This is a genomic window from Herbaspirillum frisingense (assembly GCF_047325095.1).
Taxonomy (GTDB): Bacteria; Pseudomonadota; Gammaproteobacteria; order Burkholderiales; family Burkholderiaceae_D; genus Herbaspirillum; species Herbaspirillum frisingense.
Window position 1 is genome coordinate 1648843 of sequence record NZ_CP168558.1, and the last position, 56011, is coordinate 1704853.

Consider the following 56011-nt stretch of genomic DNA (forward strand, 5'->3'; position numbering starts at 1 on the left):
CATCCCGATGGCCCTGGCGGGCTTGTTGTTGTGCGGGGAGGTCCCGGTAGCGTCACGGATGGTCCGAACCAGTTTGAGAGCAGTGGGCGCGGTCTTTGGCGCGTTGCTCGCCCTTTTAGTACTGGAGGCACTGCCAGTGCTAATTTAGCGGGCTTTCTGCGGCCCGCTTTGCCGCTCGTTGCGGCAATGGCCGGGGCATCGGTGCAGGCATTTCCAGGGAACCAGCCTATTCTTTGAGTTTGCCGATCGCCCCGCCTTGATTTCCCTAGGTCGATGTTTTCACAGTGGTCTCGTGGCGGCCCCGAAAACATCGGCCTTTTTTGCGTCTGCTTTTCTCGCCTGCCGGTGTCCTCGGGCAGATGCCCCTCCTCCGGTCACTCCATTGACCTACCCTTCCTGCACCATCGTCGCCGTTGGTCCCTGATCAGGGTGCAGCGTTCCTGCGCGCCAGGCTGGCATCCCACACCACCAGGCGATCGCGACCACTTTCCTTGGCGCAGTACATGGCGTGGTCAGCGCGCTGCAACCAGACGAAGTGGGCTTCCATGTCCGCCGAGAAGGGCACCAGTCCTGCGCTGACGGTGCAACCGTATAAATTGTTTTCATCATTTGTGCTGCGCGCCGCCTCGACCAGGCGTTGTGAGAGCTGCAGCGCTTCGGCGGGGGCGAGGTCACGCAGGATGACCACGAATTCTTCGCCCCCGTAGCGACCGATGAGGTCGTCTGCCCGCAGTGCAGCACGCAGCAGGCGCGAGAAATTGCGCAAGACTTCGTCGCCCGTGAGGTGGCCGTGGGTATCGTTGATGCTCTTGAAATGGTCCAGGTCCAGCAACAGCAGGAAGGCCTGGTGACTCCCCGCGCCGCCCTGGCTGCGCTGTTCGAATTCCGCGATCAGCAGGCTTTCCCAGTAACGTCGATTGAACAGCCGGGTCAGGCCGTCGGTCTGGCTGACGATCTCGAACTCCCGTGAGCGCTCGGCCAGCTTCTTGGACATTTCATAGGTGGACTTGCCCAGCGCCAGCGGGTACAACGCCATCATCGGCAGGCAGGCGAGGACGGTGGTCAGGTCCGACTGCGGCAGGAAGTGCGCATCCAGCAGCCACCAGCCCAGCGCGCAGGCGGCGATGCTGGCATACAGTCCGCGCATGAACAGGCGCAGGCCGCCAGCGGCGATATTGTCCATCGACAGCATGGAGATGATGACCGCGCTGGGGATCAGGTTGCCGTTGAGGGCGGCGATCCAGAAGCCGCCGATGGCGGCATCGATGACCAGATTGCGCCGCTCGGCGCGATAGGGGATGGCGCTGTTGAGCGCCCAGTGGCGCGCCACGTGCGGCCACAGGTAGCCGTGGCCGAACAGCGCCAGCCAGAGTGGCCAGATCACCGGATTCTGCATGAAACCGGCTGCCACGCAGAAGAAGCCGACCCCCAGGCCGATCACGCGCAGGCGATAGATGCGCTGTACGAAGCGCACTCCCTTGCCGATCAATGCCTCCGGCGGCATGTCGTCAGCCCGCCCCGGGCGCTGGCGGTAAAGTGCCACCGGGTCGACCAGCTCGCGCAGCCTACGCAGCAGCGTCGGCGGCGAGCGCGATCCGGCGCGCTGCTCGTTGTTGGAACGGGATGGCATGGTGTGCTGTTGTTCTTTCGATCCGGTCCATTCGGGGCTGGCCATCCCGGCGTAACGGCAGGGCCAGTGCGATGACGTACGTACCGATTCAAAAAAGGGGCCCGCAAGCGTAACCCCACTACCACATTGCAGGCAAGCCTGGATTGACCCGGTGTGCGCGAGCCTTGATCTCGAGCAGGGCGGGAACCTGCGACGATGACCGTTTGTCAGTGGGATGGCAGTGTCGCACGGCGGTATGACGCCCTGATGTCCCGATGCAGCAGGGGTGACCCCTGCCACCCCCGTCGGCGCAAGCGACATTGTCGATCCCCTATAATGCCTGCTTCCCGTCGACCCGCTGATCATGTTCCGTTTCTCCTCTCCTGCGCTGCGCCGCCTTTCTCTCTCGTCCTTCACGCTGGCCATCGCGCTGCTGGCGCCTGCAGCGCCGCTGTTTGCGCAAGGCCTGCCGCCACCGGTGGTGGGCGCGCTGCGCGTGGCGCATATCCCGCAGCAGAACACCGGCGTGGTGGTGGTCGATGCCGAGAGCGGCAAGCGCCTGCTGGCGTCCAGCAATGTCGGCCAGCCCTTCAACCCTGCCTCGGTCATGAAGCTGGTGACCACCGACGCTGCGCTGGAGATGCTGGGCCCCACCTACACGTGGAAGACCCAGGCCTACATCGATGGCAGCCTGGCTGGTGGTGTACTCAATGGCGACCTGATTCTCAAGGGCGGTGGCGACCCCAAGCTGGTGCTGGAAAATTTCTGGCTGTTCCTGCGCCAGCTGCGCGCACGCGGCATCAAGGACATCCGCGGCAATCTGGTGCTGGACCGCAGCTATTTCGCCGAGTCCAGTTATGACCCCTCGCAGTTCGACGGCGATCCGCAGAAGCCCTACAACGCCGGCCCCGATGCCTTGCTGCTGAACTACCGTACCCAGGCCTTCCGCTTCGAGCCGGATGCCGCCGCCGGTGTGGTCAATGTCAGCATGGACCCGCCCATGGCCGGTTTCACCATCACTCCCCCGCGCCTGTCGCAGGAGCCTTGCGGTGACTGGCAGGGCAAGCTGATGCTCAACAACGACATCAATGGTGCCAGCTTCGGTGGCACCTACGCTGCCGATTGCGGGCCGCGGGTGTGGTACGTGCACCCCTACCGCATGAACAATGCGCAGTATGTCGGTGCCAGTTTTGTCCAGATGTGGGCCGAGATGGGTGGCAGTTTTTCCGGGCGCGTGGTCAACGGGGTGGTCACGCCCTCGGCGCGGCTGATGGTGGAGGTGCAATCGCCGACGCTGCCGGAAGTCATCCGCGACATCAACAAGTACAGCAACAACGTCATGGCGCGCCAGGTGCTGCTTACGCTGGGCGCCGAGATGACCGGGCAGCCGGGCGACACGGTCAATGCCGCACGCATCGTGCGCGGCTGGCTCAACGACAAGGGCATCGATACCAATGGACTGGCCATCGAGAATGGCGCCGGCCTGTCGCGGGTGGAGCGGGTCACGCCCTCGCTGCTGGCCAGCGTGCTGGTGCAGGCCTACCGTTCGCCGCTGATGCCGGAGTTCATTTCCTCGCTGCCGCTGGTGGGCTATGACGGCACCATGCGTCGTCGTCTGAAGACGCAGAGCGTGGCCGGCCAGGCACACATCAAGACCGGTACCCTGAACGATGTGCGCTCGATCGCCGGCTACGTGCAGGCGGCCTCGGGCAAGACCTATGTGGTGGTGTTCCTGATCAACCACGCTGCCGCGCCCAATGGGCAGAAGGCGCAGGATGCCTTGCTGCAGTGGGTGTACGAGAACGGTTGAGGCGTCAGCTCCAAGGCGGCTTGTCTACAGCAGCAGGGGCTTGTCGGAGAGTTCGTTGTGGTCGCGGTCGTCATCCTGGCGCGGCATCGCCGTCTGTAGCAGCGCATGCAGGGCGGCCAGCGCTTGCAGGGTACTGGCTTCGTAATCACCCCTGGCATAACCCGCCGTCATCAGGCGGCACACCTCTTGCCACTGCTCGCGGGTGACATGTCGATTGATGCCACGATCAGCGACGATTTCCACCTTGCGGTCGGCCAGGTTGATGTAGACCAGCACGCCGCAGTTTTCTTCGGTATCCCAGATGCGGTAGTGCGAAAACAGTTCGTGGGCGCGTTGTCTGGCGCTTTCGCCGCGTCGCACGGCACCCAGTGACAATGCCGCTTCGACAATCACGCGGACCTGCGCCCGGTGCCGTTGCTCCCCTTCGCCGATGCTGGCCTGGATGGCCTTGAGCGTGGTCGAGGGGAAGGCACGCCGCGCCGTGGTGCGGGTGCTGCGCAGATGGCGCAGCAGGCGCACTGGCAGGGAAGGGGATGGGGTGTTGTGAGGCATGTCACCAGTCTCCTGAAGCGCCGCCACCATCGAAGCTGCCACCACCGCCGGAGAACCCGCCACCGCCGGAGGAGCCGCCAAAGCCTCCACCACCGCCACCGCCGCCACCGCCACCCCCGAGCGCGGCCAGCCGCGTCCGGAGGCGGCCTGGCGTGCCGCTTCGTCGAGGATGCTGCCGATGATGACGCCGGCCGTGGTGGCGCGTCCCCGGCCTCGGCCCCAGTCGTTGTTGTCCAGTGTGTTGCGGGCGCCGCGGCGCGACTTCAGCAGCATGGAAAAGAACACCACCAGGAACAGCACGATCACCATCAGCGTCAACCAGCCACCACCGTCATCGGTCTGCACAGGCCCGGTGTGGCGCTGGGCGGCAGGCAGTTTTTCCTGTTCCAGCAGGGTGGTGATGGCGGTCACGCCGGCGGCCAGGCCGCCGTAGAAATCGTTCTGGCGGAAATGCGGTGCGATCACGTCTTCCAGGATGCGCTTGGATTGGGCATCGGTGAGGCTGCCCTGCACGCCGCGTCCGGCTTCGATGCGCAGGCGCCGCAGCGACTTGGGATTGTCGCGGGCGACGATGAGCAGCACACCGTCATCCACACCCCTGCGGCCCAGTTGCCAGGCATCGGCCACGCGGATGCTGTATTGCTCGATGGCTTCCGGCGCGGTGGAGGACATCAGCAGTACCGCGATCTGGCTGCCGGTGCGCTGCTCGATCTCGGCCAGCACGCCTTCCAGGGCCTGTTGCTGTTGCGGCTGCAGCAGGTGGATCTGGTCGATGACGTGGGACGACAAGGGCGGCACGGCCACCAGGCCGTCATCGGCCCGGGCCAAGCCAGCCAGGGGCAGGAGGATCAACAGCCAGCAGGTGATGAGCAGCTTGCGCATGGCGGACCGGGGTGGGCAGATTACTTGCCGAAGTTGACCGCAGGGGCGGTCGAGATGGCTTTTTCGTTATCCACCGTGAAGGACGGCTTGACCTCGTAGCTGAACAGCTTGGCGGTGAGGTTGGTGGGGAAGCTGCGCGCCAGGATGTTGTAGTCCTTGACCGCTGCGATATAGCGCTGGCGGGCCACGGTGATGCGGTTCTCGGTGCCTTCCAGTTGCGATTGCAGGTCGCGGAAGCTGGCGTCGGCCTTCAGTTGCGGGTAGTTCTCGGACACCACCATCAGGCGCGACAGCGCCGAGGACAGCTCGCCCTGCACCTGCTGGAACTTGGCGAAGGCCTGCGGATCATTGAGCACCTCCGGCGTGATCTGGAAGCTGGTGGCAGCGGCGCGGGCGCGGGTGACGGCCTCCAGGGTGTCCTTCTCGTGCGAGGCATAGCCCTTGACGGTGTTGACCAGGTTGGGGATCAGGTCGGCGCGGCGCTGGTACTGGTTGACCACTTCGCCCCAGGCGGCCTTGGTGGCCTCGTCCTTGGCCTGGAACTCGTTGTAGCCGCAGCCGGAGAGGATCAGTGCCGTCATGGCGACGGCCAGCCAGGCGAAGAGTTTTTTCATGTTGTCTTTCCTCGTAGCAAAAGTGAAGCAATGAGAGCGCATGAGACCGGAAAATCCGCGCCAAGTGCCCGATGTTCCGGGAAAACCGCTGAACATCAGTCAAATATCGAGATCGGGCCATGCCGGCGCGCTACAATAGCGCATCTTTCAGTTAAAGGCACCACCGTGACATTCATCCAGAAACTTAATGCAGCATGGACTTCGCGCAATTCCCTGCTGTGCGTGGGCCTGGACCCCGACCTCAAGAAATTCCCGGCCGAGCTGCAAGGCCGCCCGGACGCGATCTTCGAATTCTGCCGCGCCATCATCGATGCCACCGCCGAGGCCGCCTGTGCCTTCAAGCCGCAGATCGCCTATTTCGCCGCGCTGGGCGCGGAAGAACAGCTGGAGCGCATCTGCGCCTATCTGCGCAGCAACTATCCCGAGATCCCCCTGGTGTTGGATGCCAAGCGCGGTGATATCGGCGCTACCGCCGAACAATACGCCCGCGAAGCCTTCGAGCGCTATGACGCCGATGTCGTCACCGTCAGCCCCTACATGGGCTGGGATTCGGTCTCGCCCTACCTGGAGTGGAAGGATCGCGGCGTGATCGTGCTGTGCCGCACCTCCAACGCCGGTGGTTCGGACCTGCAGTTCCTGGAAGTCGATGGCAAGCCGCTGTACCAGCACGTGGCGCGCCTGGTGGCCGAGAAGTGGAATACCAACGGTCAGTGCGGCCTGGTGGTGGGCGCGACCTTCCCGCACGAGCTGGCGCAGGTACGCGCCATCATCGGTGACATGCCCCTGCTGGTTCCGGGCGTGGGCGCCCAGGGCGGGGACGTCGAAGCCACCGTGAAATCCGGCAGGACCGCCGCCGGCACCGGCATGATGATCAATTCCTCGCGCGCCATCCTGTACGCCAAGCCGCAGGAAGGTGAAGACTTCGCCGCGGCCGCGCGCCGCGTGGCCATCGAAACGCGTGACGCGATCAACCGCTTCCGCTGATCCTGAAGCGACGGTGCCATGAAAAAGGCGGCGACTCCGATGGAGCGCCGCCTTTGTCTTGATGGGGCCGGATTCAGTCCGTCCGCATTCAGTCTGCCAGCAACTTGAGCAAGCCCTTCAGCGCATGATCCACCGTTTGCGCGCGTACCTGCTGGCGGTCGCCCTTGAAGACCAGGCGCTCGGTATAGGTCTTGTCGCCTACCCGCCAGCCGAAGCAGACGGTGCCCACCGGCTTGCCCGGCACCGCGCCACCGGGGCCGGCGATGCCGGTGGTGGAGACGGCCAGGTCCGAACTGCTGTTGGCCACCGCGCCCTCGGCCATGGCGCCGGCGATCTCCTCGCTGACGGCACCATGCTGGGCGATCAGGGCTTCGGAAATGTCCAGCAGTTCATTCTTGGAAGCGTTCGAATAGGTGACGAAACCGCAGTCGAACCATTCCGACGATCCGGCGATCTCCGTGATGGCGTGGGCAATGCCGCCGCCGGTACACGATTCTGCAGTGGCGAGCAGCAGGCCCTTGGCTTTGAGAGTCTGGCCCACGCGGGTGGCTAGGTCTATCGTGCTGTCCATGAGTGTCATCCTCGGCTGTGCCGCAGTCTCGGCCCGTCGTGCGGGGCGGACCACGGTCGGTTGATCAACTTGCGCGAACTAGCATACTCCGATGTCGGCTCTTGTTGTATCGGACAAGCGCTGATTGTTCACTTACCAGTAGGCGCGCCAGAAGGCAAAGACCAGCAGGGTATAGAAGGCGGCCAGGATGTCGTCCCACATCACGCCGAAGCCGCCCTTGAAGCGGCGGTCGAACCAGGCGATCGGCGGCGGCTTGACCATGTCGAAGAAGCGGAACACCACGAAGGCCGCGAACTGCGTCTTCAGGCTGGCCGGCGTCACCAGTACCAGCACCAGCCAGAAGGCGATGATCTCGTCCCACACCATGCTGCCGTCGTCGGGCGAGTTCAGTGCCTGGCCGGTGCGATGGCAGGCCCAGATACCGATGATGAAGCCGGCCACGATGATGGCCAGCCAGTTGCCGGCCGTGAAGACATGCGGCCAGCGCGTCGAGAGCACCGCGAAGGAGAGCCAGGCGAACAGCGTGCCGGCCGTGCCGGGCATGATGGGCGAGAGACCGCTGCCGAAACCCTGGGCGATCCAGTGGGCCGGATGGGCCAGCATGAAATGCGCGGTCGCTTTGCGTTTCTTCGGGGCGGGTGGGGGCGGCGGGGGGAAGGGCGTGGCAGCTTGGTTCATGAACGGAAATGGTCGAAGGAATCCGGCGTGTCCTGCAGGGGTTCGCCTGCCGCATCCAGCAGGCGCAGGCCGGCAGCCGCATCGATGCTGCCGATGCGGGTGACCGGCGTGCCGGCGGCCTGCGCGGCCTTGTAGACGGCATCGCGCTTGCGTACCGGAGCGGTGAAGCAGAGTTCGTAATCGTCACCACCGGAGAGCGTAAAGCGGCGGCGCAGGTGCAGGTCGCGCTGCTGCAGCGCCGGGCCGGGCGGCAGGGCGTCCACGTCCAGCGTCGCGCCGACGCGGGAGCGCGTCAGGATGTGGCCGAGGTCACCGGCCAGGCCATCCGAGATATCGATGGCGGCGTGGGCGATGCCGCGCAGGGCCAGGCCCAGCGCCACGCGCGGGGTCGGTGCGTGCATGCGCGGCGCGGCGACGGCCAGTTCTTCCGCATTGACGGCCTGGTCCTCGCTGAATTCGCGGCGATAGCCGGCCAGTGCCAGGCGCGCATCGCCCAGGCTGCCGGAGACCCAGATATCGTCACCGACGCGCGCGGCGTCGCGGCGCAGCGCCTGCTGCGGCGGCACTTCGCCGAACACGGTGATGCTGATGGTCAGCGGACCCTTGGTGGTGTCGCCGCCGATCAGTTCGCAGCCATGTTCATCGGCCAGCGCCAGCATGCCCCGGGAAAACGGCGCCAGCCATTCGGCGCGGGCTTCCGGCAGGGCCAGCGCCAGCGTGAAGGCGATCGGCTGCGCCCCCATGGCGGCCAGGTCGGACAGGTTCACGGCCAGGCACTTGTGGCCCAGCGTGGCGGGATCGGCATCGGGGAAGAAGTGGCGGCCGGCGACCAGCATGTCGCTGGAAATGGCCAGTTGCATGCCCGGTGCCGGTGTCATCAGCGCGCAGTCGTCCCCCACGCCGAGCGCCGTGCGGCTGTCGGGGGCGGGTGGGCGGCTGAAATAGCGCGCAATGAGTTCGAATTCGGAAAGCATGGGGCCGATTGTAACCAATCCGTCATGGCTTCAGGCGCACAATATCCGTCACTCCATGCGTGCGCATTGTGAATTGCTGCGGTGCAGCGAGAGCTGGCCGGGAGGGCGCTATCAAGGCTAGGGCCTGTTCACATTTAATCGCACTCGTAGATTAAATGTGAACAGGCCCTGGTCCCATGTGTTCCTCAAAGTCTAGGGGTTTTCCCCAATACCCGTCATTGGGAGGCGGTGGCAGCCTGTCGTGCCGGAAATCAAGCTGTGCGCAAATGCGCACATCACACGGTAACCGGACGTCATCTGCCCGCTGAAAGCCCATGTTCGCGAACATCATGTGCCATTGGTGAAACGCCGCAAAGCCAGTCCCGAAAAGGCTTTGCGCGGGGCAGCATAAGGCCGCCGGCCTATGATTGAGGGCCGACCTCTGCTAGAATCGACCCCCTTCGCAAGTCAACTAGAGAATACAGAGTTATGGATTCGATGATCAGTAAGAAAGAAGAAGTGCGTCAGCAACTTCGTCAGGCAGCGCTGGATTACCACGAGTTTCCGACCCCGGGCAAGATCGCGGTCACGCCCACCAAGCTGCTGACCAACCAGCGTGATCTCTCCCTCGCGTATTCTCCCGGCGTGGCCGCGGCCTGCGAAGAAATCGTGGCCGACCCGCTGAACGCCTTCCGCTACACCGCCCGTGGCAACCTGGTGGCCGTCATCACCAACGGCACCGCCGTGCTGGGCCTGGGCAACATCGGTGCGCTGGCCTCCAAGCCGGTGATGGAAGGCAAGGGCGTGCTGTTCAAGAAGTTCGCCGGCATCGACGTCTTCGACATCGAAATCAACGAAACCGACCCGGACAAGCTGATCGACGTCATCGCGGCGCTGGAGCCGACCTTCGGCGGCATCAACCTGGAAGACATCAAGGCCCCCGAGTGCTTCTACATCGAGCGCAAGCTGCGCGAGAAGATGAAGATCCCGGTCTTCCACGATGACCAGCACGGCACCGCCATCATCGTCGGCGCCGCCATCCTGAACGGCCTCAAGGTGGTCGGCAAGGACATCAAGAACGTCAAGCTGGTGGTCTCCGGCGCGGGCGCGGCAGCGCTGGCCTGCCTGGACCTGATCGTCGACCTCGGCTTCCCCATCGAGAACATCTACGTCACCGACCTGGCCGGCGTGGTCTACAAGGGCCGCAAGGAACTGATGGACCCGGACAAGGAGCGTTTCGCCCGCGAAACCGATGCCCGTACCCTGGCCGAAGTGATCCCCGATGCCGACATCTTCCTGGGCCTGTCGGCTGCAGGCGTGTTGAAGCCGGAGATGGTCAAGCAGATGGCGGCCCGTCCGCTGGTGCTGGCCCTGGCCAACCCGACCCCGGAAATCCTGCCCGAGGAAGTGATGGCCGTGCGCGACGACGCCATCATCGCCACCGGCCGTTCGGACTATCCGAACCAGGTCAACAACGTCCTGTGCTTCCCCTACATCTTCCGTGGTGCGCTCGATTCGGGCGCCACCACCATCACCCGCGAGATGGAGATCGCCACCGTCCACGCCATCGCCGAGCTGGCCCAGGCCGAGCAGTCCGATATCGTGGCCGCCACCTATGGCATCGCCAACCTGTCCTTCGGCCCGGAATACATCATTCCCAAGCCCTTCGACCCGCGCCTGATGATCAAGATCGCGCCGGCCGTGGCGCGTGCCGCCGAGAGCTCCGGCGTGGCCGCCCGTCCGATCCAGGACATGGATGCCTACATCGAGAAGCTGGAACAGTTCGTCTACCACAGCGGCACCTTCATGCGCCCGATCTTCCAGGTCGCCAAGAAGGCCGCCGAAGCCAACAAGCGCATCGTCTACGCCGAAGGTGAAGAAGAGCGCGTGCTGCGCGCGGTGCAGGTGATCGTCGATGAAAACCTGGCCAAGCCCATCCTGGTGGGCCGTCCGGAAGTGCTGGAACAGCGCATCAAGAAGTTCGGCCTGCGCCTGCGCCCCGGCACCGACTTCGAGGTCATCAACCCCAACTTCGACAACCGCTACCGCGACTACTGGCAGAGTTTCCTGGAGATGTCCCGTCGCAAGGGCGTCACCGAGCAGTACGCCAAGCTGGAAATGCGTCGCCGCCACACCCTGATCGGCTCCATGGCGATCCACAAGGGCGATGCCGACGGCATGATCTGCGGCACCTACGGCACCACCCAGTTGCACCTGCACTACATCGACCAGGTCCTGGGCAAGCGCGAAGGCGTCAATGTCTATGCCGCGATGAATGCGGTGATCCTGCCCAATCGCCAGCTGGTGATGGTGGACACCCACGTCAACGAAAACCCCAACGCCCGCGAGCTGGCCGAGATCACCATGCTGGCGGCCGAGGAAATGCGTCGCTTCGGCCTGCACCCGCGTGCGGCCCTGCTGTCGCACTCGAACTTCGGTTCCAGCAACAGCGAATCGGCCCGCAAGATGCGCGAAGCGCTGGGCATCCTGCGCGAGATCGCACCGGACCTGGAAGTGGATGGCGAAATGCACGGCGACACCGCGCTCGAATCCAAGCTGCTGCATGCAGTGATCCCGGATTCGCCGTTGAAGGGTGACGCCAACCTGCTGGTCATGCCCAACATCGATGCCGCCAACATCGCCTACAACCTGCTCAAGACCGCATCGGGCAACGGTGTGGCGATCGGCCCCATCCTGCTGGGTTGTGCCAAGCCGGTGCATATCCTGACGCCGTCGGCCACCGTGCGCCGCATCATCAACATGACCGCCCTGTGCGTCATGGATGCGCTGTCGGAGCGTTGATGGTCCGCTGATGGCGCATTGATTCAAGCGCAAGACCGCGAAAGCGGCGCATGTCGAACAGACATGCGCCGTTTTTTTTTCGTCCCATCCAGCGGGGTGGTCAGGATGGATTCCCGGACATGCGGCGCGGCAGCATTCCGGGAATCCGCCCGGACTTCTGCACGTTTTTCCCTGATCCAGAAATGAAAATGCAATTAAATCAATGACTTACGTATTTTCGAGGCCCTGCCTGGTTCTTGGCACGAAGTCTGCAATAAGAGCCACAAAACAAAAGCAAAAACGGAGACAGACCTCTGATGCGGGCCAGCATCGTCCACACCCTGACGGCTGCTTGCGTCGCTCTCCTGATTGCCTTGTTCCGGTTCCACCAAAAGCAAGATGACCCGCCGCACGACCGACGCGCCAGCGCCGGGAAGGAGCGGCCCACACAGGAGATATCCATGAGCGACAACGTCAAACTGAGCGCGGCAGAGTACCGCAAGCGCATCTTCGCCATCCTCGGCGCATCCTCGGGCAACCTGGTCGAATGGTTCGACTTCTATGTCTATTCCTTCTGCGCGATCTACTTCGCGCCGGCCTTCTTCCCCAAGGGCGACCCCACCAGCCAGTTGCTCAACACGGCAGGCGTGTTTGCCGCCGGCTTCCTGATGCGCCCCATCGGCGGCTGGCTGTTCGGCCGCATCGCCGACAAGCATGGCCGCAAGACCTCCATGCTGATCTCGGTGCTGATGATGTGCGGCGGCTCGCTGGCCGTGGCCGTGATGCCGACCTACGCCACCATCGGCGCCTGGGCCCCGGCCCTGCTGCTGCTGGCACGCCTGTTCCAGGGCCTGTCGGTGGGCGGTGAATACGGCACCTCGGCTACCTACATGAGTGAGGTGGCGCCCAATGGTCGTCGCGGCTTCTTCGCCTCCTTCCAGTACGTGACCCTGATCGGCGGCCAGTTGCTGGCGGTGCTGGTGCTGTTCGGCATGCAGCAATGGCTGACCAAGGCCGAGCTGATGGCCTGGGGCTGGCGCGTTCCCTTCGTGCTGGGCGCGGTCGGTGCGCTGGTGGCGATGTACCTGCGCAGCTCGCTGGCCGAGACCTCGTCGGCCGGTGCACGCAAGAAGAAGGACGCCGGCACCCTGAAGGGCTTGCTGCAGCACAAGCGCGCCTTCCTGAACGTGGTCGGCTTCACCGCCGGTGGGTCGCTGATGTTCTACACCTTCACCACCTACATGCAGAAGTACCTGGTCAACACCGCCGGCATGGACCCCAAGGTCGCCAATGGCGTCATGACCGGCGCGCTGTTCGTCTACATGATCCTGCAACCGATCTTCGGCGCCATCTCGGACAAGATCGGCCGTCGCAATTCCATGCTCTGCTTCGCCTTCTTCGGCATGATCGGCACCTTCCCCATCCTGCACTTCCTGAAGGACGTGAGCAGCCCGGGCGTGGCCATGGCGCTGGCCATCCTGGCCCTGACCATCGTCAGCTTCTACACCTCCATCAGCGGCCTGATCAAGGCCGAGATGTTCCCGCCCGAAGTGCGCGCCCTGGGCGTGGGCCTGTCCTATGCGGTGGGTAACGCCATCTTCGGCGGTTCGGCCGAGTTCGTGGCGCTGTCGCTGAAGTCGGCTGGCGTGGAATCTGCCTTCTACTGGTATGTCAGCGCCCTGTGCCTGGTGGCCCTGATCATCAGCCTGCGCATGCCCGACCCGCAACGCCATGGCCACCTCAAGGGTGATGTCGCCATGAACCCGGACGAGCAGGACACCGCCGAGCCGGGCAAGCTGCACAAGCCGGCCTGATCGGTGTAACGCCAGCATCAGCGCAGGTTCAGCGCGGCAGCTTCGGCTGTCGCGTTATCATGTGGCCTTCAACGCGGCGCCCAGCGGGGCGCCGCGCTGCTTTCATCTCTCCGAACCTGTGACGCCGAACGCATGCGAGCCAGACGCAACCTGCTGATCCTGATCCTGTTCTTCGCCACCACGCTGCTGGTGTGCGGGATCACCTATCGCGTGGCCCTGCGCAAGGCGGCGACGGACCAGCAGAACATGGGCGCGGCGCAATTGCAGATCGCCGCGCTGGACCTGGAATCGATCCTGCAGAAGTACGAGGCCTTGCCCTTTGCCCTGGGCTTCCAGACCGATGTGCGCCAGGTCCTGCAGCATCCCGAGGACGCCCTGGCGGTGGACCGCCTGAACCGCGCCTTCAAGACCATCCAGCAGCAATCCCGGGCAGTCAATATCTTCATGCTGGATCGCCGGGGACTGACGCTGGCGTCCAGCAACTGGGACGATGAGTTCAGCTTCGTCGGGCGCGACTTCGGTTTTCGCCCCTACTTCCGCGAGGCGGTACAGGGGCGGGCAGGGCGCTTCTACGGCATCGGCAATATCTCCAGCGAGCCGGGCTATTTCATCGCGCAACCGATCTACCGGCGCCAGGACCAGGCCGAGGGTGACCTGCCCATCGGCGTCATGGTGGTCAAGGTGGACCTGGCCGAATTCGAACATACCTGGCGCAGCAGCAGCGATCCGATCACCCTGACCGATGCTGGCGGCGTGGTCTTCCTCTCCAACCGGCCGGAATGGAAATACCACAGCCTGCAGGCCCTGAGCGCGCCGGTGCAGCAGGAGCTGGCCGGCACCCACCAATATGCAGACCTGCCCATCACTCCGGTGACGGCGCTGCCACCGGCCCTGCAGCGCGGCTTCGGCACCCACGTCTCGCGCACGGTGGGGCGGCTGGGCTGGCAGCTGATGCTGTTTCCCTCGCCGGCGCGCATGCAGCGCACGGCCATGCTCTCGACCATGGCCGCCGCCCTGTTCATGCTGGCGCTGGCCATTTCGCTGCTGGCCTGGTACCAGCACCGGCGCCGCCTGCAGGAGCGGCTGGAGTCCCGCGATGCCCTGCGCCGCGCCGCCGCGGAACTGGACCAGCGCATCGCCCAGCGCACCGAAGAACTGACCGCCGCCAACCAGGCCATCGCCACCAAGTACGCCAAGCTGCAGCAGACCGAAAGCCTCTTGCGCAGCACCCAGGACGAGCTGGTCCAGGCCGGCAAGCTGGCCATGCTGGGACAGATGGCGGCCGGCGTCACACACGAGCTGAACCAGCCGCTGGCGGCGATCCGCGCCTTTGCCGACAATTCGGTGAAGTTCCTGGCCCGTGGCCAGCAGGCCCAGGTGGCGGAAAACCTGCAACACATCAGCAGCGCCAGCGCTCACATGGGCCGCATCATCGGCCAGTTGAAGGGTTTTGCGCGCAAGAGCGGCGATGCGCCGGTGGCGGTCGATCTGCGCCAGGCCATCGAGGCCTCGGTGCTGCTGCTGTCGGGCGACTTCGAGAAGCAGGGCGTCGAGGTGCGCATCGAACTGCGCGAAGCCGTCCACGTCACCGGCGACGTGGTGCGCACCGAGCAGGTCCTGATCAATCTCTTGCGCAATGCCCTGGATGCCGTCGAAGAGGCGCCGCGCAAATGCGTCTGCGTGCTGCTGGAGGTCGATCACGTCCAGCGCCAGGCGGTGCTGCGCATCCGCGATTCCGGGACCGGCATCGCTGACGAGGTGGCCCCGCACCTGTTCGAACCCTTCTTCACTACCAAGTCTTCCAGCAAGGGCCTGGGGCTGGGACTGGCGATTTCCTCATCGATCGTGCAAGCCATGAATGGTCAGTTGAGCGCGCATAATCATGAACAGGGCGGCGCCGAATTCGTGGTGCGCCTGCCCCTGTTGAAGACGGAGAATTGATGGACAGACCAAGCGGCGCCCAGAGCGCCATCCTGATCGAGGACGAGCAGGCCGTGCGCCACGCCACCGCCCAGGCGCTGGAGCTGGAGGGTTTTACGGTGACCGCCTGCGCCAGCGCCGAGCAGGCCCTGCCTTTGCTGACCCGCGACTTCGCTGGCGTGCTGGTGACCGATGTGCGCCTGCCGGGCTGGTCCGGCCTGCAGGTGCTGGCGCATGTGGTGGCCATCGACCCCGACCTGCCGGTGATCGTGGTCACCGGCCACGGCGACGTTGGCATGGCGGTGGAGGCCATGCGTGCCGGCGCCTATGACTTCGTCGAAAAACCCTTCAGTTCGGACGGCCTCCTGGAGATCGCCCTGCGCGCCCAGGAAAAGCGCAGCCTGGTGCTGGAAAACCGCCGCCTGCGCGAAGCCTGGGCGCATGACCCGGAACTGCCACCGCTGGTCGGCCAGTCGCCCGCCATCGAACGCGTGCGCACGCTTATCCGCAGCCTGGGGCCGGCCGACGTGGATGTCCTGATCAACGGCCAGACCGGGACCGGCAAGGAAGTCGTGGCGCGCCAGCTGCATGCCGCCAGCGGCCGCAAGGGGCCGTTCGTGGCCCTCAATTGCGGCGCCTTGCCGGAAACCGTGTTCGAGAGCGAAATCTTCGGCCACGAAGCCGGCGCCTTCACCGGTGCGCAAAAGCGTCGCATCGGCAAGCTGGAATATGCCGACGGCGGCACGCTCTTCCTCGATGAGATCGAAAGCATGCCGCTGGCCTTGCAGGTCAAGCTGCTGCGCGTGCTGCAGGAGCGGCGCCTGGAGCGCCTGGGCGGCAACGAGTCGGTCGCCATCGATTGCCGCGTGATCGCCGCCAGCAAGGCCGACCTGCTGAAGCTGGCCGGCGAGGGCCAGTTCCGTGAAGACCTGTACTACCGCATCGGCGTGGTTTCCATCGACCTGCCGGCGCTGAACCAGCGCAGCAGCGACATCCCGCTGCTGCTGGCGCATTTCTGCCAGGCGGCGGCGGTGCGTTACCGGCGCGAGTCGCCCCCCTGGACGGCAGCGCAGATGCAGCAGTGGCAGCAGCGCGACTGGCCCGGCAACGTGCGCGAGCTGCGCAATTTTGCCGACCGCTGGGTGCTGGGCGTGGAGCAGATCGCCGGCCTCGGTACGCCGGCCGGCGACCTGCCGGCGTCCCCCTTGCCGGAGCAGGTGGAACAGTTCGAAGCCGGCCTCATCGCCGCCGCCCTGAAGGACAGCGAGGGCAGCGTGGCGGTGGCCGCCGAACGATTGGGGATTCCGCGCAAGACGCTCTACGACAAGATTCGCAAGTACCAGCTGGCGGCCGCTTGAGGCGGGCAGGGAAGAGAAGGGAAAACGAAGTAGCCGGCGGTCCGTGCAGGTTTCGTTCGGTCGACCATTGCCGACTTGCCAAGGCGACGATTGCGATTCCGGGCGATAATGCTGGCTGTTGATCATCCAGACCAAGGCATTCCCCCATGCGCGACATCATCAATGGCTTCCTGCGCTTCCAGCAGGACGTCTTCCCCTCCCGCAAGGAGCTGTTCAAGACCCTGGCCACCGGGCAGACGCCCAAGGCCCTGTTCATCTCCTGTTCGGACAGCCGCATGGTGCCGGAGCTGGTCACCCAGCGCGAACCGGGCGACCTGTTCGTCATCCGCAATGCTGGCAACATCGTGCCATCCTTCGGCCCCGAGCCGGGCGGCGTGAGTGCCACGGTGGAATACGCGGTGGCGCAGCTGAAGGTCTCCGACATCGTCATCTGCGGCCACTCCGACTGCGGCGCCATGACCGCCGTGGCGACCTGTGCCTGCCTGGATCACATGCCGGCCGTGCGCAACTGGCTGCACCATACGGATGCGGCCCGCATGATCAACGAATCCCGCCCGCACGCCACCGAAAAGGACCGCATCGATGGCATGGTGCGCGAGAACGTGATCGCCCAGCTGAACAACATCCGCACCCATCCCTCGGTGGCGGTGGCCCTGGCGCAGGGCCGCCTGGCGTTGCACGGCTGGGTCTATGACATCGAATCCGGCTCCATCCTGGCGCTGGATGCCGCCAGCAATACCTTCGTGCCGCTGGCCGAACATCCGGCCGCCAGCAGCGCCGACTGAGGCGCCGACTGAAGCGCTCCTCGCTGCGCCACCACCCGCCGTCGCTCGACGGCGGGCCGTCCTCCTGACTTACCGTCCCCGCGCCGGCAACAGCAAAACTACGAGATGCCAATCGGCGTCCGCAGTGATAGCATCTAGTAAGTTGCATTATGAAAGTAAGTTGCCTTCCGACCTCTTGTCGGGATGGCAACGGTGTGCCGCTGCCTGTCAGCGCCGCCCGTCGGGTGGTCGCAGGCGGGGCATGGGTGATGAACGACTTGTGAGGAAGGAGCAGGCCATGCAGCAGGAAATCGTGATCAGTTCGCCGCGTCGCACCGCGATCGGCAGCTTTGGCGGCAGTCTGAAGGACGTCCCCGCCGTGGAGCTGGGCGCCCAGGCGATCCGGGCGGTCTTGCAGAACACCCGTATCGCCCTGGAAGTGATCGATTCGGTGGTGATGGGCAATGTGATCCAGGCCGGCAACGCCATGAACCCGGCCCGCCAGGCCGCGATCAAGGGCGGTCTGCCGGTCGAGACCCCGGCCATGGCGATCAACCGCGTCTGCGGTTCCGGCGCCCAGGCAGTGGTGACGGCACTGGGCGAGATCAGCGCCGGGCTGTCGCGCTGTGTCATCGCCGGCGGCATGGAAAACATGGAGCGCGCCCCCTATCTGCTGCCCGGGGCGCGTGCCGGCATGCGCATGGGCGATGGCGCGGTGATCGACGCCATCCTCAGCGACGGCCTCAACGACGCCTTCTCCGGCAAGCATTCCGGCTGGCATACCGAAGACCTGGTGCAGCAGTTCAGCCTCAGCCGCGAGCAGCAGGACCGCTACGCCGCACAGAGCCAGCAGCGCTTCGCCGCCGCCCAGGCGGCCGGCTACTTCAGCCGCGAGATCCTGCCCATTACCCTCACCAGCAAGAAAGGTGAACAGATCTTCGACCAGGACGAGTCCGTGCGCCCGGACACCACGGTCGAATCGCTGGCTCGCCTGAAGCCGGCCTTCCGCAAGGACGGCAGCATCACCGCCGGCAATGCGCCCGGCGTGAATGCCGGTGCAGCGGCGATGATCGTGAGTACCCGCGAGACCGCCGATTCTTTGGGCCTGGCCCCGCTGGTGGTTGTGCGCGCAGCAGCCGTCAGTGGCGTGGAGCCGGGCATGTTCGGTCTGGGACCGGTGCCGGCGATCCGCCAGGCGCTGGCCCGCGCCCGCTGGAGCCTGGGCGAGGTGGACCGCTTCGAGATCAACGAAGCCTTTGCCGCCATCGCGCTGGCGGTGCAGCGTGAGCTGGACATTCCGTCCGACATCCTCAACATCGACGGTGGCGCCATCGCCCACGGTCACCCCATCGGCGCCACCGGGGCCATCCTCATCACCAAGGCCGCCCACGCACTGCAGCGCACCGGCCAGCGGCGCGCCGTGGTGTCGCTGTGCATCGGCGGTGGCCAGGGTATCGCCCTGTGCCTGGAAGCGCTGGCCTGAGAACGTCGCGGCCACCGGCTTCGGGGAACAAAAAAAGCCGAGCCCGACCACATGGGTCGGGCTCGGCTTTTCTACGACGGGCGCCCGCAGGCGCTCGCTCAGCGCTTCAGCGCGGGTTGCGAACCCTTGCCGAAGATCAGGTTGGCGATCACGGCCACGACCACGTTGAGGGTCAGGGCGATCAGGCCGGTGTAGAGGGTATAGGTCTCGCCACCGATGATGAAGCTATGGACCGGCTTGATGCCATCGGCAAAGGCCATCCAGCTACCACCGACGATGCCCACCGCCCAGCCGCACAGCAGGGCGCGCGCACCGAACCAGCCGACGAACAGGCCGAACACCAGGGCCGGGAAGGTCTGCAGGATCCACACGCCGCCCAGCAGCTGCAGGTCCAGCGCGAACTTGGTCGGCAGGAACAGGATGAACACCAGCGCGCCGAACTTGACCACCAGCGACACGATCTTGGCCACCTTGGCTTCGCCTTCATGGCTGATGCCAGGATTGACGTAAGGCTTCCAGAAGTTGCGGGTGAACAGGTTGGAGGCACCGATGGACATCACCGCAGCCGGCACCAGCGCACCGATGGCGATGGCAGCGAAGGCGAAGCCGGCGAACCAGCCCGGGAACAGGTTGTTGAACAGCGCCGGGACCACGTCGTTGTTGGCTTGCACCTTGATGCCAGCGGCATAGGCCATGTAACCCAGCAGCGCGATCAGACCCAGCAGCACGGTATAGGCCGGCAGGAACACCGCGTTCTTGCGGATGGTATTGGCGTCCTTGGCGGCGAAGATGCCGGTCAGCGTATGCGGATACATGAAGGCCGCCAGTGCCGAACCCAGGGCCAGCGAGGCGAAGGGCAGGAACTGCGTGGGCTTCAGGGTCAGGCCGGTAGCGCCACCCTTGAGGGCGAAGGCATCGCGCGCCGAGCTGAACACCGCACCGTAGCCACCCAGCTTGGCCGGCACCACCACCACCGCCACGATCACCACGATGTAGATCATGATGTCCTTGACGAAGGCGATCAGTGCCGGCGCCCGCAGGCCGGCCGAGTAGGTGTACAGCGCCAGGATCACGAAGGCCGCCAGCAGCGGCAGTTCACCGGTCAGGCCCAGGGCCTTGATGACCACTTCCATGCCGATCAGCTGCAGCGCGATGTAGGGCATGGTGGCGACCACGCCGGTCAGGGCGATGGCGAACTCCAGCGGACGCGACTGGTAGCGACCCCAGACCACGTCGGCGGCGGTCACGTGACCGGCCTTGTGGGCGGCACGCCACAGCTTGGGCATGATCACGAACACGATGGGATAGACCAGGATGGTGTAGGGCAGGGCGAAGAAGCCATAGGCCCCCACTGCATAGACCAGCGCCGGCACGGCGATGACGGTATAGGCGGTATAGAAGTCGCCGCCGACCAGGAACCAGGTGATCCAGGTGCCGAAGTTGCGGCCACCCAGGCCCCATTCATCGAGGTGGGCGCCCTTGTTGCTGGGGCCGGCCATCCATTTCGAGGCCATGAAGCCCAGCACGGTGACCAGCACGAAGAAGAACAGGAAGACCCAGAGGGCGGTCCAGTGGATGCTGGTGGTCTCCATCACTCGACTCCCTTTTTCAGGCCATCACGATAGACCAGCCAGATGATCAGGGAAGTCAGCGGCACCCACGCCAGCTGATACCAGTAGAAGAAGGGGAAGCCGAACAGGCTGGGCAGTTCCTGGTTGTAGAACGGTACCCAGAGCAGGGCGATGAAAGGCAGCAACAGCAATAGGCGCAAAGGACTCTTTGCGGATGGGGCAGCGACGGACATCTGTTCTCCTCTGTCGTTTTGAAGGTGGTAGGGCGTTTTTGACGCCCTGTTTTTTTATCCCCCGGACAGGTCATGTCCGGGTGTTGATGCTGAACCTGTGCGCAGCGGCAGCCTGCCGACGGATGCGCTCAGCCGGCTGGCTGCAGCCTGGTGGTGAATGTCCCTGATCGTGGATTGTCGGCACGCGGATGCGGCTTTTTTTGTTGGTCGTAGTATTGGCATTTACGACAAGCAGAACAAGCGGGGCACCACGTAGAGCGACTCAGTAGGACTACGTAGGAGAGCGGGCAGAAGGCGGGTGGTTCGGAGAGGGAACCGACCCGGCGCCGAGGTCGGCGCCGGGTGCGGGGTCTGCTGCAGGATCGGCCAGAGAATCAGCCGTTGAGCAGTTTCATGCTGGCTTCGGTGTAGCGCTCACCGGCGGCGGCACCGTGTGGGAAGACCGCGTCCAGGTTCTGCAGATCCTGGGCAGAAAGCTTCACATTGCAGGCGCCGGCATTTTCTTCCAGATAGTGCCGGCGCTTGGTGCCGGGGATGGGGACCAGATGCGGGTCCTGGGCCATCACCCAGGCCAGTGCCAGCTGACTCGGCGTGCAGCCGTGCTGGCTGGCGATTTCCTTCACTTTTGCCACCAATTGCAGGTTGCGCTGGAAATTCTCGCCCTGGAAGCGCGGATTGCTGCGCCGGAAATCATCCTCGGCCAGATCCTCGACGCGCTGGATGGCGCCGCTCAGGAATCCCCGGCCCAGCGGGCTGTAGGCCACGAAGCCGATGCCCAGTGCGCGGCAGGTGGCCAGCACGTCGCTTTCCGGGTCGCGCGTCCACAGCGAATATTCGCTCTGCAGCGCGGTGACCGGGTGCACCCGGTGCGCCCGCTCCAGCGTCGCCGACGAGGCCTCGGACAAGCCGATGTAGCGGATCTTGCCGGCCCGCACCAGATCGGACAGCACGCCCATGCTGGCTTCGATGGGGGTGTTGGGATCGATGCGGTGCTGGTAGTAGAGGTCGATGGCCTCGATGCCCAGGCGCTTCAGGCTGCCCTCGACCGCTTGCCGGATATAGGCCGGGCTGCCGTCCACACCGCGCACGGTGGGATCGGCCGGGTCGCGCTTGAAGCCGAACTTGGTGGCGATGAAGAACTTGTCGCGGCGCCCCTTGATGGCACGACCGACCAGCTCTTCATTGGTGTAGGGGCCGTACATGTCGGCCGTGTCCAGCAGGTTGATGCCCAGCTCCAGGGCGCGGTCGATGGTGGCTAGCGATTCCTGGTCGTCGCGCCGGGCGTAGAAATCGCTCATGCCCATGCAGCCCAGGCCGATGGCCGAGACCAGCGGGCCGTTGCTGCCCAGTCGGCGGGTACCGACGGCGGATTCCGGTTGCAGGTGGGAGGTGATGGGTTCGGTCATGGTGCAATCCTTTCTTTGGTTGAGGCCGGTCGGGGCAGCCCTGCCGGAATGGCCGGCGCCATGCGCGCCTGCTGTTCCAGGGTGTCGTACAGCGCCAGCTTGTGGTGCAGCACGGCCAGGTTTTCCTGCAGTTCGGCCAGGGTTTGCTGGACGCTTAGCGTATGGGCCTGCAGCATCGCCTTGCGTTCCACGACACTCTCCACGGTATTGCCGTCGCGCCGCAGCTCGGCGTAGCGCAGCATGGCGCGCACCGGCAGGCCAGTGGCCTTGAGCTTCTTCAGGAAGGCGATCCAGTTCAGGTCTTCCTGGGTATAGCGCCGATGCCGGTTGTCGCGCCGCTCGACCGGATCGAGCAGGCCTATCCTCTCGTAGTAGCGCAGGGTATGCACCGACAGGCCGGTGGCCGCAGCAGCTTGGGCAATGGTCAGGGAAGAGGTCATGGCAGCCAGTCTAGAAGTTGGAGTGCGCTCGAAGTCAAGCGGGCATCGCTGCATTATCGGCCTGTCAGGATGGGCGCGCTGATCGTGGCCGAGACCGGGCCGCGAAGCTGTGCCTTGGGCGATGGCCGCACCAGACAGTACAATGCGCGCTGCCCATTCCCCTCTCATTGCCGGAGCCCTCATGCACATCGACGCCGCCACCCAACTTCTGCTCGACGCCCGCCACAGCGGCCTGGCCCTGGACTGGCGCCGGCTGGCGGTGGGCGACGCCGAGACCGCCTACGCGGTGCAGGATGCGCAACTGCGCCGGCTGGGGCCGGTGGGCGGGTGGAAGGTGGGCAGCAAGGGCGATGGCAGCATGCCCGGCTGCGCGCCCCTGCCTCAGTCCGGCATCCTGCCCTCGGGCGCCCGACTGGCCGGGCCGCAGTGGCGCATGCGCGGGCTGGAAGTGGAACTGGCCTTGCGGGTGGGGCGCGACTTCGATCCCGGCACGCAACTGCCTGACGAGGCCGAACTGCGCACCGTCTTCGACGCCATCCTGCCGGCCATCGAAGTGGTGGAGACGCGCCTGGGACATCCGCCCTGCGGCAATCCCTGGGCCGGCATGGCCGATCTGCAGAGCCATGGCGCGCTGGTGACCGGTCAGCCCCAGCCGCTGCCGCCGCAATTGTCATTGCGCACTGTGGAGGCCAGCCTGGTCATCGATGGCCAGCCCATCACCCGCACCACCGGCGGCAACCCGGCCGACCTGTGGCCCATGCTGGGCTGGCTGGCGCAGCATTGCGCCCAGCGCGGCCAGCCCTGGCGCCGGGGGCAGATCATCACCACCGGCTCCTGTACCGGCCTGCAACTGGCGCGCGGTGGTCTGCTGGTGGAAGCCGCGCTGGAAGGCGTGGGTGCGGTGTCGCTGCAGTTTGCCAGCTGAGCCTCCACCCAGCCTCCACCGAGCCTCAACTGAACACGGACGCGCTCAGCCCATCACCTGCGCAATCAGGCGACCGACTTCGGCATGCACGGCGTCGCGCCGGACCGCTTCGGCCGTGTTCTCGGTGAGATAGACCGCAAACAGCAGCGGCGCGCCCTGCGGCGTCCACACCACACCCACGTCGTTGGCCGTACCGCGGTCACCGGTCCCGGTCTTGTCTCCCACCTTCCAGCCCGCCGGCAGGCCGGCGCGCACGCGCTTGTCGCCGGTCTGGTTGGCCAGCAGCCACTGCGTGATCTGCTCGCGCGAGGCTGGTGCCAGGGCATTGCCCAGCACCACCTGGCGCAGGTCGGCGGTCATGGCGGCCGGGGTGGTGGTGTCACGCGGGTCGCCGGGGATGGCTTCGTTGAGCGTGGGTTCGTTGCGGTCCAGGCGCGTGAGATCGTCGCCCAGCGTCCGCACGAAACCGGTCAGCCCGGCCGGACCGCCCATGCTGGCCAGCATCAGGTTGGCGGCGGTATTGTCGGACAGTGTGATGGCCGCTTCGCACAACTGCGCCATGGACAGGCCGGCGCCGCCAGTGTGCTTGCCGGTGGTGGGCGAGTAGGGGACCAGGTCCTGCTGGCGGTAGACGATGCGCCGTGCCAGGCGCTCCCGGCCTTCATCGACCCGGCGCAGCACCGCTGCCGCTGCCAGGAACTTGAAGGTGCTGCACATGGGGAAGCGCTCGTCGGCGCGATAACCCCACTGCCGGCCATGGACGGTATCCACCAGCGACACGCCCAGGCGGCCGCCGATATCGGCTTCCAGCCGCGCCAGTTTCTGAACGATACTGGACGAGTCCATAGTTTTACTTGCGCCTTGTACCTCGCCAGCCCAGCTACGGCTGATCAGGCCACCGGCCGCCAGGGCCGTGAGGGCCAGGAAGTTGCGTCTTCCGGACATGTTTTCTCCTAGTAATTTGTTGATTGCGGGTTTGCGACAGGCCAGATCATAGGCAGTGGCGGCGATGACCACAATTCATGATAATTGGCCGTAGACCCAAGAAAATCTGATGCCTGGAGACTCCATGTATTTGCCGTTGAATGCCTTGCGCGCCTTCGAGATGTCGGCCCGCCACCTGTCCTTCACCCGCGCCGCCGAGCAATTGAGCGTGACCCAGACGGCCGTCAGCATGCAGGTCAAGAACCTGGAACAGCGCCTCGGCGTGGCCCTGTTCCGGCGCTTGCCGCGTGGCCTGGCGCTGACCGACGAGGGCCTGGCGCTGTTGCCGGTGGTGGCCCAGTCCTTCGGACGCATTGCCGACGTGCTGGGCCAGTTCGAGCATGGCCGTCGCCGCGAAGTGCTCACCGTGGGCGTGGTCGGCACCTTTGCCGTGGGCTGGCTGATGCCGCGCCTGCGGGAATTCCAGCAGAACCATCCCTTCGTCGACTTGCGCCTGCTGACCAACAACAACCGGGTCGATCTGGCCGGCGAGGGTCTCGATTATGCGATCCGCTTTGGCGATGGTGCATGGCATGGCACCGAGGCTGAACGTCTGTTCGAGGCGCCGCTGGCGCCGATGTGCGCGCCGGCCCTGGCCGCGCAATTGCGCAGCCCTGCCGACCTGGCGAGCCAGACCCTGCTGCGTTCCTACCGCAGCGACGAGTGGAACCAGTGGTTCGCCGCCGCCGGAGCGCCTTGCCCGCCCTTGCGCGGCTTCGTGTTCGACTCCTCCCTGGCGCTGGCCGAAGCGGCTGCCCAGCAGGCCGGTGTAGCGCTGCTGCCGGTGCTGATGTTCGAGCGGGAGCTGCGCCAGGGGCGGCTGGTCTGCCCCTTCGAGACCGGCATCGTCACCGGCGCCTACTGGCTCACCCGCCTCAAATCCCGGCCGCAGGGGGCGGCCATGACGGCGTTTCGCGACTGGCTGCAGGGGCATGCGGCCGGGATGTAGGCGCGCCGGAAGTGAGGATTACCTGCAACAGGAAGTCAATGTCAGAAAATTCCTGATAGACGCGGCCGCTGCATGCAAATAGAATAAATCATATAAACAATTTATACGGTTCGTGCCGGGCCGTAAAACAGGTGATGTGGGTGGGGTGGTAAAGCCGGCATGGGTGGTTCGTCAAGCACTGACACCATCCGCCAACAGACAGCCAACAGAGGCACATTGAAAGGGGGTAAGTCATGCACTACTTCGCAAAGCTCTATCGCAAGCTGGTCGATTACCTGAACGATTCCAGCGAACTGGACACCGGTTCCCATCGTGGCGCGCCGCATAGCTGCAGCCTGTATTCGGGTTTGTCGACAATGTCGCGCGACAACTCTTCCCGCTGATCCTCCCGCCGGCGGCCCCTGGCCGCCGGATCCGGAGCGGGACTTTGCTGCCCGCACCGCCTGCCTCCTGCCTCCCGCTTCCCGCTTCCCGCTACGCCCCATTCCACCGCCTCTCGCAAAAAAAGGCCGCATCATCGATGCGGCCCAAGTACTGCTACTTACCGGAAGTGTTTCAGTGCCGCACCTGGCGGCCACTGCATAAAGGTCTGATCTAGTCGGGAATCACCGCCGTGGCATCCACCTCGACCAGGTATTCCGGACGGGCGAAGGCGGTCACCACGATCCCCGTCGAGACCGGATAGACGCCCTTGAGCCATTTGCCCACCACCGTATAGACATCCTCGCGGAAACGCGGGTCGGAGATATAGATGGTGAGCTTGCAGATATGGTCCAGCTGGCTGCCGGCTTCCTTGAGCAGCATGTCGATGTTCTTCATGGCCTGTTCGGTCTGTCCCTTGACGTCGCCGATGCAGACGCTCTCGGAGGTATCGAGGTCCTGGCCGATCTGTCCCCGCAGGAAGACCATGGTGCCGCGGGCCACTACGGCCTGGCAGAGGTCATTGTCCAGCTTCTGTTCGGGATAGGTTTCGCGGGTGTTGAACTTGCGGATGCGGGTATGGGCCATGGTGGTTCCGGAAATGGGTGGTTGGGAGAGTGAGCGGGGCTTCTTACTTCTTGTCGAAATAACCGGCGCGGATGGTGGCGCCGATGAGATTGACGATCAGGCGGCCGGCAGTGACGCCACTGATCTTGCTGGCATTGTCCTTGGCCGGCTGGATTTCCACGATGTCCATGCCCACCACACGGCCCTTGCGCACCAGGCCGTGGATCAGCTTGCGCGCCTGCAGGAAGGTGACGCCGCCCGGCGCGGGGCCATCGACGGCCGGCATGATGGCGCAGTCCAGGCCATCGGCATCGATGGTCAGATAGTAGTTGCCGCCATCGGGAATGCGCGCCAGCACCGCATCCATGCCGATGTCGTGCAATTCATAGGCGCTGATCAGGTCGGCACCCCATTCCTTGGCGGCGCGATAGTCGGCCGGCCGCCCGCTGCCCTGGGCGCGCAGGCCGATCTGTACGATGTGCTTGACGTAGGGCAGTTCCGAGGCACGGCGGATCACGCTGGACAGGCCGTCGCGCACGCCGTTGACCTCGTCGCGCCAGTCGAGGTGGGCATCGATGTGGACCAGCGTGATCGGCCCGACTTCATCAAAGCCGCGCAGCACTGGATTGGTGATGCCATGGTCGCCACCCAGCACGATGGGCAGGGCGCCGCCGCGCAGGATCTGGCGCACCGCGCTCTCGGCACGCTGCTTGTGCAGCTCCGGCTGGGCCAGGTCGGGCAGGACATCGCCGCAATCGACGAAGCGGATATCCTCGCGCTCCTGCAGCAGCGGGCCATCGATATCGAAGTCATAGTGGCTGGGATGACGCACCATGCGATCGCTCAGGTCGCGCAGGGCCTGCGGCGCATTGGTCTGGTCGTTGCTGTACTGGCGCGGGCCGTAGGCGGCGCCGAAGGGGACCCCCAGGACCGCAATGTCGGCCTTGAAGTCGGTGAGGTCGGTGACCAGCTCCGAATACAGCAGGGTCTTGTGGCCGGTGCGCGGTGCGGTGAGATTGTCCATGGATGGTTTCCTGATAGAAGAAATGCAGCGGGCCTGCGTGCATCGATGAGGCAGCGATGGGCCGCTGTGCATGCATTCACTGTAGTGAGTCGCGGTGATGATAGAAAATGATTCTTTTGGAGGTATAGTTTCATTTTTCGAGACTTTGCAATTTCTCCGCATTTCATCGCACTTCACCGCAACGGTGCATGCAGACAGGAGCGTCATGATCAGGCTGGATTTCGATGAGCGCGACCTGCGCTCGCTGCGGGTCTTCTGCAACGTCGCCGAGGCCGGTGGTTTCGCCGCCGCCGAGCGGGTGCTGCTGATGTCCAAGGCCTCCATCAGTCGCCATGTACGCGAGGTGGAGGAACGCCTGGGCGTACGCCTGTGCGAGCGTGGACCAGCCGGCTTCCGGCTCACGCCCGAGGGCGAGGTGGCGCTCAAGCTGGCCACCACCGCCCTGCGTTCGCTGGAGCGCATCCGTCCCGAGATCGATGCCGTGCATGGTGTGCTGTCCGGGCCGCTGGCGCTGGGGGTGGTGGAGCATGCCCTGAGTCATCCCGATTGCAAGTTGCCGCAGGCCATCGCCGCGCTCAAGAGGCGCGCGCCCCAGGTGCAGCCGCGCATCGAGGTGATGACCTTTCCCGAACTGAACCAGGCGCTGCGCGAGCAACGGGTCGATATCGCCATTCGCGGCCGTTATCCGGGCGATGATGAATTCGATTACCTGCCGCTGTTCGTCGAGAGCCATCGCCTCTATGGCGCCGTGCGCAAGGAGGGCGGCGAGCCGCGCAAGGCGGTCTGGCCCCTGGTCTACCGGCCCCATCCCTATGTCGATCAGGTGCTGGCCGGCGACGGATACGAGCGCGGGCCGGAGGCCGGTGGCCTGGAAGCCATCGCCCTGCTGGTGGCCAGCGGTGACTATGTCGGCCTGCTGCCCACCCACTACGCGCAACTGATCGGCAAGCGTTATGCCCTGCGCGCGCGCCGCGCCAGTCCCACCTTCGTCCATCCCATCTGCGCCGTGACCGACCCGCACCGTCCTTCCACGCACCGCGCTGAACTGTTCCTCTCCCTGCTGCGCGAATTGCACATCCGCTCCGCCGCCCATCTGTCGAGCTGAGGGAGCCGCATCGCCCACGGCTTTGCGTCGGCGTGGGGCGTGATGTCCCATGACGGGGCGCTGCGCCGCGGCTGACACGGTCCGGGCGCCGCGCCATCCCCACGGCGCGGGAGATGCGGTCGATACAGCAAGGGCCGATTTCTGTTTCGTTTGTATCGCCCCCGGTCGTCGCCGGGACGGGGCAAGCCCGGTGGCAGGCCCGTGCTGATGCAGGCCAAGCGCGGACGCAAATGGTTCATTTGTATCGTTTGCATCGGCAATTGGCACACATGTTGCTCATGCAGGGCTATCTTCCGCCCCTTGCCCTGCATCGTGAACCAAGCTGCGCTGACCGCCCTCATCAAGGAACGCTTCGACCGCCTGCCGCGCCAGGTGCGGGAGGTGGCTGCCTTCGTGCTGGATCACCCGCATGAGGTGGCGGTGCTGTCCATGCGCGAACAGGCGCGCCTGATCGAGCTGCCACCGTCCACCATGACGCGCTTTGCCAAGGCGCTCGGGCTGTCCGGCTACGACGCCGTGCGCGAAGTGTTCAAGGCCAGCCTGCGCAGCCATGGCAGCGAATTCGGTTCACGCGCCCAGGGCCTGGTGGAGTTGCACCAGCGCATCGGCGAGGAAGCCCTGGCCATGGACCTGGTGCAGACCGCCGAGGCGCAGATACGCTCCTTCGCCAGCGGCTCCACCATGCCGGCCATCATGCGCGCGGCCAAGCTGCTGTCGGCGGCACGTGACATCTTTTGCCTGGGCCTGCGCGGTTCCTTCCCGGTGGCCTTCCAGTTCGCCCATGTGTGTGAATTCTTTGCGCGCAATGTCACGCTGGTGGATGGCGCCGGCGAGAGCGGCATCATGAAGCTGATGCATCAGCCCTCCTCGCGCGACGTGGCGCTGATCTGCAGCATGGCGCCGCATTCGCGCCGGGCCATGTCGATCGCCACCCATCTGCAGAAGGCCGGCGTGCGGCTGGTGGTGATCACCGACAGCGCCAGCTCGCCCATGGCGCGCATGGCCAGCGAAGCCATCATCGTGCCCAACAAGGGCGCGTCGTTCTTCGATACCTTACTGCCGGCTTTTCTGGTGGCGGAAATCCTGGCGGCGCTCATGGCCGCCACCGCAAAGATCAACATCAAGTCACAGATCGCCGACACCGAGAGAAAACTCTGGGGCGTGGGCGAATGGTGGGGCAGCCAGGGCGAGGAAGCCCCCGCACTGGAGCCGCGCGCGGCTGTGCCCACCCGCAACAGACGACGCCGCACCTGAAGAGGCAGCAGCGCAAAAAGCATTACCGGAGCGGCGCATGCCCGAGACATGCGACGGACAACAAGCACGCCAGAAGGCGTTCTCGACCCCACTCATCCTGCGTATCGACGGAGCTTGGCTCCAGAAAGGTTTTCCATGAAACGCCGCTCCCTACTTGCCATGCTGACTCTTGCGGCTGGCCTGGCCGTGGCCAGCTCGCCCGTGCTGGCCGACGACCTCTACAGCACCATCATGGCGCGCAAGTCCATCCGCGTGGCCGTGCCGACCGACTACCCGCCCTACGGCTCGGTGGGCAGTGACATGACCCCGCGTGGCTACGACATCGACATGGCGCAACTGATCGGCAAGAAACTCGGCGTGAAGGTCGAACTGGTGCCGGTGACCGCGCCCAACCGCATCGCCTACCTGCAGACCAACAAGGCCGACATCACCATCTCGTCGCTGGGCAAGACCGCCGAACGCGCCAAGGTGGTGGACTTCAGCCTGGCCTATGCGCCGTTCTTCGATGCGGTGTTCGGCACCAAGAAGGTCAAGGCCACCAGCTTCGCCGAACTCAACGGCAAGACCATCTCGGTGACCCGTGGCTCGATGCAGGACCAGGAGCTGGAACAGCTGGCGCCGGGCGCGGTGGTGAAGCGCTTCGAGGACAACAATGCCACGCTGTCGGCCTTCCTGGCCGGGCATGTGCAGATGTTTGCCACCGGCACCACGGTTGCCGCCGCGCTGCAGAAGATGAACCCGTCGCTGGACATGGAACTGAAGGTGATCCTGGCCAATGCGCCTTGCTACGTGGCCATGCCCAAGGGTGAATCGACCCTGCTGGCGAAGATCAACATGATCATCCGCGAAGCCCGCGCCGATGGCACCATCGACAAGTTCTCGCAGACCTGGCTGGGCGCCCCGGCCGGGCAGCTGCCGGATTGAGCGGGCCGCTCTCCGCCATGACAGGCGATGCGCCGGGTGTGAGCCTCGCCATCCCTGCCATGGCACGCTGGCTGGTGCGGCAGGAGGCGGGAAGCATCCCGCCGCGCATCCGCCGCATCGCCCTGCATAGCCTCATCGATACCCTCGGCGTGATCAGCGCCGGTGGTCGCACCCGCGTGGCGGCACATGCCCGCCTGCTGGTGCAGGGCGATGGCGCGGCCGGTACCTGTGGCCTGGCCGGCAGCGACCAGCGCACACAGGCGCGCCACGCCGCGCTGGTCAATGCGGTGGCCGCGCATGCGCTGGACTTCGATGACAACTGCTATGCCGGTTTCGTCCACGGTTCGGCGGTGATCGTGCCGGCCGCACTGGCGGTGGCCCAGCAGATCGATGCCGATGGCCAGGCCCTGTTGACGGCCCTGGTGGTCGGTGCCGAATGCCAGTACACGCTGGGCCTGGCAAGCGACAACCGGCTCTACCGGCGCGGCTGGTGGAGCAGCGGGATACTCGGCCCCATCGGCGCCTGCGCGGCGGCAGCCTGGCTGCTGCGTTTGGACGCGCAGCAGGCCGCGCATGCACTCGGCCTGGCCGCTGCCAGTGCGGCCGGCATCAAGGCCGGCTTCGGCACCGACGCCAAGGCCCTGCTGGCCGGACGCGCCGCCGAGGCCGGGGTGATGGCGGCCTGGCTGGCACTGGCCGGCGCGACCGGCCCGATCGATGCCTTCGAGCATCGCCATGGCGATGCGCATCTCTTCAATGACGATCATTTCGACGGCAGCGTCTTCAGCGCGCTGGGGCAACGCTGGACGCTCGAAGATCCGGGGCTGGACGTCAAGCGCATCCCGGTCTGCCTGTCTTCGCATGCCGCCGTCGATGTGGTGGTGGAGTTGATCGCGGCGCATGGTGTGCGCAGCGAGGAGATTCTTGCCATCCGCTGCGACGTGCCACCCATCGTGATCGCCAACCTGATCCATGATCGCCCACAGACGCCGCAGCAGGCACAGTTCAGCATGCCCTTCGCCATTGCGGCGGCGGTGCTGCACGACGGGCCGCGCCTGCAGGACCTGGAGGCGGCGCGACTGGCGCAGGCCGACATGATCGCGCTCATGGCCCGGGTCAGCATGTGCAGTAGCACGCAATGGCAGGACCCGGCGCGGCAGCAGCAGGCCCCAGAGGGGGCCGAGGTCTGTATCGAATTGAGTGATGGCCGGCAGTTGCGTGGCCGTCGCGATGCGCCGCGTGGCGCAGCACGCGAGCCTTTGACGCCGGAGCAGCGGCGCGAGAAATTCCTGGAATGCCTGCGCTACGGTGGCATCGATGAGCACATCGCCAACGAGCGGCTGGCACAGCTGGAGGGGATGGAGGCACTCACTGGTGTACGCACCCTGTTCCCCTTCTCGGCCTGAACGGATCAGCGCGCCCGGAGGATGTGGGCAATCCGTTCGTCGTTGGCGGGGTGGCTGGACAGATAGGGTGACACGCTGCCGTCGGCACCGCCACCGGTCTGTTCCAGCTTTTCGAACACCTTCGCCAGCTTCTGGCGCGGCAGGCCGTTGGCCTGGAACATGGCGATGGCGTAGTCGTCGGCTTCGCGCTCGATGTCGCGTGAATACTTCAGGTCCAGCATTACCGTCGGGATATTGGCCAGCACCGCCGAGACGTCCCCGAACAGCACCGTCGCCGTGGCCGCCATGGCCGAACTCTGGATCAGCCGGCGCATCAGGTGGCGTCGGTGGACGTGGCCGAGCTCGTGCGCCAGCACGCCCATGAGCGCATCGTCATCGTCCAGCAGGCGCACGATCTCGTCAGTCACCACGATCTGTCCGGAGGGCAGGGCGAAGGCATTGGGACCGATGCGACTCTTGCGGAACACGATGTCATAGGCCGGCGCATCCGCCATGGGCGCCGTCAAAGCCTGGAAGCGCGCCTTGATGGCGGCCGCCCGGCGCACGTCCAGCTGGCTGGGGGCCAGCACATGCAGATCCAGGAATTCCAGCGTGCCGCGTCCGATCTGCTGATCCACCTGCACCGGCAGCGCCGCCGCGATGCCGCGCGCAGCCAGCGGCAGCAGATAGAGATAACCCAGTGCCACCACCGCGATCAGGACTGCGCAGGCGGTCAGGGCATGGCGCCAGCTCTGCTGCAGCCGCACCACCAGCGTGTCGCGGTGACCGGTCTGCTGCAGCAGATCGCGAAAGGCCTGGGCATCGATGATTTCCAGATAGGCGCCGTCGGCGAAGCTGACCTTGCGCGCCGCCCGTTTGAAGCGCTCGGACACGCGCAATTGCGAGATCGGGCAATCGCGCTCGACCTCGCCGCGCACCTGCGCCATGCCATCGACCACCGTCAGCGTCACCTGGTGACGCCGCGAGGTCTTGCCGTCGTAATAGGAAGCCTTGACCACCCCTGGCCTACATCGACAGGTCGAAGTCGAGCAGATCGCCCAGGCCCTCGCCGGTGGCCGAACCATGGGCTTCGCTGGAGGCGATGAAATCATCCAGGCCACTGGCCGGCAGCAGCGTCAGCGATTCGATGCGATATCGCAGCAGGCGGATCTGCGCGAAGGGGGTGAACAGACCCAGCGTGAAGGTGATGCCCAGGATATTGGTGAAGACGATGAAGGCGGTGCGGCCCCAACGCATCCTGCTCTGGAAGCGATGCTCGCCCAGGCGGGTGTTGTTCCAGACCAGGTTCTGCATCAAGGTCATCCACAGCGGGATGGCCAGGAAGCTCCAGGCATACAGGGACAGGGACATCAGCACCAGCTTGCCTCCCCCCATGTCGCCCGACTTGGCAAGCTCGATCAGCATGAGGCCGCCAAAGCCGACGAAGATGACCACCAGCCCGCCCAGCCATAGCCCCAGCCCGATCACGACAGCCTTGTAGAACGCACCCACCGATCCATGGAAGGAAAAGTGCGTCGCCCCGAAGCGCGCTTCGCTGTGCTGGTAGCGCTTGAAACGCTGGTAGGCCAGCGGCGCCAGCAGGCCCAGGGAAACACTGGCCAGCATCGGCCACATCAGGAAGTTGCGGGCTGCGCCGCCGAGGCTACCGCGAAAACCGAAGCGGATGCCGCGATAGCTGGTGTTGTAGAGCTTGAACTGCAGGCTGCGCCAGATCAGCCAGGGGCCGGCCAGCACCATCATTAACGCCGCTGCCAGGCCTAGCAGTGGATTGGCAGCGCCGGCGAAGTGATAGACCGCCAGCAACACCACGGCGATGATGCGGCCCTTGAGGATGGAAACGGGATTGCCGTGGTAGTCGAAGCTGCCCTCGGCCACCGAGGTATTGTCATAGAAGTAGCGCAGGCGGCGCACCTTGGCCCAGGCCGAGTAGATGCCCAGGGTGAGGATGGACAGCAAGAGATTGACGGCCCAGATGCGGAAATATTCCGAACCGCGCCCGCTGAAGACAAAAGGTTGCGGGGAAGGGGGTGGGGTGATGCTCGCTCTCGGCACTGGCTCGGGAGCTGGTTCGGACGGGAAGGGCAGGTCGATGGTGTCGTTCATGGGAGCTCTGGTTTGGATTTGTCTGAGGAAGAGGCTGCCGACGGGTCGGGCAAGAATCTATTGCTCGCAGACAAATGTCAAGCCAAGCCCTTATCCATGCGGCTTGTATGGAGATTGTAGGGAAACACCTCGCATTATGACGAGGTCAAGTGGTATGACCTCCTGCAGAAATGCACTGTTTGTGCGAACATTGTTGCCCTGATGCGGTCAAGGTGAAGGCATTGCTGAGCTGGTTTCCGGCTTGCGTTGTCAATCTGCAGCCGCAATCCGCGCCCAAATAAAAGTTTCCTGAGCGCCGGCCGGTCTCCACACCGGCCGGCGTTTTCCACCCAAAGGAGCCTCCATGTCCACGTCCTGGAACACCGCCGCCATTGCCGCCAAGCTCGGCATTGCGGTGACCGATCTTGCCCTCGAAACGATTTCCCATAGCGCCGACGGCGTCGATTACGAAAGCGTCCTGCTCTACAACAAGGCCCAGCCGCCTGTCTCGGGCGTGCTGTCGGTGCCCAACTATTTCGGCCTGCGCCAGCAGGCACTGGAAATCGCCGCCACCACCATCGGTGCCGGCCATGCCATCCTGGTGGCCGACGTCTTCGGCAAGTCGGTGCGCCCCACCGATGGCGACCAGGCCGTGGCCGCCATCATGCCCCTGAAGAAAGATCGCGCAGAACTGCGCCGACGCATGCAGGCAGCGCTGAAGGTCTTGCGCGAGCAGGCCTTCGTGAAACTCGCGGCCGACAAGATCGGCGCCTGCGGCTTCTGCTTCGGCGGCACGGCCGCGCTGGAACTGGCGCGCGACGGCGCCGAACTGCGCGGCACGGTCTCGCTGCACGGTGCGCTCGATACCCCGGCCCCGAGCGAGAGCAAGATCAAGGGCGCGGTACTGGTGCTGCATGGCGTACAGGACCCTTCGGTCCCGCGTGAGCAGGTCAATGGCTTCATCGACGAGATGAGCGCGCTGAAGATCGACTGGCAACTGGTCAACTATGGCCAGGCCGGCCACTCCTTCACCGATCCGGATGCCAACAACCCCGGCTTCTTCTATCACCGCCAGACCGCCGAGCGTGCCGCCGTGGCACTGCAGGCCTTCTTCGGCGAAGTGCTGGCCTGAGTTCGGACCGTGTTCCTGACCCTGCCGGTCGGCGCCAGGAGCCGGCCGGCAGGGGGCATCACCACAACAACAAGAGATAGACGTCCATCAAGGGGCGGGGTGTATCCCTGTTTCCGGCCGTGGCGTAGCGTCCGTGTTTTCCCTCGTCAAATCCCACGTCCAAAGGATAGTCATGTCACAAGATAAAGAGCCGAGGCGGCGTTTCCTGCGCCAGGTATTGGCCATCGTCCCAGCAGCAACAACGCTAGGTGGCGCCACTACCGTCGCAGTCAGCCAGCAGGCAATCGCCGACAGCGGCTCACCGGGCAAGCCCCGCGCCTACACCCCCACCTACTTCAACGCGGCCGAATGGGCCTTCATCAACGCCGCCGTCGATCACCTGATTCCCTCCGACCAGTACGGTGCCGGTGCCCTCGAAACGGGCGTGCCGGAGTTCATCGACCGCCAGATGGAAACCCCCTATGGCGCCGGCAAGCTGTGGTACATGCAAGGTCCTTTCCATCCTGACAGCGTTCCCGAACTGGGTTACCAGCTTTCGCTGGTGCCGCGCGACATCTATCGCCAGGGCATCGCCGCCTGCAACGACTGGTGCAGCAAGAACCACGGCAAGGTCTTCGCCGAACTGGACAAGGCCAAGCAGCTGGAAGTGCTGAAGATGATGGAAGGCGGCAAGATCGCCTTCGAGACCGTCCCGGCCAAGACCTTCTTCAGCTTCATGCTGGGCAATACCAAGGAAGGCTATTTCGCCGACCCGATGTACGGCGGCAACCAGAAGATGGGCGGCTGGAAGATGGTCGGCTTCCCCGGCGCGCGTGCCGACTACGCCGACTGGGTCGATCAATACAACGTGAAATATCCATACGGCCCCGTGTCGATTCTGGGAGAGAAGGGCTGATCATGGCTATCAAAAAAGACAAAGTGGATGTAGTGATGGTGGGCCTGGGCTGGACCGGTTCCATCATGGGCATGGAACTCACCGAAGCGGGCCTGAACGTGCTTGCGCTGGAACGCGGCGACATGCGCGATACCAATACCGACACACCCTATCCCAAGGCCGTCGATGAACTGAAATATTCCGTGCGCGGCGCGCTGTTCCAGGACCTCTCGCGCGAGACCGTGACCATCCGTCACACCCTCTCCGACGTGGCTGTCCCGTATCGCCAGCATGGTTCCTTCCTGCTCGGCGATGGCGTGGGCGGTGCCGGTTTCCACTGGAACGGCATGATGTACCGCAACCTGCCCGAAGAGCTGGAGATGCGCACCCACCACGAGCAGAAGTACGGCAAGAAATTCATTCCCGAGGACATGACCATCCAGGATCACGGCGTGACCTACAAGGAACTGGAGCCGTTCTACGACTTCTCGGAAAAGGTCATGGCCGTCTCCGGCAAGGCCGGCAACCTCAAGGGCAAGATCGTCCCCGGCGGCAACCCGCTGGAAGGCGAGCGCACCGACGAATTCCCGACCCCGCCGCTGCAATACCAGTACAGCGCCTCGCTGGTGGAAAAGGCCATGCGCGACGTCGGTTACCACCCGTATCCGGCACCCGCTGCCAATGCTTCGCAGCCTTTCACCAACCCGTATGGCGTGCGCATCGGCCCCTGCAACTACTGCGGCTTCTGCGAAAACTACGGCTGCTACATGTATTCCAAGGCCTCGCCGCAGACCACCATCCTGCCGGTGCTGTTGAAGCGCAAGAACTTCGAGGTGCGCACCAAGGCCCAGGTGATCAAGGTCAACCTGGACGCCTCGGGCAAGCGCGCCACCGGCGTCACCTACATCGACGCCCAGGGCCGCGAAGTGGAACAGCCGGCCGACCTGGTGCTGCTGACCGCCTTCCAGACCCACAACGTGCGCCTGCTGCTGCTGTCCGGCATCGGCAAGCCCTATGACCCGGTCACCGGCGAAGGCGTGGTGGGCAAGAACTTCGCCTATCAGTACAACGGCGGCATCAACGTGGTCATGCCCAAGGGCACCCAGTTCAACCCCTTCATCGGCACCGGTGCCGGTGGCGTGGGCATGGACGACCTCAACGCCGACCAGTTCGACCACGGTCCACTGGGCTTCATCGGTGGCGCCTCGATCCGTCACGTGCGCTATGGCGGTCGTCCCATCAAGCAGGCCGGCACCATGCCGGGCGAGAAGGTGCCCAACTGGGGTTCCGAGTGGAAGGCCAGCGTGCAGGACGCCTACCAGCGCACCCTGACCATCGGCATGTCCGGTTCGGTGATGGCCTATCGCGACTGCTACCTGTCGCTGGACCCGACCTACAAGGATGCCAATGGCCAGCCGCTGCTGCGCATGACCCTGAACTGGAAGGAAAACGAAGGCAAGATGCTGACCTACATCGCCGGCGAGATGGAAAAGGTGGGCCACGCCATGAACCCCGAGAAGGTGGTCAAGGCCGTGCGCAAGACCGGTTCGTCCTGGGACACCCGGGTCTACCAGTCCACCCACCTGACTGGTGGCGCGATCATGGGCACCACGCCCAAGAACAGCGTGGTCAACAAGTACCTGCAGAGCTGGGATGTGCCCAACGTGTTCGTGTACGGCGCCTCGGCGTTCCCGCAGAACATGGGCTACAACCCGACCGGGCTGGTCACGGCGCTGGCGTATCACTCCGCCAAGGCGATCCGCGAGCAGTATCTGAAAAACCCCGGCCCGCTGGTGCAGGCATAAGGATAACGACCATGATCAAGCACTATTTCATCGCCGCCTGCGCGGCAGTCATGTCGCTGTCCGCGTTCACCGCAGCAGCGCAAGGCACGACAGCGGCGCCGTCCGTCGACCAGCAACTGGTACAGCGCGGCGAATACCTGGCCAAGGCCGGCGACTGCGTGGCCTGCCACACGGCCAAGGGCGGCAAGCCGTTCGCGGGTGGTCTGGCCATCGCCACGCCCATCGGCACGGTGTATTCGTCCAACATCACGCCCGACAAGGAACAGGGCATCGGCAGCTACAGCGAGGCCGATTTCGACCAGGCCCTGCGCCACGGCATCCGCAAGGATGGCGCGTCGCTCTACCCGGCCATGCCCTATCCGTCCTACGCCAAGGTCAAGCCGGCCGACGTGAAGGCCTTGTATGCCTACTTCATGAACGGCGTGCAGGCTGACCCCACGCCCAACCGTGGCGTGGACATCACCTGGCCGCTGTCGATGCGCTGGCCGCTGTCGATCTGGCGCAAGGTATTCGCACCGGCGGTAGCGGTCGATGGTCCCGAGGACAACAGTCCCCTGGTCCGCGGCCAATACCTGGTCGAGGGCCTGGGCCACTGCGGCGCCTGCCACACCCCGCGTGGCGTGGGCATGCAGGAGAAGGCGCTGAGCAATGACAGCAGCGCATTCCTCTCCGGCGGCGTGATCGATGGCTACCTGGCCAACAACCTGCGTGGCGATGCCCGTGACGGTCTGGGCAACTGGAGCGAGGCCGACATCGTGGCCTTCCTCAAGACCGGCCGCAACAGCCATTCCGCTGCCTTTGGCGGCATGGCCGAGGTGGTCGCCAACAGTACCCAGTACATGACCGAGCAAGACCTGGCGGCCATGGCCACGTACCTGAAGTCGCTGAAGCCGGTGAAGGAAGGCACGGCCGCGCTGGCCTATGACGACAAGACCCACCAGGCCTTGCGCAAGGGCAGCGACCAGAGTCCGGGCGCCATGGCCTTCCTGAACAACTGCGCGGCCTGCCACCGCAGCAGCGGCAAGGGCTATGACGAGACCTTCCCGACCCTGGCGCTGTCGCCCACGGTCAATGCGGAAAATCCGGCATCGCTGATCCGCATCGTGCTGGAAGGCGCAGAAATGCCCTGGACCCACAAGGCCCCGACGCAGTTCGCCATGCCGGCCTTCGGCAGCCGCCTGTCGGATCAGGAAGTGGCCGATGTGGTCACCTTCATCCGCAGCAGCTGGGGCAACCAGGCCTCGTCGGTGAGCGCTTCCGATGTGTCCAAGGTGCGCAAGCAATTGCCGGAGAAGAAGACAGTGGAGGCGGGCAGTGCGCCGCTGGCCAAGCAATAGGTTCTTCTGCTTGAGCTGCAGGTAATACGCAGCAATGAAAAAGCCCGACGTTCGCGAGGACGTCGGGCTTTCTCTTTTGGGGACGAGGTTCTTATTCCTTCACCGCCCCCGTCATCCCCGAGACGTAATACTCCACGAAGAAGGAATACACCACCGCCACCGGTAGCGAGCCCAGCAGGGCGCCGGCCATCAGGGCGCCCCAGTGGTAGACGTCGCCATCGACCAGCTCGGTGACGATGCCCACCGGTACCGTCTTTACTTCGGATGAAGAGATGAAGGTCAGGGCGTAGATGAACTCGTTCCACGACAGCGTGAAGGCGAAGATGCCGGCCGAGATCAGGCCGGGTACGGCCAGCGGGAGGATGATCTTGACCAGGATCTCCCAGCGCGTGGCACCGTCGATGAGCGCGCACTCTTCCAGCTCATACGGAATCGAGCGGAAGTAACCCATCAACAGCCACGTGCAGAACGGGATGAGGAAGGTCGGGTAGGTCAGGATCAGCGCCCAGCGGGTGTCGAACAGGCCCAGCTTGAACACGATCGCCGCCAGCGGGATGAACAGGATCGAGGGCGGGATCAGGTAGGCCAGGAAGATGCCCAGGCCGACCTGCTTGGAACCCTGGAAGCGCAACCGTTCGATCGCATAGGCAGCAAAGACGCTGGCCGCCAGCGAGGCGAAGGTCGACACCACCGAGACGATCACCGTGTTCAGCAGCCAGGCCGGATACTGGGTGTCGAACAGCAGCTTCTTGAAGTGCGCCAGGGTCGGTGCCACTACCCAGAAGGGATTGCCGGTCTGGGAGAGCAGTTCGCCGTCAGGCTTGAAGGCGGTGATCACCATCCAGTAGAACGGGAACAGCAGCACGAACAGGAAGATCAGCAGCGGGATGTAGATCGTCACCCAGCGGCGCGGTGTCGATTGCAGGAAATCCATGCCCTGGGTTTCCTGTTGGTCGTCTTTTTTCTTGGCCATTATTTGTCACCTCCTTGTTGCCAGCCGCGACGTTGCAGGCCGAAGTACGAGAACATGATCGCTGCCAGCAGGAACGGGATCATGTAAGTGGCCATCGCCGCACCTTCGCCCAGGGCACCACCGGGGATCGCGCGCTGGAACGACAGCGTGGCCATCAGGTGGGTGGCATTCAACGGACCGCCGCGGGTCAGTACGTAGATCAGCTGGAAGTCGGTGAAGGTGAACAGCACCGAGAAGGTCATCACCACCGCGATGATCGGGGTCAGCAGCGGCAGCGTCACGTGGCGGAACTGCTGCCAGGGCGTGGCGCCGTCGATGGCGGCCGCTTCATACAGCGAAGGCGAGATGGTCTGCAGCCCGGCCAGCAGCGAAATGGCCACGAACGGGATACCGCGCCAGACGTTGGCGAAGACGGTGGACCAGCGCGCATTCCATGGGTCGCCCAGGAAGTCGATGTAGTGGTTGATCAGGCCCATCTTGGTCAGCGCCCAGCTGATGACGGAGAACTGCGCGTCATACAGCCACCAGAACGCCAGCGCCGACAGCGCGGTCGGCACGATCCAGGGCAACAGCACGATGGCGCGGAAGAAGGTCTTCAGCGGCACGTTCTTGTTGAGCAGGATGGCCAGCCACAGGCCCAGTGCGAATTTGAGGATACTGGCGCTGACCGTGTAGAACACGGTGTTGAACAGCGACAGCTGGGCCAGCGAATCGCCGGCCAGGTAGGTGAAGTTGTCCAGGCCGACGAAGCTGCCTTCGCCACCGATCTTGGTGTCGGTGAAGCCCAGCCAGATGCCCAGTCCCAGCGGGTAGGTCAGGAACACCACCAGCAGGATCACGGCCGGGGCCATGAACAGCATGCCCAGTACGTTACGGTTGTTCAGGAATCGGGATAGCATGATTTGCCTCGATGAAAGGGCCGCAGGACAGGCCTGCGGCCGATACGGTGTTCGCTTCTGGTGATGGCCGGACGCCGTCGCGCCGGGTCGGCAGGCCCTGACAACCTGCCCCTTGCCCGCTGTCCCGAGGGAACCCGGCGCGGCGCCGTCCCGCCATCATGCCGTCGGCATCAAGCCTTGTAGTAGCGCTTGGCGCGTTCGGCGGCGCGGTCGATGGCCTGCTGCACGGTCTTGGAACCGCTGGCAGCTTCCGCCACCATGTCCACCACCACGTAGTCGGCCATGCAGGCGGCCGAGGCTTGTCCCAGCGGGCCTTCGTGACCGTGGTCCAGCATCAGTGAAGCCGAGTCGCGGTACACGGTGGCCTTGGGGTCGTCGGTCCATACCGGGTTCTTCTCGTAGGCCTTCAGCGGCTGGCTGACGTAGCCGATGGAGGCCTTCATCCACGGGTTGTACTGGTCCGGCTCGAACATGAATTGCACGAAGGCCTTGGCGGCATTGGGGAACTTGGTGTGCTTGAACACCATCATCTGGGTGATCTGCATCAGCTCGGTGGGCTTGCCGGCCGGGCCGATCGGGAAGTGCGCGTGCTGCGTATCCTTGCCGATGTCCTGCATCTTCGGATCGGTGGAGTTCTTGGCCGCGTAGTAGACCGAGATGCCGTTGGCGGTCATGCTGATCTGGCCGTCCAGGTAGGCCTTGTTGTTGGACGGGTCCTGCCAGGACAGGGTGCCGGGTACGAAGGTGGCGTACAGCTGCTTGGCGTATTCGAGTGCGGCACGGGTCTCGGGCGAGTTGATGGCGACCTTGCCGCTCTTGTCGACCAGCTTGCCGCCGTGCGACCACAGCAGCCAGTGCGCCCAGTTGTTGGCATCACCCACGGCCTTGCCGAGAGCGAAACCGACCGGGGTGTCCTTGGCCTTCAAGGCCTGGCATAGCTTCAGGAAGCCGGCGGTGTCCTTGGGGATGGCGTCGAAGCCGGCGGCCTTGATCTGGCTTTCGCGATAGACCAGGGCATTGCCGATCACGCCCAGCGGCAGGGCGATCCACTTGCCGTCCTTGGTGCCGTACTTGCGGCAGACGTCGTACCAGCCGCCATAGCGCTTGCCCAGCGAATCGGCCAGGTCGGTCATGTCGATCAGCTTGGTCGGATACTGCTGCGGGTCGTCGAACCAGCCCAGCACGATGTCCGGGCCGCTGCCCACGTTGGCGGCCACGGCCGACTTCGGACGCACGTCTTCCCAGCCTTCGCTGTCGGTACGCACGGCCACGCCGGTCAGTTCGGTGAACTTCTTGACGTTGGCGTTCCACAGGTCTTCGTCACCCTGGACGAAGCGCTTCCAGCGCAGCACGCGCAGGGTCGCACCTTGTTCGATCGGGTACTTGATGCTGTCGGCGCCGGCAGCGCCGGGGCCGGCGGCAAAGGCATTGACGCCCATGCCGGAAGCGGCCGCTGCGGCCGCACTGGTGACCAGGAATTCGCGTCGTGTCAGCTTGCTCATGTCTCCTACTCCTTCGGTTGAAAGTCGAATTGGACCGCTTTCGGATCGCGACGGAATCGCTCCCCTGCGGATGGACTCTTGTTCTTCTGATGCTGCGCTACTGGTGTTGCCTGGGTACTGCGGTAATGGAGCTTGCGGTTCAGCGGGCCGCCAGCGACTTGCCCGATTCGGCGTCGAACAGGTGCGTGCGGGCATGGTCCGGGACCAGGTGGATCAGGTCGCCGGCGCCGAAGTCATGGCGTTCGCGGAAGATGGACGTCAGGCTGGTTTCGCCGAAGCGCGAGAATACTTCGGTATCGGCGCCGGTCGGCTCCACCACGATGACCTTGGTGGCGATGCCCTGGCCGGCGCCACCGATGGAGAGGTGCTCAGGACGCACGCCATAGGTCACCTTCTGGCCATCGCTGCCCTGCAGGGCGCTGCCGTAAGGGGCGGGTACGCGGGTGCCGTCGGCGAACTCGACCTCGGCCGCGCCGCCGGTCTTGCGCAGCGTGGCAGGGATGAAGTTCATGGCCGGCGAGCCGATGAAGCCCGCCACGAACAGGTTGGCCGGGTGGTCGTACAGGTCCAGCGGACGGCCGCGCTGTTCCACCAGGCCATCGCGCATGACCACGATCTGGTCGGCCATGGTCATGGCTTCGATCTGGTCGTGGGTCACATAGATGGAGGTGGTCTTCAAGCGCTGGTGCAGTTCCTTGATCTCGGTGCGCATCTGCACGCGCAGCTTGGCGTCGAGGTTGGAGAGGGGTTCGTCGAAGAGGAACACCTGCGGATCGCGCACGATGGCACGACCCATCGCCACGCGCTGGCGCTGGCCACCGGAGAGCTGGCGCGGATAGCGGTCCAGCAGCTGGTTCAGGCCGAGGATGTCGGCGGCTTTCTTGACGCGCTCATCGACGAAGGACTTGTCCTTCCTGGCCAGCGTGAGCGAGAAGGCCATGTTGTCGCGCACCGTCATGTGCGGGTAGAGCGCGTAGTTCTGGAACACCATGGCGATGTCGCGGTCCTTGGGCTGGACGTTGTTGACCACCGTGCCACCGATCAGGATTTCGCCGCCGGTGATTTCCTCCAGCCCGGCCAGCATACGCAGCAGTGTCGACTTGCCGCAGCCGGAAGGGCCGACCAAAACCGTGAATTCGCCATCGGCGATATCGATGTCGACGCCCCGGATGATCTGGGTGCTGCCGAACTGCTTCTTGACTGCGCGAATCTGTACTGATGCCATCAAATGCTCCTCGTGTGTATCCTCGTATCGACGCTGCGGAACCGGTTCCAGGCGGAGACGGCCACAACGCACTTTGTTCATGCACACCCTGCTCGGGCATGTGGGGGATCTGGTCGATCCTCCTTTTTTTTCTGTTTTCTACACTGATGCATCGCCGGCTGGCGGCCGGCGATGGTGCTGCATTGGTGCCCCGTGGCGGGGTTGATGATTATGGATTCTTGCCAGCGACGACCACGTAGGAGGGCCGTCCGTTGCGGTCCCAGTCGATCAGGTTCTGGGCCGCCTTGCGCCGCAGTTCGCGCGCTGCGACATCGGAGAAGAATGCCGCGTGCGGCGACAATAGCACACGTGGATGCTGGACGATAGCCGCCGATGTCTGGGGTGGTTCGACCGGCAACACATCCAGAGCAGCGCCCTTGAGCTTGCCGTTTTCCAGTGCCGCCAGCAGGTCGTCGATCTTGATCAGGCCGCCACGGGCGGAGTTGACCAGATAGCTCTGCGGCTGCAACAGGTTCAGCAGCGAGGCATCGATCATGTTGCGCGTTTCATCGTTGAGCGGCGTGTGCAGCGAGACCACATGGGCCTGGCGGAACAGTTCCTCGCGGCCGACGCGCTCCACGTAGGCGGGGAAGTCGCCGTCGATGATGTAGGGGTCATAGGCGATCACGCGCTTGAAGAGATTGCGCGAGATATGCGCCATGCGCTTGCCGATGCGACCCAGGCCGATGATACCGATGGTGAGGTCGGAGGCGCGCGGGATGATCCCGGCCGTGGTGTAGTGCCATTCACCGGCCTTGACGGCGCGGTCATAGACGGTGATGTTGCGGATCAGGTCCAGCGCCATCGCCAGGGCATGGGTAGAGACTTCGCCCACGCCATAGTCGGGCGAGTTGGCGACCCAGACGCCGTGCTGCGCAGCGTCGGCGGTGTTGATGGTGTCGAAGCCGGCGCCATAGCGGCTGGCGATCCGGATTTCAGGACGTGCCGCGAACACCTTGGCGTTCACCGGTGCGTATTGCACCAGCAGGCCCTGGCAGCCCTCGGAGGCGGCGATCACCTCGTCTTCGGTGCGGCATTGCGCGGTCACGACTTCCACACCGGCCTCCTTGTAGAGCGCCAGCTCCAGGTCGACATCGGGGAAATCGTAATCGGTAATCAGTACTTTCATTGCTCGTCTCCGTGATGGTTGTCTTGGTCCACCTGATGCAATTACTTCCTGGAGCATGGCCGCCGCTTGTGTGGCTGTACCATGATCCCGGGTACGACTGATGCTGATATTAATGTGCTGCTAATGCTGATTGAGTTGCTGTTAATCCTTGCTTAATGACGCTCGATGATGCTCAGTGCTGCTCGATGTTGCTTCAGGTGGAGTTCGCTGCAATCGGGTTTCTTGAAAAAATTCCTTGCTACCCGCGTCCCCGCCCGCCAGCCCGGGCGCGGATCGTTCTGCTTGCCTAGTGGTTATCCTTGGGCACATAGGGGCCGCTCTTGCCGACCAGGAAATCGAGGTCGGCACCCTGGTTGGCCTGCTGCACGTGGTCCACGTAGAGCTTGACCCAGCCACGCTGCATCTGCGGCGGCAGTTCCGGCTTTTGCCACTGGGCGCGGCGCCGCGCCAGTTCTTCCTCCGACACATCCAGGTGCAGCTTGCGGGCTTCCACATCCAGTTCGATGAAGTCGCCGTTCTGCACCAGCGCCAGCGGTCCGCCAGCGGCGGCTTCCGGCGAGACGTGCAAGACCACGGTGCCATAGGCGGTACCGCTCATGCGCGCATCCGAGACGCGCACCATGTCGGTGATGCCTTTACGCAGGACCTTCGGCGGCAGCGGCATGTTGCCGGCTTCGGCCATGCCGGGATAACCTTTGGGGCCGCAGTTCTTGAGCACCAGCACGCAGGTTTCGTCGACGTCCAGGTTCTCGTCGTCGATGCGCTTGTGCAGGTCGTCGCTGTTCTCGAAGACCACGGCGCGGCCGCGATGCTTCAACAGGGCAGGGGTGGCGGCCGAGGGCTTGATCACGGCGCCATCGGGGGCCAGGTTGCCCTTGAGGATGGCGATGCCGGCAGCTTCCTTGAATGGCTTGTCGAAGGAGCGGATGACTTCCTCGTTCCAGTTCGGCGCGTCCTCGCAGTTTTCCCACAGGGTCTTGCCGTTGGCGGTGAGGGCGGTCTTGTCGATCACGCTTTCCAGCTGGCGGATCACCGCCGGCAGGCCACCGGCATAGTAGAAATCTTCCATCAGGAATTTGCCGGAGGGCTGCAGGTCAAGCAGGCAAGGGAGCTTCTGGCCGATGTCGTCCCAGTCCTTGAGGTCGAGATCGATGCCGATGCGACCGGCGATGGCCAGCAGGTGGATCACCGCATTGGTGGAGCCACCGATGGCGGCATTGACGCGGATCGCATTTTCAAACGCCTGGCGCGTCAGGATCTTGGACAGCACCAGATCTTCCTCGACCATCTGCACGATGCGGCGGCCGGCATTGCGGGCCAGTACGTTGCGGCGCGCATCCACGGCGGGAATGGCGGCGTTGTGCGGCAGACCCACGCCCAGCGCCTCGACCATGCTGGCCATGGTGGAAGCGGTACCCATGGTCATGCAGTGCCCATGCGAGCGGTGCATGCAGCTCTCGGCCTCGAAGAATTCTTCCTGCGTCATCTTGCCGGCGCGCACATCTTCCGACATCTGCCATACGCCCGTGCCGGAACCGAGTTCACGGCCACGGTACTTGCCCGAGAGCATGGGGCCGCCGGACACGCCGATGGTCGGCACGTCCACCGATGCCGCGCCCATCAACAGGGCCGGGGTGGTCTTGTCGCAGCCCATCAACAGCACCACGCCATCCAGCGGATTGGCGCGGATCGACTCTTCCACATCCATGCTGGCCAGGTTGCGGTAGAGCATGGCGGTGGGGCGCAGCAGGGTCTCGCCCAGCGACATCACCGGGAATTCCAGCGGGAAGCCGCCGGCTTCCCAGATGCCGATCTTGACCTGTTCGGCCAGGGCGCGGAAGTGCGAGTTGCAGGGGGTGAGTTCGGAATAGGTGTTGCAGATGCCGATCACCGGACGGCCATCGAACTGGTCGTGGGGGATGCCGCGGTTCTTGACCCAGGAGCGGTAGATGAAACCATCGCGGTCCTGGCGGCCGAACCAGGCCTGGCTGCGGCGGGTGGGTTTTTTGGTGTCGTCAGTCATGATCTTCCCTGACAGGCAGGCCGGATTGGGTGGCGCTGCCCGTGCAAATCCATCTGCTGCAGGCCGGATGGGCCTGCAGTGCGTGCAATGCGGTTTGGTGCTTGCGTGATGCTTGCGTGCTGCTGCGCGCCGGCCCGGTCAGGACTGGCGCACGGGGACCGGGTGACTGTCGCCCTGGTCAAAGAAATAGCGGGAAAAATCGATCAGCAAAAAGGCCAGCAGGGACCCGAAGGAAGAGGCGCGATGCAGGGCGCGACGGGCGCGCACGCTGGAAGCCGAGGCGGCACAGACGCTATGCGCCCAGCCAGCCGAGGTCCTGCGGTTCAGACTCGTTGCTCTGCCTTGGTAAGCCAATGAGATGTCTCCGTTGCCTGAAGCCGCTGGCGTCTGCCGTGGCGGCTGGGTCTGTGCCGTCCGTTCTGCATGCGCTGCGGTCAACGGGTGGAAACCACCTGGGCCAGCCTGCGGATGCGACGTGACTTGTTCGATTGGCTGCGAGTCTATTGCAGCAGGATTTGTTTGGTCAAGTGGTAATACCAGAACGCGGGAAAGCTTTTTCCGCGACACCACACCGGTGCTTTCTGCTGCGCCCCTGCAGCATGGGGTGAAATCGGCCATGCGGCTATAAGCCAGTGCTGACAAGGGTTTGCGGCCGGCAAAAAATGTTGCGAAGCACCAAGCATGAATTATTTTGATGCGTTCCATTCATCCTTGACACTGCCGAAGTGATGTGAAATTCTAGGTCCCGCTGGTCAGACCACATTACCTGTCGCTTTCATGCCTGCCTGGATGAACGACGAATGAAGGACGACGGGAAAGCGTCCAGAACAAACATCCGGCCCGAACCGGAGCATAAGAAAGCAGCAAGGCACCAGGCCTGCACAACGACGAGACAGTCGGAGACATCCAGAAAGCGCATGGACACCATCCTGTCCTGCCGTTTCGGTGCGCTCATGCAGGTCATGCAGCGCCAACGAAAGTCCTTTGCCAAACGTTGGCCGTAACCCAGTGTTAGCCGCAACCGACAACGGAGGAGACGATGCATTTCACCCGCAGAACCCTATTGAAGAGCCTGCTCGCGGCCAGCGCCGCCTGCAGCATGCTGGCCGCGCCGATGGCCTTTGCCGCCTGGCCGGAACGTCCTGTGACCCTGATCGTGCCCTGGGGCGCCGGGGGTGGCACCGATGCCACGGCGCGCATCATCGGCGCCTTGCTGGAAAAAGACCTGGGCCAACCGGTCAACGTGGTCAACCGTACCGGGGGCAATGGTGCAGTGGGCCACCAGGCCATCGCCAGTGCGGCACCGGATGGCTACACCATCGGCATCGCCACCGTGGAAATCTCGATGATGCACCACCAGGGCCTGACCAAGCTGACCCCGCGCGACTTCACGCCGCTGGCGCTGATGAACTTCGACCCGGCCGCCCTGACGGTGAGCCACGATTCCCCCTACAAGAATTTCGATGACCTGCTCAAGGCGGTCAAGGCCAATCCGGGCAAGCTCAAGGCCTCCGGCACCGGACAAGGCGGCATCTGGCACCTCGGCCTGGCGGGCATGCTCAACGACCTGAAGGTGGCGCCCAATGCGGTGCGCTTCGTACCTTCCAACGGTGCGGCACCGGCCATGGTGGACCTGGCGGCCGGTGGCGTGGATATCGTGGCGGCATCGCTGCCCGAGGCCCGTTCGCTGATCGATGCCGGCAAGGCGGTACCGCTGGTGGTGATGTCCAATGAGCCGGCGGCGCTCTATCCCAAGGTGCCGACCCTGAAGAGCCTCACCGGCAGCACCTGGACCAATGGTGCCTGGCGCGGCATCGTCGCGCCCAAGGGCTTGCCGGCCGACGTGCAGGGCAAGCTCTCGGCCAGCCTGAAGAAGATCTATGAGAGCAAGGAGTACAAGGACTTCATGAGCGGACGTGGTTTCGGCGTGATGTATGCCGATTCGGCCGAGTTCGGCAAGTTCATGGACAAGAGCGACCAGGATATGGGCGCCATCCTGAAGACGCTTGGCATGGCCAAGTAATGCCGCGAGCGCGCCCTGCCTCGTTGAAGGGGGGGGCGCGCCGCCGTCGTCGTTTCTTTTCCAGGGTCGTTTCCATGAAAATCAATGATGCCTTGTCCGGACTGCTGGTCGCGCTGTTTGCGGTGGTGCTCTGGATTGCCTCTTCCCGCCTGCCTGCGATGGGGCAGGATATCGGTCCCAACGTGTTTCCGCAGGCGCTGGCCGGCGGCCTGATGATCTGCGCCGTATTGCTGGTGCTGCGCGGCCTGCGTGGCCTGCGCAAGACGCGTTCGTCCCACGGCACCACCATCTCCACGATCTCCACCACCGATGCCGATGACCAGGACGCGCACTGGTTCACGCTGCCGGACTGGTTCGGCAGCCGCCATGCGGTGCTGGCCTTCCTGCTCGTTCCGGCCTCGTTGCTGTTCTACATCTGGGTGTCGGAACCGCTGGGCTTCCTGCCCACCGCCGTGCTGCTGCTGCTGGTCCTGTTCCTGACCTTCCGCACCCGTCTGATGGTGGCCGTGCCGGTGGCCCTGGTCAGCGCGCTGATCATTCACACCATCTTCTACAAACTGCTCAAGGTGCCACTGCCCTGGGGCATCCTGACGCCGCTGGCCTGGTAAGGAGACCACATGCTTGCCAATATCTATGCCGCCTTCGGGATGGTGTTCGATCCCTACGTGCTGGCGGTCATCCTCGGTGCGTCCATCTTCGGCCTCTTCATGGGGGCCGTGCCGGGCCTGTCGGCCACCATGGCGGTGGCGCTGCTGGTGCCGGTAACCTTCTTCATGCCACCGGTGCCGGCCATCGCGGCCATGGTGTCGGCCACGGCCATGGCGATCTTCTCGGGCGATATTCCGGGCTGCCTGCTGCGCATTCCCGGCACGCCCTCGTCAGCGGCCTACACCGACGAAGCCTATGCCATGACCATGAAGGGGCAGGGCGAGATCGCACTCGGCGCCAGCCTGGTGTTCTCGGTCATCGGTGGCCTGTTCGGTACCATCGTCCTGATCCTGGCCGCGCCCGCGCTGGCCGAGCTGGCGCTGAAGTTCTCCTCCTTCGAATACTTCTGGCTGGTGCTGCTGGGGTTGACCTGTGCCATCTTCATTGCGTCCGATAACCCGCTGAAGGGTTTCGTATCGCTGTTCCTGGGCATGTTCATCGCCTCGGTCGGCATGGGCAACCCGGCAGGTGCGCCGCGCTTCACCTTCGATCAGCCCGACCTGCTGGGCGGGGTTTCGCTGGTGCCGCTGATGGTGGGCATGTTCGCCATGTCGGAGGTGCTGCGCTTCGCGGTCTCGCGCGACTTCACCATGAAGGTCGCCAAGAGCGAGGTGGGCAACGTCTTCAAGGGCATGTGGGGCCTGATGGTGAAGTACCCCAAGTCGGTACTGCGCGGCAGCGTGCTCGGTACGCTGGTGGGTGCCTTGCCGGGGGCCGGCGCCGATATTGCGGCCTGGATGTCGTATGCGATGAGCAAGAAAATGTCCAAGGAACCGGAGAAGTTCGGCACCGGCCATCCGGAAGGCATCGTCGAATCGGGCGCGGCCAACAACTCGGCGCTGGCCGGTGCGTGGATTCCGGCGCTGGTGTTCGGCATCCCGGGAGACTCCATCACGGCCATCGTCATCGGTGTGCTGTACATGAAGAACCTCAATCCGGGGCCGATGATCTTCGTCGAAAATCCGGTGTCGATGTATGCGATCTTCCTCGTCTTCATCCTGGCCAACCTGCTGATGCTGCCGCTGGGCTTCTGGTGCATCAAGATGGCCAAGCGTATCCTGTCCATTCCGCGTGGCATCCTGATGCCGCTGATCCTGTTGTTCTGCATCGTCGGTTCCTACGCCACCAACAACAGCGTGACCGATGTGGGCATCATGCTGGTGTTCGGCCTGTTGGCGTATGTGATGGAAGAGAACGGTTTTCCGGTGGCGCCGGCGGTCCTGGGCGTGGTGCTGGGCGGCATGCTGGAAGAGCATTTCGTGACCTCGATGATCAAGTCGGACGGTCAGTTCCTGGCCTTCTTCGAGCGTCCCATCGCCGGCACGCTGGGCGTGATCACGCTGCTGCTGTGGTTGCTGCCGGTGGTGCTCAAGCTGGTGCGCAGGAAGAGCATGGCCGCCGCGTAGGACATTTCAGTTTCTGTCAATGATTCAAGCAAGGAAAGGATGGTTGTTGCAATGGCTGCACCCGAACGTTTTTCCGCTGATGCGCTGCGTCAGTTCGCCACCACGCTGCTGCAGAAAGCCGGGCTGGAAGCCGACAAGGCCGACAGCGTCGCCACCACCCTGGTGGACGGCGACCTGCTGGGCCACGACACCCATGGACTGGCGCTGCTGGCGCCCTATGTCAAGGAGCTGGAAAAAGGCAGCATGACCAAGACCGGCCAGCCGGAAGTGCTGTCCGAACGCGCCGCCGCGCTGGCCTGGGACGGCCGTCGCCTGCCGGGGCCGTGGCTGGTGCATCAGGGCATCGATGCGCTCATCCCCAAGGCGCGTGACTACGGCACCGCTTCGCTGACCATCCACCATAGCCATCACATCGCCTGCCTGGCCGCCTATCTGCTGCGCGCCACGCAGGAGGGCTTCATGATGATCCTGGCCAGTTCCGACCCGGCGGTGCAGAGCGTGGCGCCGTTCGGCGGCACCCAGGCGGTATTTACGCCCAATCCGATTGCGGCCGGCATTCCCACCTCCGGCACGCCATTCCTGGTCGATATCTCGGCCTCGATCACCACCAATGGCATGAGCAATCGCCTGCACAAGGCCGGCAAGCAGTTCGAGGAAGAATGGCTGATCGATGGTCAGGGCAATCCCAGCCGCGACCCGGCCGTGCTGGCCACCGATCCGCCCGGCACCATCCTGCCGCTGGGGGGCTTGTCGGCCGGGCACAAGGGCTTCGGGCTGGCGGTGCTGATCGAGGCGCTGACCGGCGGGCTGTCCGGTTTCGGCCGCGCCGATCCGCCGGCGGGATGGGGCGCGACGGTGTTCATGTCGCTCTACGATCCTTCGGCCTTTGGTGGTGAACAGGACTTCCGGCGCCAGATGGACCATATCGCCGCATCCTGCCGTAACAATCCGCCGCGTCCGGGCGTGGGCCAGGTGCGCATGCCGGGCGACCGGGGCATGCAGCGTCGTGCCGAGCAGATGGCCCAGGGCGTGGCGTTGCATCCGACCATTGCGCCCATGCTGCGTGAAAGTGCCGCCGCCTACGGACTGGAGTTTCCCGCCACCCTGAGCTGATCACACACAACATGCCCATCGAAGCGATCGAACCGCAGCGGCTGTACCGGCAGATCAGCGACCAGTTGCGCAAGCTGATCGTGGATGGCGAGTTTGCGGTCGGTTCGCGCCTGCCTTCCGAGCGCGACCTGGCGCTACAACTGGGGGTAAGCCGGCCCTCCTTGCGCGAGGCCCTGATCGCGCTGGAGGTGGAAGGGCATATCGAGGTCAGGATGGGCTCGGGCATCTATGTCTGCCCGCCGGTGCAGCGCGAGCGGCGCAGCGACCTGTCCGGCGAGGAGGGGCCGCTGGAGCTGATCCGCGCCCGCGAGATGATCGAAGGGGAGGTGGCTTACGCCGCCGCCCAGCATGGCAGCCGGCAGCAGATCGCCGCCATCGAGGAGGCCTATGCGCTGATGATTTCCAATGCCGAGGCCGGCATCGATCCGCTGGAGGCTGACCGGCTGTTCCATATCCGGATGGCCGAGGCCACCGGCAACAGCGTGCTGGTCGGGCTGGTGACGCAATTGTTCGATGCCCGCCTGGGTCCGCTGTTCGAACGCTTGCACAGCCACTTCGACGGGACCCGCGTGTGGCAGGAAGCCATCGACGAGCACGGCCTGATCATGCAGGCCCTGCGCGAGCGCAATCCCGAGCAGGCGCGTGCGGCCATGCGGCGGCACATGGATATCGCCTTCACGCGCTACAGCGCCAACCTGATCCGCGAATACGGCAATCGCCAGCAGCAGGAGGGCAAGCCGCGCAAGCGCACGGCCCGCAAGGTCGACACTCAGTTGAAATAGGTACGCGCCATCTCGAAGCGGGTGGCGAAGTAGGGGTTGTCCATACGCGTGATGTGCACCTTGCCGTTGGTGGAGGGCGCATGCACGAAGCGGCCGTCACCGAGGTAGATGCCCACGTGCGAGAAGGGCTTGTTCATGGTGTTGAAGAACACCAGGTCACCGGCCCGCAACTGCGAGGGATCGATCTGGCGACCACGGCGCGCGATGTCGGCGGCGCTGCCGCTGATGCGGTAATTGGCGGCCTGGCCGAAGATGTAGGAGACCATGCCGCTGCAATCCAGGCCGGCCGAGGGATTCTTGCCGCCGAAGCGATATCCGGTATCGATCAGCGAGAGCGCATAGAGCGCCACTTCATTGCCATTTTCACTGGCCGGCAGTGCCGGCACCTGCGATTGCGGGGCGCCGGGCAGCCGTTCGATGGGGGGCGCGGTCGGTGCCGTGCCGCAGGCGGCCAGCACCAGCGCGGTGGCCAATGCGGCCACTGCCGCCAGGGTCGACCGGGGGGATGGCGCGCTGGCCATCCGGTTCGAAACAATCCGCACGCGCCCCGCCATCGCTTATTTCCCGATCTTGGCCAGGACCACTTCCAGCATGTCGAACATCTGGTCGATTTCTTCCTTGGTCACGTTCAGGGCCGGCATGAAGCGCAGCAGGTTGGGACGCGGGGAGTTCAGCAGCAGACCCACCGGTTCCAGGTTGCGCGCCGCTTCGACGATCTGCGGGCCGATGTCGCGACCCAGTTGCAGGGCACGCAGCAGGCCTTCGCCACGCTCGCCTTCGAAGCCGTACTTTTCCGAGATTTCCAGCGAACGCTGGCGCAGGTACTGGCCGCGCTCGCGCACGCCTTCCATGAAGCCGGGCTTGAGCAGTTCCTTGATCACGGCCACGCCTACTGCGGTCATCAGCGGATTGCCGTTGTAGGTGCCGCCCTGTTCACCGGCTTCGAAGCAGGCGATCTCTTCACGCGCCAGCAGGGCTGCCAGCGGCACGCCGCCGCCGATGCCCTTGGCCAGGGTCATGATGTCGGGTTCGATACCGGAATGCTGGTAGGCGAACAGCTGGCCGGTACGGCCCATGCCGCTCTGCACTTCGTCGACGATCAGCAGCAGGTTCTTTTCCTTGGTCAGGGCGCGCAGGCCCTGCATGAATTCCTTGGTGGCGGGGATCACGCCGCCTTCGCCCTGCACCGGCTCCAGCATCACGGCCACGGTGTGTTCGCCGATGAGCGCCTTGACGCTGTCCAGGTCATTCAAGATGGCCTTGGGGAAGCCCGGCACCTGCGGGGCGAACATGGTGTCCCAGCCGTCCTTGCCGCTGGCCGACATGGTGGCCAGGGTACGGCCGTGGAAGCTGTGCTTGAAGGTGATGATCTCGAAGCGTGCCGAACCGTTGGCGGCCGGGTTCTTCTTGCCCCACTTGCGGGCCAGCTTGATGGCGCCTTCGTTGGCCTCGCCGCCGCTGTTGGCGAAGAACACGCGGTCGAACACCGAGTTCTCGGTCAGCAGCTTGGCCAGCTCGATGGAGGGCTGGTTGTAGAAGGCCGGGGAGGGATTGATCAGCTTCTTGCTCTGCGCGGCCAGGGCGTCGGCGATGCATTGCGGTGCATGACCCAGGGTGTTGACGGCCCAGCCCTGGAGGTAGTCGAGGTAACGCTTGCCGTTATGGTCGGTCAGCCACATGCCCTGGCCTTCGGTGAAGACCAGCTCGGGGCGGTTGGTGACGTACATCAGCTTGTTGGCGTCGGACTGGCTGTATTGCATCGATGGACTCCTGCAAGGATTGCTTGCGATAGGGTGATAGGAATGGTGCGGGACAGACCGTTGCTGACACACTGGCAGGAAGCGGTAGGCGCACGACAGACCCGGATGGCGGATAAAAAAAAGCCACAGGGTTTGCCTGTGGCTTCGCGATTCGTTTCACTTCACGCGCGCAGCAGCAAACCTTTCTCAGGTTGGCTGCGACGTCGTAAAAATGTGGCGTTGGCGATCATTCGGTGAATATTAGGACGTTTTGCGCATAGCGTCAAAAAGAAATTTCCCGTCGGACCCGCTCGCGGGCGCATCCGGCGGGCCACCGTTGCAATTTCATCGCATCGCGCCGGGCCGCGTGGCGTCAGGCTTGGGCGGCATCTTCGCAAATGCGCGTGACGCCGGCATGACAGTACGCTGCTCAGCTTGCCGGGCTGTCCGAGACGGCCTTGGCCAGGTCGGCTTCGGAGGTGAAGGAGTCGGCGTAGAACTCGTCTTCCGGCAAGCCGCACAGGGCATTGAAGTCGCGCTGTGCCGATTCGACCACGATGGGCGCGCCGCAGGCGTAGACCTGGTGGCCGGAGAGGTCGGGGAAATCTTCCATCACGGCACGGTGGACGAAGCCGCTGCGACCGCTCCACTGGTCTTCCGGCTGGGCGTTGGACACCACCGGCACGTAGGTGAAGTTGGGCAGGTCGCGCTGCCACTGCTGGCACAGCGCGTCCATGTACAGGTCCTGCGGCCGGCGACCGCCCCAGTACAGCGTGACCGGGCGGGTGGAGCCGGCATGTTCCAGCTGCTCGACGATGGCCTTGATGGGCGCGAAACCGGTGCCGGAGGCCAGCAGGATGATGGGCTTGTCGGAGTCCTCGCGCAGGAAGAAGGTCCCCAGCGGGCCTTCGATGCGCAGGATGTCGCGTTCCTTCAGGGTGGTGAAGACCTGGTCGGTGAACAGGCCGCCCGGCAGGTGGCGGATGTGCAGGCTCATGTGCTCATCCTTGTGCGGGGCGGTGGCCATGCTGTAGCTGCGGCGCTTGCCGTCGCGCAGCAGGAATTCCACATATTGGCCGGCCTTGTACTGCAGGCGGTCGTTGGCCGGCAGTTGCAGCGAGAGCACGATGACGTCGTCAGCCACCTTGTCCAGCTTGGCCACGCGTACCGGCAGCTTGCGCACCGGGATTTCGCCCACGCCGGCCACTTCACGGGCCTCGATGGTGACATCGCTCTGCG

Annotated in this window: 50 protein-coding genes and 1 pseudogene (2 of these 51 running past the window's edge); 25 read left to right on the forward strand and 26 right to left on the reverse strand. The window is 64.6% G+C overall.

The genetic code is table 11. The features are described 5' to 3' along the window. Positions 1–148, forward strand: the 3' portion of a protein-coding gene (locus ACEOAC_RS07590) for a hypothetical protein (RefSeq protein ID WP_006462830.1). 35 nt of this gene lie to the left of the window's left edge; only the last 148 of its 183 coding nucleotides appear in the window; the start codon falls outside the window, past its left edge; it ends in the stop codon at positions 146–148. Between the two features lie 276 nt (positions 149–424). On the opposite strand, the gene ACEOAC_RS07595 is transcribed toward ACEOAC_RS07590, so the two are convergent. Continuing rightward, positions 425–1630: a diguanylate cyclase gene (locus ACEOAC_RS07595; RefSeq protein ID WP_413445434.1), complete on the reverse strand. Its 1206-nt coding sequence runs from the start codon at positions 1628–1630 to the stop codon at positions 425–427. A 343-nt stretch (positions 1631–1973) separates the two neighbouring features. Between ACEOAC_RS07595 and dacB the strand changes: the two genes are divergently transcribed. Then, positions 1974–3419 carry a D-alanyl-D-alanine carboxypeptidase/D-alanyl-D-alanine-endopeptidase gene (gene dacB / locus ACEOAC_RS07600; protein WP_413445433.1) on the forward strand — a complete coding sequence of 482 codons (1446 nt, stop codon included), beginning with the start codon at positions 1974–1976 and terminating at the stop codon, positions 3417–3419. Between the two features lie 24 nt (positions 3420–3443). Here dacB and ACEOAC_RS07605 read toward each other — a convergent pair whose 3' ends face one another. The 3 genes and pseudogenes from ACEOAC_RS07605 to ACEOAC_RS07615 form a co-directional block, all read right to left on the reverse strand. Continuing rightward, entirely contained in the window at positions 3444–3971 is a 528-nt protein-coding gene (locus ACEOAC_RS07605; RefSeq protein WP_182992677.1) for a TPM domain-containing protein, read from the reverse strand. A 1-nt stretch (position 3972) separates the two neighbouring features. Continuing rightward, a pseudogene (locus ACEOAC_RS07610) lies at positions 3973–4853 on the reverse strand (TPM domain-containing protein). A gap of 20 nt (positions 4854–4873) precedes the next feature. Further along, on the reverse strand, positions 4874–5467 hold the full coding sequence (locus ACEOAC_RS07615; protein WP_413445562.1) for a LemA family protein: 594 nt from the start codon (positions 5465–5467) through the stop codon (positions 4874–4876). A 165-nt stretch (positions 5468–5632) separates the two neighbouring features. Between ACEOAC_RS07615 and pyrF the strand changes: the two genes are divergently transcribed. Beyond that, entirely contained in the window at positions 5633–6451 is an 819-nt protein-coding gene (gene pyrF, locus ACEOAC_RS07620) for an orotidine-5'-phosphate decarboxylase (RefSeq protein WP_413445563.1), read from the forward strand. A gap of 88 nt (positions 6452–6539) precedes the next feature. Here the strand turns inward: pyrF and ACEOAC_RS07625 are convergent, their stop codons facing one another. The 3 genes from ACEOAC_RS07625 to thiL all read right to left on the reverse strand — a co-directional run bounded on the left by ACEOAC_RS07625 (position 6540) and on the right by thiL (position 8674). Further along, entirely contained in the window at positions 6540–7022 is a 483-nt protein-coding gene (locus tag ACEOAC_RS07625; protein ID WP_006462823.1) for a CinA family protein, read from the reverse strand. A 132-nt stretch (positions 7023–7154) separates the two neighbouring features. Further along, complete coding sequence (locus ACEOAC_RS07630; RefSeq protein WP_039874945.1) at positions 7155–7700, reverse strand: phosphatidylglycerophosphatase A; 546 nt, start codon at positions 7698–7700, stop codon at positions 7155–7157. Beyond that, complete coding sequence (thiL, locus tag ACEOAC_RS07635) at positions 7697–8674, reverse strand: thiamine-phosphate kinase (RefSeq protein ID WP_413628767.1); 978 nt, start codon at positions 8672–8674, stop codon at positions 7697–7699. The genes ACEOAC_RS07630 and thiL overlap by 4 nt, the downstream gene beginning before the upstream one ends. 468 nt (positions 8675–9142) lie before the next feature. Between thiL and ACEOAC_RS07640 the strand changes: the two genes are divergently transcribed. From ACEOAC_RS07640 to ACEOAC_RS07665, 6 genes are all read left to right on the forward strand, one after another. Beyond that, positions 9143–11455 (forward strand): NADP-dependent malic enzyme, encoded by a 2313-nt coding sequence (locus ACEOAC_RS07640; RefSeq protein ID WP_102663314.1) that lies wholly within the window; start codon positions 9143–9145, stop codon positions 11453–11455. A gap of 440 nt (positions 11456–11895) precedes the next feature. Continuing rightward, positions 11896–13248, forward strand: a complete 1353-nt coding sequence (locus tag ACEOAC_RS07645; RefSeq protein ID WP_006462819.1) for an MFS family transporter — start codon at positions 11896–11898, stop codon at positions 13246–13248. Between the two features lie 132 nt (positions 13249–13380). Beyond that, on the forward strand, positions 13381–15189 hold the full coding sequence (locus ACEOAC_RS07650) for a sensor histidine kinase (protein ID WP_413628768.1): 1809 nt from the start codon (positions 13381–13383) through the stop codon (positions 15187–15189). Beyond that, entirely contained in the window at positions 15189–16526 is a 1338-nt protein-coding gene (locus tag ACEOAC_RS07655; RefSeq protein ID WP_413628769.1) for a sigma-54-dependent transcriptional regulator, read from the forward strand. The genes ACEOAC_RS07650 and ACEOAC_RS07655 overlap by 1 nt, the downstream gene beginning before the upstream one ends. A 146-nt stretch (positions 16527–16672) precedes the next feature. After that, complete coding sequence (locus ACEOAC_RS07660) at positions 16673–17311, forward strand: carbonic anhydrase (protein WP_006462816.1); 639 nt, start codon at positions 16673–16675, stop codon at positions 17309–17311. A gap of 277 nt (positions 17312–17588) precedes the next feature. Beyond that, entirely contained in the window at positions 17589–18773 is a 1185-nt protein-coding gene (locus ACEOAC_RS07665; protein WP_413628770.1) for a thiolase family protein, read from the forward strand. Between the two features lie 98 nt (positions 18774–18871). Here ACEOAC_RS07665 and mctP read toward each other — a convergent pair whose 3' ends face one another. The 4 genes from mctP to ACEOAC_RS07685 form a co-directional block, all read right to left on the reverse strand. After that, a complete protein-coding gene (gene mctP, locus ACEOAC_RS07670) occupies positions 18872–20365 on the reverse strand; it encodes a monocarboxylate uptake permease MctP (protein ID WP_413445479.1) in 1494 nt (497 codons plus the stop codon). Then, positions 20365–20544, reverse strand: coding sequence for a DUF3311 domain-containing protein (locus ACEOAC_RS07675; RefSeq protein ID WP_102663322.1), 180 nt, complete (start codon positions 20542–20544; stop codon positions 20365–20367). The genes mctP and ACEOAC_RS07675 overlap by 1 nt, the downstream gene beginning before the upstream one ends. Before the next feature lie 407 nt (positions 20545–20951). Then, positions 20952–21983 (reverse strand): aldo/keto reductase, encoded by a 1032-nt coding sequence (locus ACEOAC_RS07680; RefSeq protein WP_413445480.1) that lies wholly within the window; start codon positions 21981–21983, stop codon positions 20952–20954. Then, positions 21980–22423, reverse strand: coding sequence for a MerR family transcriptional regulator (locus ACEOAC_RS07685; RefSeq protein WP_241813157.1), 444 nt, complete (start codon positions 22421–22423; stop codon positions 21980–21982). Before ACEOAC_RS07685 ends, ACEOAC_RS07680 begins: the two co-directional genes overlap by 4 nt. Positions 22424–22604: 181 nt before the next feature. Here ACEOAC_RS07685 and ACEOAC_RS07690 point away from each other — a divergent pair, with 181 nt between their 5' ends. Continuing rightward, positions 22605–23348, forward strand: coding sequence for a 2-keto-4-pentenoate hydratase (locus ACEOAC_RS07690; RefSeq protein ID WP_413628771.1), 744 nt, complete (start codon positions 22605–22607; stop codon positions 23346–23348). A 45-nt stretch (positions 23349–23393) separates the two neighbouring features. Here ACEOAC_RS07690 and bla read toward each other — a convergent pair whose 3' ends face one another. Next, positions 23394–24293, reverse strand: a complete 900-nt coding sequence (bla, locus tag ACEOAC_RS07695; RefSeq protein ID WP_413628772.1) for a class A beta-lactamase — start codon at positions 24291–24293, stop codon at positions 23394–23396. A gap of 124 nt (positions 24294–24417) precedes the next feature. On the opposite strand from bla, the gene ACEOAC_RS07700 reads away from it, so the two are divergent. Continuing rightward, positions 24418–25281 (forward strand): LysR substrate-binding domain-containing protein, encoded by an 864-nt coding sequence (locus ACEOAC_RS07700; protein ID WP_413628773.1) that lies wholly within the window; start codon positions 24418–24420, stop codon positions 25279–25281. Between the two features lie 233 nt (positions 25282–25514). Next, positions 25515–25664, forward strand: coding sequence for a hypothetical protein (locus tag ACEOAC_RS07705; protein WP_006462807.1), 150 nt, complete (start codon positions 25515–25517; stop codon positions 25662–25664). A gap of 211 nt (positions 25665–25875) precedes the next feature. Here the strand turns inward: ACEOAC_RS07705 and ACEOAC_RS07710 are convergent, their stop codons facing one another. Further along, on the reverse strand, positions 25876–26289 hold the full coding sequence (locus tag ACEOAC_RS07710) for a RidA family protein (RefSeq protein WP_006462806.1): 414 nt from the start codon (positions 26287–26289) through the stop codon (positions 25876–25878). A 43-nt stretch (positions 26290–26332) separates the two neighbouring features. Beyond that, entirely contained in the window at positions 26333–27292 is a 960-nt protein-coding gene (locus ACEOAC_RS07715; protein WP_006462805.1) for an agmatinase, read from the reverse strand. 205 nt (positions 27293–27497) lie between these two features. Here ACEOAC_RS07715 and ACEOAC_RS07720 point away from each other — a divergent pair, with 205 nt between their 5' ends. The 4 genes from ACEOAC_RS07720 (at position 27498) to ACEOAC_RS07735 (ending at position 31981) form a co-directional block, all read left to right on the forward strand. Continuing rightward, the gene (locus tag ACEOAC_RS07720) at positions 27498–28397 is read left to right on the forward strand and encodes a LysR family transcriptional regulator (RefSeq protein WP_006462804.1); all 900 of its coding nucleotides are present in this window, start codon (positions 27498–27500) and stop codon (positions 28395–28397) included. Between the two features lie 312 nt (positions 28398–28709). Continuing rightward, entirely contained in the window at positions 28710–29651 is a 942-nt protein-coding gene (locus ACEOAC_RS07725) for a MurR/RpiR family transcriptional regulator (RefSeq protein ID WP_413445312.1), read from the forward strand. Positions 29652–29786: 135 nt separating this feature from the next. Beyond that, a complete protein-coding gene (locus ACEOAC_RS07730; RefSeq protein ID WP_039874933.1) occupies positions 29787–30575 on the forward strand; it encodes a transporter substrate-binding domain-containing protein in 789 nt (262 codons plus the stop codon). Positions 30576–30613: 38 nt separating this feature from the next. Continuing rightward, positions 30614–31981, forward strand: a complete 1368-nt coding sequence (locus ACEOAC_RS07735) for an MmgE/PrpD family protein (RefSeq protein ID WP_413628774.1) — start codon at positions 30614–30616, stop codon at positions 31979–31981. Positions 31982–31986: 5 nt separating this feature from the next. Here the strand turns inward: ACEOAC_RS07735 and ACEOAC_RS07740 are convergent, their stop codons facing one another. Both ACEOAC_RS07740 and ACEOAC_RS07745 read right to left on the reverse strand, forming a co-directional pair. Next, entirely contained in the window at positions 31987–32979 is a 993-nt protein-coding gene (locus ACEOAC_RS07740) for a M48 family metallopeptidase (protein WP_413443936.1), read from the reverse strand. A gap of 7 nt (positions 32980–32986) precedes the next feature. Beyond that, complete coding sequence (locus ACEOAC_RS07745; protein ID WP_413443935.1) at positions 32987–34084, reverse strand: YjgN family protein; 1098 nt, start codon at positions 34082–34084, stop codon at positions 32987–32989. Between the two features lie 343 nt (positions 34085–34427). Between ACEOAC_RS07745 and ACEOAC_RS07750 the strand changes: the two genes are divergently transcribed. From ACEOAC_RS07750 to ACEOAC_RS07765, 4 genes are all read left to right on the forward strand, one after another. Then, positions 34428–35195, forward strand: a complete 768-nt coding sequence (locus ACEOAC_RS07750) for a dienelactone hydrolase family protein (protein WP_413443934.1) — start codon at positions 34428–34430, stop codon at positions 35193–35195. Positions 35196–35367: 172 nt separating this feature from the next. After that, positions 35368–36090: a gluconate 2-dehydrogenase subunit 3 family protein gene (locus ACEOAC_RS07755; protein WP_077238325.1), complete on the forward strand. Its 723-nt coding sequence runs from the start codon at positions 35368–35370 to the stop codon at positions 36088–36090. 2 nt (positions 36091–36092) lie between these two features. Then, positions 36093–37874: a GMC family oxidoreductase gene (locus ACEOAC_RS07760; protein ID WP_077238324.1), complete on the forward strand. Its 1782-nt coding sequence runs from the start codon at positions 36093–36095 to the stop codon at positions 37872–37874. An 11-nt stretch (positions 37875–37885) separates the two neighbouring features. Further along, positions 37886–39211, forward strand: a complete 1326-nt coding sequence (locus ACEOAC_RS07765; RefSeq protein WP_413443933.1) for a c-type cytochrome — start codon at positions 37886–37888, stop codon at positions 39209–39211. A gap of 91 nt (positions 39212–39302) precedes the next feature. On the opposite strand, the gene ACEOAC_RS07770 is transcribed toward ACEOAC_RS07765, so the two are convergent. From ACEOAC_RS07770 to ACEOAC_RS07800, 7 genes are all read right to left on the reverse strand, one after another. Next, on the reverse strand, positions 39303–40184 hold the full coding sequence (locus ACEOAC_RS07770; protein ID WP_006462792.1) for a carbohydrate ABC transporter permease: 882 nt from the start codon (positions 40182–40184) through the stop codon (positions 39303–39305). Further along, on the reverse strand, positions 40184–41083 hold the full coding sequence (locus ACEOAC_RS07775) for a carbohydrate ABC transporter permease (protein WP_077238321.1): 900 nt from the start codon (positions 41081–41083) through the stop codon (positions 40184–40186). Before ACEOAC_RS07775 ends, ACEOAC_RS07770 begins: the two co-directional genes overlap by 1 nt. Positions 41084–41253: 170 nt before the next feature. Next, entirely contained in the window at positions 41254–42585 is a 1332-nt protein-coding gene (locus ACEOAC_RS07780) for an ABC transporter substrate-binding protein (RefSeq protein ID WP_241813142.1), read from the reverse strand. A 139-nt stretch (positions 42586–42724) separates the two neighbouring features. Further along, complete coding sequence (locus ACEOAC_RS07785; RefSeq protein ID WP_006462789.1) at positions 42725–43810, reverse strand: ABC transporter ATP-binding protein; 1086 nt, start codon at positions 43808–43810, stop codon at positions 42725–42727. Positions 43811–44018: 208 nt separating this feature from the next. Next, positions 44019–44978, reverse strand: coding sequence for a C-terminal binding protein (locus tag ACEOAC_RS07790; protein WP_413443932.1), 960 nt, complete (start codon positions 44976–44978; stop codon positions 44019–44021). Positions 44979–45264: 286 nt separating this feature from the next. Continuing rightward, a complete protein-coding gene (locus ACEOAC_RS07795) occupies positions 45265–47001 on the reverse strand; it encodes an IlvD/Edd family dehydratase (RefSeq protein WP_241813141.1) in 1737 nt (578 codons plus the stop codon). A gap of 138 nt (positions 47002–47139) precedes the next feature. Continuing rightward, positions 47140–47706: a hypothetical protein gene (locus tag ACEOAC_RS07800; protein WP_152486656.1), complete on the reverse strand. Its 567-nt coding sequence runs from the start codon at positions 47704–47706 to the stop codon at positions 47140–47142. Between the two features lie 334 nt (positions 47707–48040). On the opposite strand from ACEOAC_RS07800, the gene ACEOAC_RS07805 reads away from it, so the two are divergent. The 5 genes from ACEOAC_RS07805 to ACEOAC_RS07825 all read left to right on the forward strand — a co-directional run bounded on the left by ACEOAC_RS07805 (position 48041) and on the right by ACEOAC_RS07825 (position 53033). Beyond that, positions 48041–49024, forward strand: a complete 984-nt coding sequence (locus tag ACEOAC_RS07805) for a Bug family tripartite tricarboxylate transporter substrate binding protein (protein WP_006462785.1) — start codon at positions 48041–48043, stop codon at positions 49022–49024. Positions 49025–49098: 74 nt separating this feature from the next. Next, the gene (locus ACEOAC_RS07810; protein WP_006462784.1) at positions 49099–49632 is read left to right on the forward strand and encodes a tripartite tricarboxylate transporter TctB family protein; all 534 of its coding nucleotides are present in this window, start codon (positions 49099–49101) and stop codon (positions 49630–49632) included. Positions 49633–49641: 9 nt separating this feature from the next. After that, positions 49642–51138 (forward strand): tripartite tricarboxylate transporter permease, encoded by a 1497-nt coding sequence (locus ACEOAC_RS07815; RefSeq protein WP_006462783.1) that lies wholly within the window; start codon positions 49642–49644, stop codon positions 51136–51138. Positions 51139–51189: 51 nt separating this feature from the next. Further along, complete coding sequence (locus tag ACEOAC_RS07820) at positions 51190–52251, forward strand: Ldh family oxidoreductase (protein WP_413443931.1); 1062 nt, start codon at positions 51190–51192, stop codon at positions 52249–52251. A gap of 11 nt (positions 52252–52262) precedes the next feature. After that, positions 52263–53033: a FadR/GntR family transcriptional regulator gene (locus ACEOAC_RS07825; protein ID WP_006462781.1), complete on the forward strand. Its 771-nt coding sequence runs from the start codon at positions 52263–52265 to the stop codon at positions 53031–53033. Here ACEOAC_RS07825 and ACEOAC_RS07830 read toward each other — a convergent pair. The 3 genes from ACEOAC_RS07830 to ACEOAC_RS07840 all read right to left on the reverse strand — a co-directional run. After that, positions 53021–53554, reverse strand: coding sequence for a C40 family peptidase (locus tag ACEOAC_RS07830; protein WP_182994990.1), 534 nt, complete (start codon positions 53552–53554; stop codon positions 53021–53023). The two genes, ACEOAC_RS07825 and ACEOAC_RS07830, sit on opposite strands and share 13 nt — an antisense overlap. A 36-nt stretch (positions 53555–53590) precedes the next feature. Next, a complete protein-coding gene (locus ACEOAC_RS07835; protein WP_006462779.1) occupies positions 53591–54793 on the reverse strand; it encodes an acetylornithine transaminase in 1203 nt (400 codons plus the stop codon). Positions 54794–55202: 409 nt separating this feature from the next. Further along, on the reverse strand, positions 55203–56011 hold the 3' portion of the coding sequence (locus tag ACEOAC_RS07840; RefSeq protein WP_413445669.1) for a CDP-6-deoxy-delta-3,4-glucoseen reductase. It continues 241 nt past the right edge of the window; the window shows 809 of its 1050 coding nt (coding positions 242–1050); its start codon lies beyond the right edge, outside the window — the gene reads right to left on this strand; the stop codon is at positions 55203–55205.

What these genes read in the sequence shown, in the direction of transcription:
- ACEOAC_RS07595 (WP_413445434.1), bottom strand. Translation starts at nt 1,630, where the DNA reads ATGCCATCCCGTTCCAACAACGAGCAGCGCGCCGGATCGCGCTCGCCG.
- dacB (WP_413445433.1), top strand. Translation starts at nt 1,974, where the DNA reads ATGTTCCGTTTCTCCTCTCCTGCGCTGCGCCGCCTTTCTCTCTCGTCC.
- ACEOAC_RS07605 (WP_182992677.1), bottom strand. Translation starts at nt 3,971, where the DNA reads ATGCCTCACAACACCCCATCCCCTTCCCTGCCAGTGCGCCTGCTGCGC.
- ACEOAC_RS07615 (WP_413445562.1), bottom strand. Translation starts at nt 5,467, where the DNA reads ATGAAAAAACTCTTCGCCTGGCTGGCCGTCGCCATGACGGCACTGATC.
- ACEOAC_RS07625 (WP_006462823.1), bottom strand. Translation starts at nt 7,022, where the DNA reads ATGGACAGCACGATAGACCTAGCCACCCGCGTGGGCCAGACTCTCAAA.
- ACEOAC_RS07630 (WP_039874945.1), bottom strand. Translation starts at nt 7,700, where the DNA reads ATGAACCAAGCTGCCACGCCCTTCCCCCCGCCGCCCCCACCCGCCCCG.
- thiL (WP_413628767.1), bottom strand. Translation starts at nt 8,674, where the DNA reads ATGCTTTCCGAATTCGAACTCATTGCGCGCTATTTCAGCCGCCCACCC.
- ACEOAC_RS07640 (WP_102663314.1), top strand. Translation starts at nt 9,143, where the DNA reads ATGGATTCGATGATCAGTAAGAAAGAAGAAGTGCGTCAGCAACTTCGT.
- ACEOAC_RS07645 (WP_006462819.1), top strand. Translation starts at nt 11,896, where the DNA reads ATGAGCGACAACGTCAAACTGAGCGCGGCAGAGTACCGCAAGCGCATC.
- ACEOAC_RS07650 (WP_413628768.1), top strand. Translation starts at nt 13,381, where the DNA reads ATGCGAGCCAGACGCAACCTGCTGATCCTGATCCTGTTCTTCGCCACC.
- ACEOAC_RS07655 (WP_413628769.1), top strand. Translation starts at nt 15,189, where the DNA reads ATGGACAGACCAAGCGGCGCCCAGAGCGCCATCCTGATCGAGGACGAG.
- ACEOAC_RS07660 (WP_006462816.1), top strand. Translation starts at nt 16,673, where the DNA reads ATGCGCGACATCATCAATGGCTTCCTGCGCTTCCAGCAGGACGTCTTC.
- ACEOAC_RS07665 (WP_413628770.1), top strand. Translation starts at nt 17,589, where the DNA reads ATGCAGCAGGAAATCGTGATCAGTTCGCCGCGTCGCACCGCGATCGGC.
- mctP (WP_413445479.1), bottom strand. Translation starts at nt 20,365, where the DNA reads ATGGAGACCACCAGCATCCACTGGACCGCCCTCTGGGTCTTCCTGTTC.
- ACEOAC_RS07680 (WP_413445480.1), bottom strand. Translation starts at nt 21,983, where the DNA reads ATGACCGAACCCATCACCTCCCACCTGCAACCGGAATCCGCCGTCGGT.
- ACEOAC_RS07685 (WP_241813157.1), bottom strand. Translation starts at nt 22,423, where the DNA reads ATGACCTCTTCCCTGACCATTGCCCAAGCTGCTGCGGCCACCGGCCTG.
- ACEOAC_RS07690 (WP_413628771.1), top strand. Translation starts at nt 22,605, where the DNA reads ATGCACATCGACGCCGCCACCCAACTTCTGCTCGACGCCCGCCACAGC.
- bla (WP_413628772.1), bottom strand. Translation starts at nt 24,293, where the DNA reads ATGTCCGGAAGACGCAACTTCCTGGCCCTCACGGCCCTGGCGGCCGGT.
- ACEOAC_RS07700 (WP_413628773.1), top strand. Translation starts at nt 24,418, where the DNA reads ATGTATTTGCCGTTGAATGCCTTGCGCGCCTTCGAGATGTCGGCCCGC.
- ACEOAC_RS07705 (WP_006462807.1), top strand. Translation starts at nt 25,515, where the DNA reads ATGCACTACTTCGCAAAGCTCTATCGCAAGCTGGTCGATTACCTGAAC.
- ACEOAC_RS07710 (WP_006462806.1), bottom strand. Translation starts at nt 26,289, where the DNA reads ATGGCCCATACCCGCATCCGCAAGTTCAACACCCGCGAAACCTATCCC.
- ACEOAC_RS07715 (WP_006462805.1), bottom strand. Translation starts at nt 27,292, where the DNA reads ATGGACAATCTCACCGCACCGCGCACCGGCCACAAGACCCTGCTGTAT.
- ACEOAC_RS07720 (WP_006462804.1), top strand. Translation starts at nt 27,498, where the DNA reads ATGATCAGGCTGGATTTCGATGAGCGCGACCTGCGCTCGCTGCGGGTC.
- ACEOAC_RS07730 (WP_039874933.1), top strand. Translation starts at nt 29,787, where the DNA reads ATGAAACGCCGCTCCCTACTTGCCATGCTGACTCTTGCGGCTGGCCTG.
- ACEOAC_RS07745 (WP_413443935.1), bottom strand. Translation starts at nt 34,084, where the DNA reads ATGAACGACACCATCGACCTGCCCTTCCCGTCCGAACCAGCTCCCGAG.
- ACEOAC_RS07750 (WP_413443934.1), top strand. Translation starts at nt 34,428, where the DNA reads ATGTCCACGTCCTGGAACACCGCCGCCATTGCCGCCAAGCTCGGCATT.
- ACEOAC_RS07755 (WP_077238325.1), top strand. Translation starts at nt 35,368, where the DNA reads ATGTCACAAGATAAAGAGCCGAGGCGGCGTTTCCTGCGCCAGGTATTG.
- ACEOAC_RS07760 (WP_077238324.1), top strand. Translation starts at nt 36,093, where the DNA reads ATGGCTATCAAAAAAGACAAAGTGGATGTAGTGATGGTGGGCCTGGGC.
- ACEOAC_RS07765 (WP_413443933.1), top strand. Translation starts at nt 37,886, where the DNA reads ATGATCAAGCACTATTTCATCGCCGCCTGCGCGGCAGTCATGTCGCTG.
- ACEOAC_RS07770 (WP_006462792.1), bottom strand. Translation starts at nt 40,184, where the DNA reads ATGGCCAAGAAAAAAGACGACCAACAGGAAACCCAGGGCATGGATTTC.
- ACEOAC_RS07775 (WP_077238321.1), bottom strand. Translation starts at nt 41,083, where the DNA reads ATGCTATCCCGATTCCTGAACAACCGTAACGTACTGGGCATGCTGTTC.
- ACEOAC_RS07780 (WP_241813142.1), bottom strand. Translation starts at nt 42,585, where the DNA reads ATGAGCAAGCTGACACGACGCGAATTCCTGGTCACCAGTGCGGCCGCA.
- ACEOAC_RS07785 (WP_006462789.1), bottom strand. Translation starts at nt 43,810, where the DNA reads ATGGCATCAGTACAGATTCGCGCAGTCAAGAAGCAGTTCGGCAGCACC.
- ACEOAC_RS07790 (WP_413443932.1), bottom strand. Translation starts at nt 44,978, where the DNA reads ATGAAAGTACTGATTACCGATTACGATTTCCCCGATGTCGACCTGGAG.
- ACEOAC_RS07795 (WP_241813141.1), bottom strand. Translation starts at nt 47,001, where the DNA reads ATGACTGACGACACCAAAAAACCCACCCGCCGCAGCCAGGCCTGGTTC.
- ACEOAC_RS07800 (WP_152486656.1), bottom strand. Translation starts at nt 47,706, where the DNA reads ATGGAACGCATCAAAATAATTCATGCTTGGTGCTTCGCAACATTTTTT.
- ACEOAC_RS07805 (WP_006462785.1), top strand. Translation starts at nt 48,041, where the DNA reads ATGCATTTCACCCGCAGAACCCTATTGAAGAGCCTGCTCGCGGCCAGC.
- ACEOAC_RS07810 (WP_006462784.1), top strand. Translation starts at nt 49,099, where the DNA reads ATGAAAATCAATGATGCCTTGTCCGGACTGCTGGTCGCGCTGTTTGCG.
- ACEOAC_RS07815 (WP_006462783.1), top strand. Translation starts at nt 49,642, where the DNA reads ATGCTTGCCAATATCTATGCCGCCTTCGGGATGGTGTTCGATCCCTAC.
- ACEOAC_RS07820 (WP_413443931.1), top strand. Translation starts at nt 51,190, where the DNA reads ATGGCTGCACCCGAACGTTTTTCCGCTGATGCGCTGCGTCAGTTCGCC.
- ACEOAC_RS07825 (WP_006462781.1), top strand. Translation starts at nt 52,263, where the DNA reads ATGCCCATCGAAGCGATCGAACCGCAGCGGCTGTACCGGCAGATCAGC.
- ACEOAC_RS07830 (WP_182994990.1), bottom strand. Translation starts at nt 53,554, where the DNA reads ATGGCCAGCGCGCCATCCCCCCGGTCGACCCTGGCGGCAGTGGCCGCA.
- ACEOAC_RS07835 (WP_006462779.1), bottom strand. Translation starts at nt 54,793, where the DNA reads ATGCAATACAGCCAGTCCGACGCCAACAAGCTGATGTACGTCACCAAC.